A 57671-nucleotide genomic window follows, 5' to 3' on the forward strand; every position below is an offset into this window, starting at 1 on the left:
CCTGTGTCAGGCACGCGTGAAGCGATCTTCTCGTTTGTACAAGCTTTGGTTAAACGTGAAGAAGCCCCTTATGTGGTGATGCCAAATCCGTTCTACCAAATCTATGAAGGCGCAACTTTACTTGCGGGTGCAGAACCTTACTTCATCAACTGTACCGAAGAAAATAACTACCTTGGCGACTTTGACGCTGTGCCAGCTGAAGTTTGGGAAAAAACCGCTTTACTGTTTGTCTGCACACCGGGTAATCCTACAGGTGCAGTACTTTCTAAAGAACAGTTTAAAAAACTGATTGCTCTGTCTGACCAATATAATTTTGTGATTGCATCTGATGAATGCTACTCAGAGCTTTGGTTTGATGAAGCACCTGTTGGTCTGCTTGAAGTCTGTGCTGAAATGGGCCGTGATGACTATAAAAACTGCGTGGTATTCCACTCACTGTCTAAGCGCTCTAACTTACCGGGTATGCGTTCTGGCTTTGTTGCAGGTGATGCAGCGCTTTTAAAACCTTATTTACAATACCGTACTTATCATGGCGCTGCGATGCCTGTTCAACACCAGTTGGCCTCAATTGCAGCTTGGGATGACGAAGCACACGTCGAAGAAAACCGCGTCCAGTACCGTGCAAAATTCGAATTATTCCAACGCGAGCTGAGTCACCTACTACCATTACAAAAACCTGATGCAGGGTTCTACTACTGGTTAAAAGTGGATAATGATGAAACTTTTGCAAAAATGCTGATGGAAAAAGCGCATGTGAAAGTATTACCAGGCCGTTATCTGTCACGTGATACAGCACAAGGGAATCCGGGTGAAAACCATGTCCGTTTAGCCCTTGTTGCAGATATTACCCAATGTGAAGAAGTGATTCGTCGCTTAAAAGCAGTGCTTTAATTGATTTAAAGTGTTCTGCTTAAAATAAATGCCCCCTGATTTGGGGCATTTTTATTTGTGTCATTTCTTAACAATCATTCAGAGCTAATCATCTAGCAATAATTATTTATAAACAATCATTAAGAAATCATTGAAAACCATTAGAAATCAAATGTAGCACTCAATTTAAATGTTCGAGGTTCGCTCAGTGACAAATACGTATAGTCGTTCACCGATGCAGAGGCCCAATAGTCTTTATCTAAAACATTAGTCACATTAAAATTCAAACTGGTGGGTACATTCTTGATTTGCGTTTTATAGTTTGCACCCAAATCTATACGTGTCCAATCTTTAAGTTTCAATGTGTTGGCATTGTTTGCATAAGTTGAACCCGTATATACAACGCGCCCATTTACACTAACATCTTGTTCAATCGGTAGTTTCCAATCCGCTTCGACATTGGCTTGGAACTCCGGCACACTGATCACACGATGTCCATCAAATAAACCTTGGTATGTGTCTTTTTGCTCGGTATCAATCCAAGTTGCACCGCCCAATATCTTGATTGAATCTGTTAATTGACCATAGGCATTAAATTCAAGCCCTTGGTGAATATTCGTCGCTTGACTGATTTGTGCAGTCCCCGAGCTATTCACTGAGGCTTTTTGGCGATCTGTATAGAAATAATTCAATGTTCCACCAATCAAGCCATTTTCATATTTCACGCCCAGTTCTTTTTGTTTCGACACAAATGGATCAGCAATAAAGTTATTACCTTCGCTATCCAAAATTGCTTCACCTTGAACCAAAGCTTCGATGTAATTGGCATACATAGACCATTCAGGCGTTAATTTATAACTCACACCCAATGCCGGAGTAAGCTGATTTTTATTAATATTGTATTTATAGGTTCCGTAAGAATATACGTCTTGATCAACTTCCTGATAACGCGCACCCAGCATGAGCGTTAAACGATCATCTAACATCGAAATATTGTCGCCCAAGGCAAAACTTTTCAACGTACTGACACCCGCTTTTGGATAAGTCCCTTCTCCCCCCAACCATTTGTCAATGTTTGAATCTTCGGTGTAAATCGGATCATAAAAATTATCATTCAAACTGGTGGCATATCTATAGCTATAGCGTTTATCTGCACGATATAAAGAACCAGAAGCGACCACTTGATGTTTTAAAGCACCTGTTTCAAATTTAGTTTTCACACCCAGTTCTGCTGAATGATTGCGATCTTTACGTGGAATCATCGATGCAGAAAGTTTTGCTGTTCCTGCTGCGGTATCACTTAATTGCTGGCTTGAGTAAACACCGGCTTCTTCTGATGTTCGAAAACCATATGCTGCATAGGCTGTCGTTGCATCGGTTATGTCATATTCTGCACGTACACTTCCGAATAAATCTTCTTCGTTTGAATAAGTCCACGCTTGACCATGATAATTAGCATATTGGGCTGCACTCGGAAGCTGTGTAACCGCATTGGTTAAACGTAAACTCGGTCGATTTTCTGCAAGGCGGTTATTGTTATACCCCAAATCACCAGATAGGCGGAGACGCTCCCCTTTGTAGTCCGCAGCAATCAAAACCAATCCAAGTGTTTTCTTTTCTTGGTCAATCTCGGTTCCACCATCATGGTAAGCGGTATTGACCCGCACTCCAAATTGATCATCTGTCCCAAAGCGACGTGATACATCCGATGCCACATAGGCACCATTGAAGTTTGTCCCCACCGTCACACGTGTTAAGGGATCATTACTGGCTCGTTTCGGAAGCAAGTTAATTGAACCACCAATTCCTGTTCCTCCCGGGATTGCACCATTTAAAAATGCCGAAGCGCCTTTGAAGACTTCTACCCGCTCAAACAGTTCTGTTGGAATATATTGGCGCGGCAATATGCCATACAAGCCGTTATATGCCGTATCATCTGATGCCAGTGCAAAACCACGAATAAAATAGGCTTCTTGAAAGTTCCCATAACCTTTGGCGGTACGCACACCAGCATCTGCTTGTAGCACATCCCCAACGCTTTTCGCTTGGCGGTCTTGAATATATTGCTGGGTATAACTGGTGATATTAAATGGTGTTTCTAAATTTTTCTGATTACCGAAAATGCCCACTTTACCACCTGTCGCGACTTGCCCCCCGCATAAGGCTTCATCAAGCCATTTGCAGAAGCATCCGCACTCACGACCACATTAATGGCTTCTAGCGTTTGAACTTCAGTACTATCGATATTGGCAGCGGGATGTTCCGTTTCAGCGACTTCATTCGCATAAACATATGTGAACCCTTGTGTAGCACACGCCATCATCACACAGAGCTGCTTCATTTTTAACATTGGGAGAGTAATCCTAGAAAATACGCACACATAATAAATGATAATGATTAGCATTTATTCTTTCATTTCATCTTTTACGATGCTTTTTATTTATTACTTTTTATTTTTTAATTGTAATTTTTTATTAAGCTCAACTTAATGAATTACACTCACCTGATTGCCGAAGAGCGATTTCATTCATCAAATACACAAGGATTAAGTAATTTAATTTCCACTCATGAAACCAATTTTCAAGCTTCATCTATCAGATGAAAACCCAAACAATGACAAATCATTCTCGGAGCTTAAGACAATGATTAACATATGCCTTCTACTACAGGCTTATTGAGGTGGATGAATAGCAAATTCATGTTCAACGGTATAACTGAGATTTTTATCGACCATCGGAATGGGTTCAAGTCGCGCAACCAATAGGGATTTTTGTACTTTTTGATCAAAGCTTTTAGAGCCTGAACTTGCAATGAGTTTTGAGCTACCAATATAGCCTGTTGTAGCAATCACAGTGAGCTGTAGTTTGACAGGATGCTTATACGCTTTCATCTCAGACGCAGACAGCACATATTGCGGTGCATTTACCCAAGAGACTTCATACATTTTCGGTTTGACATGTGGATCAATTACATCGGCAACACGCGTAGGTTGGTATTCTTCTACAGGTGTTTTTAATAATTGCATTAATGCGTTAATACGAGCATCTGTCGTACGGTCTAGATTGCTTGCAACAACAGACATTTTTGTAGGTTCAGATGCACTTGGAGTGCTATCTGCCCAAGCTAACCCCACACATACGGGTAAAAAAACCATTAAAACACAAATTCGACGTTTAACCATCTGCTTAAACAATGTTATGACCTTCAAATAAAGAGACGTCAGTATAAAACATCCAAAAAAATAAAGACGCTTTCGCGCCTTTATATCAAACTCAGTACAGCCTATGATTATATCAAACTCAGTACAGCCTATGATTCACTTTATTTTGACTGAGCCAAAGCTTTTTCAATATCTTCATTCAAGGTTTCAGGCTTGGTCGTGGGCGCATAGCGGTTCAAGACCTGACCATTTTTCCCAATTAAAAACTTCGTAAAATTCCACTTAATGCCATTTCCCAATACGCCTTTCGAGTTATTGGTTAAATAACGGAAAATCACATGCGCTTCAGGGCCTTTTACATTCACTTTGGCAAACATCGGGAAAGATACGCCATAGTTTTTTTGACAAAACGCGCCAATTTGATCATTCGAACCCGGATCTTGTCCGCCAAATTGGTTGCATGGAAAGCCTAAAACCTCCAAACCTTGATCTTTATATTGTTCGTAAATTTTTTCCAAACCTGCAAATTGAGGAGTGAACCCACATTTGCTGGCGGTATTTACAATTAATAAAACCTTACCTTCATAATCTGCAAAGGATTTATTACTTCCGTCCAGTAATTCTGCTTCAAACTGGTGAATGGTGGTCATGGATAAGTTTCCTCATCATTTTTTTCTTTTGTTTCTAATTCTAAGGATGCCGAATTAATACAATAACGTAATCCAGTCGGCTGTGGGCCATCAGCAAAAACATGCCCTAAGTGAGCGTCACAATGATGACAAACAATTTCTGTTCTGACCATACCGTGCGTCGTATCTACATTTTCTTCCACCGCAGCAGGTTCAATCGGCTTATAAAAGCTCGGCCAACCACAACCGCTATCGTATTTTGTTTCAGAAGAAAAAAGCGGTTCCCCGCAACAACGGCATACATAAGTACCAGCTTGTTTAGTATTCCAATATTTTCCAGTGAAAGCTTGCTCCGTGCCTTTCTGACGCGTTATGCGAAACTCTTCTGGTGACAATTCTCTTTGCCATTCTCTTTCTGTTTTATTGAGTTTTCCCATGATGACGTCCCTTTATATCGTGGTATTTAAAATAGGATAATCCTATATTTACGTCATTCATTCTTAAATTTCTAGTCTTTATTCAACAATTTACAAAATCTATATAATGACCCAAAAAGCAAAAAGTAAGCAAATATAAAATCATGGTGAGCAAAATACAAAATTAAATGCTTTTTTGTGAGCAACTTTAGTGATAATCTTAGCGCTACTCTTGCTCAGGATTAAAAAATGTCGCAGAAAAAGAGCGTAATTTTTAAAAATCTGCTGCCCGTGATCAAACAATATCAACAGGCAGGGTTTACGCATGAAAAAATAGTTGCTTTACTCAGAGATGAACATCATCTCGATTTAGTAACGACCGAGACATTTAAAAGCTATTTATACCGTTATGCAAAAGTGACCTCCACTCTTTCCGAGAATATAAAAATGCCGAATACGTTTAACACCCCACGCGAAATTAAGAAATCGTCTAAGCTCGAGCATGTTTGCTACGACATTCGCGGACCAGTGTTGCGAGCGGCCAATGAGATGGAAGAGGCAGGCCATAAAATTATTAAATTAAATATTGGTAACCCCGCACCTTTTGGTTTTGAAGCGCCTCAAGAAATTATTAACGACGTGGCACTCAACCTGCCAAATGCAATTGGTTATACCGACTCAAAAGGCATCTTCCCTGCGCGTAAGGCGATTTGTCAGTATTATCAACAAAAAGGCATCTTAAACATGCACGTGAATGACGTGTATGTCGGCAATGGCGTATCTGAACTGATCGTGATGGCGATGCAAGGTTTGCTTGACGATGGCGATGAAATGCTGGTGCCAATGCCGGATTATCCGCTTTGGACAGCGGCAGTTAACCTTTCTGGCGGTACAGCTATTCACTATAAATGTGATGAAGAAAATTTCTGGTATCCAGATATTGCCGACATGGAAAGTAAAATCACACCGAATACTCGCGGTATCGTGGTGATTAACCCGAATAACCCAACAGGTGCGGTTTACCCACGTCATGTGCTTGAGCAAATTGTGGCTCTTGCGAAGAAATACGACTTAATTTTGTTTGCTGACGAAATTTACGACAAGATCGTTTATGACGGCATTGAGCATGTCTCTGTTGCATCTTTAGCAGGCGATCAGCTATGTATTTCATTCAATGGCTTATCTAAAGCGTATCGAATTGCAGGTTACCGTTCAGGCTGGATGGCAATTACAGGCGATAAATCACGTGCGCTAGACTACATTGAAGGTTTAGACATGTTGGCTTCAATGCGTCTATGTGCCAACCACCAAGCGCAATATGCGATTCAAACAGCTTTAGGCGGTTATCAATCAATTAATGATCTCATCCGTCCGGGCGGCCGTTTATATGAACAACGGAACATTGCTTGGGAAATGTTGAATGATATTCCGGGTGTGTCTTGTGTGAAACCAGAGGGTGCTATGTACTGCTTCCCTAAACTGGATCCTGAAATTTACCCAATTCAAGACGATGAGAAATTCATGTTGGATTTCCTCCGTGCTGAAAAAGTACTTTTGGTTCAAGGTACGGGCTTTAACTGGCCAACACCAGATCACTTCCGTGTGGTGTTCTTGCCTGCTGAAAATGAACTACGTGAAGCACTGACTCGTTTAGGTCGTTTCTTGGCGAAAATGCGTTAATTCATAAGTGCTTTAAAAATAAAAAAACCGTACGTGCTGTACGGTTTTTTTATTACTGTATGCTTAAATTTGATTTCTATTCTGTACTCACACCGTAGCTATCTTTTTGAATAGTTAAGTTTTTAATAATTTATTTTGAGCTTAGACCTTAGTCAAAACTTTAAGATCTGTTGATTTTTCTACAGCATATTCATGTTATTTTTTAACCAATCATAAAAACACATGAGTACAGGATGTTCTCAAACAAAATTAAACTGAGCCTATTTCTCTGTCTAAGCATGTGCCTAGGCATCGGGATCTTACGTTTTTCCTATACCGCACTACTCCCTTCAACCCGTGAAGCATTTGGTTGGAGCCCAAGTTTTGCCAGCATCTTAGGCAGTGCCAATTTGCTCGGCTACTTGATCGGTGCATTTTGGGCCATGAAATTACCCCAAAATAAAAGCATGGTGAATTATATCCAACTCGCAGCTATTGCAGGGACACTCAGTTTACTCAGTTGTGCATTTTCAGGTTTTTCAGAACTTTGGTATAGCACTTGGCGCGTTATTTCAGGGATCAGCGGCGGCTTACTAATGATCCTCTCCCCAAGTGTCGTGGCCCAATGTTCACAGCTTCAAGACCGCTTTAAAATCAATTTTATTGGTTTCAGTGGTATTGGTTTAGGGGTGTTAATGGCAACGCTATTTTTGCCTTATATCCAAGATATTTCGACAATGTGGGCTTGGTTGATTTTGTTTTCTTTTTCAGCCCTGATTTGTATTTTACTCAGCGTGCTTTTGAAGAGTTTTAAATCACAGCTCACAACACTCACCGCGATTCCAGCAGTAGAACATAAAGTCGATGGAATTTTCTATTGTCTCTTAATTGTGTATAGCACCAGTGCTTTTGCTTACGTGCCCCATTCATTATTTTGGATTGACTATTTAACTCACACCCTACACCTAAGCCCGATCGGGATCAATTTCAATTGGATTTTATATGGTCTGGGGAGTGCTTTAGGGGCATTTGCTGCTTACTGCCTAGCACAAAAACTGGGAAATATTAGTGCTCTTAAAATATTATATAGCAGCTATGTCTTGGCGATTTTTATAGCAATTATTAATATCCATCCACTTTTTACTTTTTTATCTTCTTTTGCTACAGGCTTGCTCAATCCGGCAGTGGTTTTTCTCACCTCTTATACCATTCTGCAAATCTATGGTAGCGCCTATAAAAAGCTCTGGAGTATTGCAACCCTGTGCTTTGCATCTATTCAATTAATCGGTGGTATAAGCTTTAGTTTTTTACAGCGAATTGGTATTGATTATTCACAGCAATTTATTTTGGCCGCATGCGTACTCTGCATTGGAACAATGCAACTCTTTTGGTTCACTCGAACAGCAAAATTAAGTAAGCATCTCGTCTAGGTAGATCACAAGACATTCAACTACATCACCAATCATGTATATAAAGAAAAGACCTATTTAAATAGGTCTTTTCTTTTTGATAAATCGTGAATGGACTAAGCTTTTTTCAGCTTTTTCTTTAACTTTTTCAAAGCAGAATTATGCTTTGAAATTTTGTTCAACCTCGCTTTAATTTCCTTTTTAAGTGATTTGGTTTTCTTAGACAAATTCATCTCCTTCTCGTCTACGTATAAAACTTAAATTTCGATCAATTAACAACCATTCGGCCAAATGAACTTTGATTCACAAAGTATTTCGCCTATTAACGATGTTGTTGACGCTGATTTCGTTGATGCGGCTGTTGTTTCTGTTTCTTTTGGTCTTGTTGCTGTTGCTGTTGCTGTTGCTGTTGCTGTTGCTGTTGCTGTTGCTGATCATTTTGCTGCTGTTGGTGATCAGATTGTTGGTTTTGTTGATGCTGTTTACGAGACATTTCATTTCTCCTTTTCATCACAAATATCGCAATGTACTGCTGCTAGGTGTACTTCTACTAAAGGACAACAACCAATGTACCGCTAATTTTTAAGGATCCAACCCGATAAATGTTTCGAATTACGTCATTGTAATATCTCAGGCGAATAATTATTTTGAAATCAATCTCCCTCTATTTTCTGCATTACCTAAGTTCACTCGAATAGTGTGGTTTTAAACTTTTAGTAACATGACAAGCATGCCAGACCATCTGATTGATTGCGTGAAGTCATCTTTTGATTGCTGTTTTTTGAATGGTATTGATAAGCTATGATTCTGTGTTTTTAATTATTCCCCATAAAAAAGACTGAATCATTCAGTCCTTTTTACCTAGCCTTTTTATACATCTAGCTTTTTTACACCTAGATTAGCAAATAAACTTAGTCCATATGCTCAATGATGACTTGTCCAAACTCCGAACAACGCAAGAGTTTTGCACCTTGCATGAGTCGTTCAAAATCATAGGTCACTGTTTTGGCTTCAATCGCCCCCGCAATACCTTTAATAATTAGATCTGCCGCTTCAGTCCAGCCCATATTTCGCAGCATCATTTCTGCAGACAGAATAATAGACCCAGGGTTTACTTTGTCTTGACCCGCATATTTAGGCGCTGTGCCATGTGTCGCTTCATATACTTGCACAGCGCCACCAATATTGGCACCCGGTGCAATACCAATACCGCCAACTTCGGCCGCCAAAGCATCTGAAATATAATCACCGTTTAAATTTAGAGTAGCAATGACTGAATAATCGGTCGGACGCATGAGAATTTGTTGTAAAAAAGCGTCTGCAATCGCATCTTTAATCACGATCTCTTTGCCAGTTTTCGGATTTTTTATTTTGACCCAAGGACCTCCATCTAGCAATTCACCACCAAAGCGCTCAAGTGCGACTTCATAACCCCACTCTTTAAACGCACCTTCGGTATATTTCATGATATTGCCTTTATGCACCAAGGTGACATTCGGCTTATCATTATCAATGGCGAATTGAATAGCTTTCCGAACCAAACGCTGAGAACCTTCTTTAGATACAGGCTTAATACCGATACCGCAATTTTCCTCAAAACGAATCTTAGTAACACCCATTTCCTCTTTAAGAAATTTGATCATTTTCTTGGCTTCAGGCGAATCTGCTTTCCATTCAATCCCTGCGTAGATATCTTCTGAATTCTCTCTGAAGATCACCATGTCTGTACGTTCAGGATGCTGAACGGGTGAAGGAACGCCCTTAAACCAACGTACAGGACGCACACAGACGTAGAGGTCTAATTCTTGACGTAATGCAACATTAAGCGAACGAATACCGCCACCGACAGGCGTCGTTAACGGCCCTTTAATTGAAACCACAAATTCGCGTAAAGCCTCAAAGGTTTCTTCGGGCATATAGGTGCCATAAATTTTATTGGCTTTTTCACCACAATAGACTTCCATCCATTCTATGGCACGTTTTCCACCATAAGCTTTTTGTACTGCGGCATTCACCACGGTTTTCATCACTGGAGTGATATCAACACCAATACCATCGCCTTCAATAAATGGAATAATTGGATTATTGGGAACATTGAATGATAAGTCTGAATTTACTGTAATTTTTGTCCCATCCACTGGAACGACGATCTTCTGATAACCCATTTTTATGATCCTCCCTGAGAAGCGAGTGAAAAATAATTGCTGTTTGATAAGACTTTTAATTGCGCTTCACGCATAATACTCTAAAGCAAATCTACCTTTTTTGAGATTTAGATGGGAAATAGCTGCATTTCCCTATTGAATAAATCTTAACCAATTTGAATTATTGTATTTAATAGAAGTTATTTCCTATGAAAATCGTCATCTTAAACAAGCCATATGACGTGCTCTCCCAATTCCGTAAAGACGAAGCGCATATGACCATATCTGACTTCGTGGACGATCCTAGTCTACGTATTGCAGGTCGTTTAGATATGGACTCCGAAGGTTTGGTATTTTTAACCGATCATGGTGGTTTAAATCAGTACATCACCAATCCTGAAAATAAAAAGTTCAAAACCTACTTAGTGCAAGTCGATGGCGACATCACAGAAGAAGCGCTTGAACAATTACGTAAAGGCGTTGAGCTAAAAGATGGTATGACTTTGCCAGCCAAAGCCATTAAAGTGCAACAGCCAGAATGGTTATGGGATCGTGATCCTCCTGTACGTTTCCGTGCAAACATTCCAACCTCTTGGGTTGAAATCCAAATTTGCGAAGGTCGTAACCGTCAAGTTCGTCGTATGACTTCAGCAGTAGGTTTCCCGACTTTACGTTTAATTCGTACACGTATTGGTGCCATCGATTTAGTTCAATTGGGTTTAGAACCAGGTGAAACCAAAGAAATTGAGCCTTTACTGTACCCTGACTTTCAAAATGTACCTGCAGAAGAACCTTACCGTTCGCGCTCTTATGTGAAAAAACCAGGCGGTACAGGTGGTAAGCCAATGGTTCGTAAGAATAAAGATGGCTCAGTGAAAAAGTCAGGTACAAAACGTATCTGGCAAATGGATGAGAGCGAAAAACCCAAACGCCGTACCAATGGCACAACTCGTCCGAATACTAAAGCCCCTCGTGGCCGCGGTCGTAACGGACGTTGATAAAAAGCTTCAAAAATGGCCTACAATCTACGTAGGCCTTTACATTTTTTTTATAAACCTAACAATTATTTAAGATTATTTTCATATTGCGACACTATAATAAGTTATAACAATATAAACGTTGATTATTTGAACTTCAAAAATGAGCAGCACATCTACACACAATAGAAGCAAAGTATTAATTATTCATGACAACCGAATTGGACATTTAAATCCTGCTCTCGCTGTGAGTGAAATGATTGAGAAGCGCTTTTATCTACAATCTGAGCAGTTTGCAATTCCTACTTTACCTAAGCGTACAGTGAGCGTTTTTAAGAAACTGTCTAATTTCCCGAATTTGTTTCGCACGCTCGGGCGTTTATACTTTAAATTCTTACCAAGAAATTTAGAGCATACCGACGTTATCGTCTGTTCAGGTATGCCTAATTTAATTTATGCCGCTTATTTATCTCAACGTTTCAATATCCCACTTATTTATGCAGGCGGTACACGTAAATTTAATTGGCGACTTATTGATTGGACTATTACGACGATTCCAGAAGATCATTCTGGTAGACAAATCATTATTCCTACAGGTGCTGTACCTTCTAAAATTACTCGCTTAGCGCATATTCCGTCGAATCATGAAGCATGCCTGTTAATTGGTGGACCGACAAAAGAGTACCCTTTTACCCATCAAGACTTTGAAGAGATGATTCAGCAATTTGTTCAATTCGCAGATCACCATCAAATTCAGGCGTCAGTCGTATGTTCTCGTAGAACACCTGCGTTATCAGAACATGTGATTCAAATGTTAAAAGATAAAAATATTGAGCTTGTGAATACTTGTTCTAAAACTTCTATTTGCGATGTGTTAAAGCGAAGTGAATATATTTTTGTTACTGAAGATAGTGCAACGATGTTATCCGAATCAATCCAAACCGGTCGCATTGTTATTTCAGTTTGTCGTGAATATTCTGAAAAAGATGAAATTATTCAAAATTATTTAGATCTCGAATTAATACAACGTAAAACTATTGGGCAGATTACTGAAGCTGCATATATCAAGCCAAAATTAAATGCTCAACATATTGAACAAATCGTGACTCAACAACTTGCAGAAGATTTGAGGGCAAAATCTCAAGAACTGAGTTTTTATAAATGTCATGCAAAAAAAGCTGTTATCTATTAATTAAAAATTTTATTCGATAGAAATTAAAGCTCAAACTTTTAAAGTAATTTAATACGTTCAGTACATGAATGTTTTAATGACTATGGGCAAGAATAAATGCCGACAAGATACTAATCAATTAGAATTTCAACAATAAAACCCATACGAGTGTATGGGTTTTATCTAACAAGTTAATTAGATTTGCATTAAGCCTTCAACCACTTCTCCGCTTTAGCCTGATCTTCCACTTTAAGTTCAACTTCAGTTAATTCTGAACCTGCCGCTTTCACTTCAAAGCTCATCAGTTCATCGCGGCGAAATGCTAGTACGGTATAAGTACCGTCTTGCTTGGCATATTTTTCTGCCAATTTAACCGTCGCTTTTAAACCATCAATTGCAATAATCACATCATTTGCAGACAAGCCAGCTTTTGCCGCTGCACCATCACGACGAGCAGACTGAACCAACACACCTTCAGGCTTATCAGCCAGTTTTAGACCAAATGGCAATGATTTGTCATTTTTTAGCGTATAGCTCAAGCCAAACTCTGGGAACAACTGGTCTAACGGCAATTCATTCGTAGTATTAATCAAATGATTGATTTGTTCTAACCAATCATCACCCGTCAATTCATTGCATAAATTGAAAATAGTCCGTTCATTCACTTGAATGCCGTTTTGTGCATTTTCATATAGCTTACGCATTAAGGCATCAAGACTTGAACCACGTAGGCGTAAGCCAAGGTCTAAACACAGCGCCACGAGGCAGCCTTTATTATAGTAACTGGTACCTGCATTATTTGAGTTTTCATCCTGACGGTAGAATTTCACCCACGCATCAAAGCTTGACTCAGCAACGGTTTGAATTTCACGACCCGGATTTTGCAAATAGCGATCTATTTGTGCTTTTAAAAGCTTGATATAAGAATCCTGATTAATCACACCGCTACGCAGTAAAATCAAATCATCATAATACGATGTAAAACCTTCAAAAATCCAAAGCAAAGAAGTGTAGCCTTCTTTGTTCAAATCATAATTCACAAAGTTTTCTGGACGGATAAATTTTACCAACCATGAGTGGAAATATTCATGGCTGCATAACCCTAAGAAACGTTGATAATCTGCCGATGGCTCTACAGGTTCATTGGCTTTTGGCAAATCATCACGCGGGCTAATTAAACTTGTACTATTTGGATGCTCTAAACCACCATAGCTATTGGCCGTTGCCATGGTCATAAAGGTATAGTCTTTAAATGGTGCTGAACCAAACATGGAAATTTCTGTCGAACAAATTTTTTCGATGTCTTGCTGCATACGCTGCGCGTTCATGGCATGTTTGCCCGAAACCACAAATTCGTGTGGAATGCCGTTAGCTTCAAAACTAAAACGGGTTTGTTCCGCCAGTTCAAACGGTGCATCAATCAACTGAGCATAGTTATCTGCATATAAGGTATAACGACCTTTCACTAAACTTTTTGACTTTAATCCTGTCGCAAGTTGGAAATGCTTTAACTCGGGTGGCAAGAAAACTTCAACCTCAATGGCTGTATGTTCTTGGTCAACTAAACCTAAACATGCGCAAGCTGGATTGACGTATAAACGGCTTTGATCAACATAAGCACCACGGACCGACAAATCGAAGGCATATACATCATATTCAACCGTGATCAACTCATGATCTGTATTGAATAAGCGCCATTTATTTTTTTCAAATTTCTCAATTTGTAACAAACGCCCATCTTCATCATAAGCTCGAACAGCTTCGATATGCTTCGAAAATTCTCGGATTAAGTAACTTCCGGGAATCCAAGTTGGTAAAGAAAGCACCTGTGTTGGATTTGCCAAGAAACGTGCAGTGACATGGACTAGATGCTGACGATAATCGTCAAATTCGATTTGATAATGCAACATAATGGGCGATATAAAATTAGTAAAAGATAACTTATCAATTAGATTAACATTTTTTACAACTGAATGCGGAACTGTCGCAATTGTCTACAATTATGACTAGTCAGCAGAAAAAAAAAGGCATAGCATGCCTAAAAATTTTTTCGTTTTACCACCAACGGAATGGTTGGTTAAGGAACCTCATTGAAACACGTGATCTACCTCATCGCGCTGCTTAGTTTTCTATGCTCCACGATAGCAAATGCTGCCCTTTTAAATATTGTCCCTGAAACCGTGGAAGCTGAAGCTTGGACCATTTTAGACCCTCAGTCGGGTCAGGTGATTGCAGAACATAATAGCCATGTTCAGCGTGCTCCTGCTTCACTTACCAAAATGATGGTGGCTTATATTGCTTTAAAGGAAATTAAAGCAGGTCATTTAAAGAAAAATGAAATCCTAACCGCAACCCCAGTTGTACAAGTGGTTCAATGGGATGAATCACAAATGTATCTCAAAGCAGGCGAACAAATTTCAGTTGATCAGCTTTTGGCAGGTCTTGTGGTCATGTCTGCCAATGATGCCGCTGTGACTTTAGCTGAACGCATTTCTGGTGATATTCCAAAATTTATTGAACGCATGAACAAAGAAGCTAAAGCTTTGGGCATGAATGATACCAATTTTCAAAATCCTGCCGGTATTACCATGCCAGAACATTATTCATCGGCGGCTGACCTTGCACGTTTAGGGCAAGCACTTGTTACCGAAACACCTGACTATTTGAATTATTCTAAACAACAAAGTTTTAGTTACAATCACCGTTTCCACCATGCAACTAATATTTTACTCAAACAAGATCCTACCGTTGATGGCTTAAAAACAGGTTTTACTAAAGCTGCAGGTTATAATTTAGCTTTAACAGCCAACCGTTTGATCGCGAATCCTGACGCGCCAGAACGTCGTTTGATTGTTGTGGTATTAGGAGCAAAAAGTGGCTTAAAACGTGCAGAAGTAGCACACAACCTCATGAACTTGGCTTATACCTATACACGTAATGAAGTTGCAATCAAAGATAAGCAATTAATTGCTGAATTACCTGTAGTTAAATCAACCTTGAAAATGTTTAAGGTGGAAACTCAACAACCTAAGCTGATTACTACTTCACTTTATGATCAAGCTTATGCCATCGATTTAAAAGCTTTTGACCCTACACAGCAACGTATTCTTTTAAATACTGGCAATGGTCAAATTCAAGCCATTGAACCACTTCATGAAACACAGACTAAACTGAGTGTTGAAGTAAATGAAAAAGAACTCACTGCGCCATTGGCTGAAGTGATGAAATTAGCCACCGTTACGGTTTATCAAAATAATCAGCTGATCAATACCTTTGATATTGAAGATGACGTGCAAATTGAAGAAGCCAATATTTTTGAGCGTTTCATGATGTGGATTAAAGGTCTTTTTAGCATCTTTAATACTGATTCAGCAGAAGTTAAAACCTACCCTTTAGGTCAATGATGTGATTATGTAACTTGTAAGACAATTCGTTATTCGTGAAAAAAAGAAGATGGCATACTCGTGCCATCTTCTTTTTTTCAACAATAATAAAATAGGGAATTCAATGAATAACGCTGATGACTCCAAGTTACACCATATTGTCATTGTCGGTGGTGGTGCCGGTGGTTTAGAACTGGTCACACAACTCGGTGATTTACTCGGTAAAAAAAAGAAAGCGCGCATTACCCTCGTTGACATGAAACTCACGCATGTTTGGAAGCCCCTCTTGCATGAAATTGCCGCAGGTACAATGTCGGTTAGTGAAGAAGAAATTAACTATTATGCGCATGCTGCGAAGCATCATTATGAATTTGTGTTGGCTAAGTTTGAAGATGTCAATCCTGCTGAAAAAACTATTCAGCTTAGCAAAGTCCAACAAGGTAAATATGAATCTACTCAAGAACAACTGCAACTGAGTTATGATACCCTTGTTCTTGCTTTAGGCTCAGTTTCCAACGATTTCAACACGCCGGGCGTGTATGAACATTGCCACTATTTGGACAGTCTGCAACAAGCTGAAATCTTCCAACAAGATCTCTTACAGTTGTATTTGGATGCGCAAAATAGCAATACAGCACGTGAGTTGAAAATTGCCATTATTGGCGCAGGTGCAACGGGGGTTGAACTTTCAGCAGAATTGGTTGAAGCCAAAAATAATTTTTATAAATATGGTTTAAATAAAATTCATCCTCAAAGCGTACAGATCAATTTGATTGAAGGTGCTGATCGGATTCTGCCTGCACTCCCTGAAAAAATGGCCGAGCATGCACAGCAGCAATTACAACGCATGAAAATTGAGGTCTTAACCTCTAAACGTGTGGAAAAAGTCGATGCTGAACATGTTTATTTTAATGATGGAAGCAAAATTAAAGCCGAACTAAAAGTTTGGGCGGCAGGCATTAAAACACCAGAAGTAATTTCTAAACTTGAAGGCTTTGAAAAAGACCACATGGGCCGTTTAAGTGTATATGCAACACTACAAACTAAGGCACACCCAGATATTTTCGCCTTTGGTGATTGTGCACATTGCCAACCGCGTGCAGATGAGCCTGTCCTCGGCCCACGCGCTCAAGTTGCTAGCCAACAAGCGTCATTTCTCGTGTATTGTTTAAAGGCGCGTATCCGTGGTCAGCAACTCCCAATGTTCGTATTTTCAGACAAAGGCTCCCTAGTCTCATTAAGCAAGCATAAAGCGGTTGGTGAACTTTTAGGTCAGGTCAATGTTCAAGGCTTTGTTGCCAAATCAATGTACGTTTCACTTTATCGAATGCATCAAGCCACAATTTACGGCTATGCACATGCAGGACTATTAACGGCTAAAGATTTTGTTACACGAAAAATTGCGCCTAAAATTAAATTGCATTGAAATTTACAGATTTGCCCCGATTAATGAAAAAAGCATCATAAACATTTAAAAATTGCATTTTTTTGATAAATTTAGTCTACAAAAGTGCAATTTCACTTTATGATGTAACCCTTAAAAAATTGAATGGATCAATAACATGACTGCTATTGCAAATAACTCTGTGGTTTCTTTCCACTACACATTGACTAATGCAGAGGGTGAAACTCTCGACCAATCTCAAGGTGAGCCACTAGCATATTTGCACGGCGCTGGTAACATCATTCCAGGTCTTGAAAAAGCTCTTTTAGGCAAAACAGTTGGTGAAAAATTCACTGTAACTGTACCTGCTGCCGAAGGTTATGGCGAATACAACCCTGATCTCGTTCAAGAAGTTCCTGCTCAAATGTTCCAAGGCGTGGACAACATCCAACCAGGTATGCAATTCCAAGCTCAAACTGATGATGGCGTTCAAATCGTGACAGTTAAAGCTGTTGAAGGCGACAACGTTGTTGTTGATGCGAACTTTCCACTTGCTGGTCAAGATTTAACTTTCGAAGTTGAAATCGTTGAAATCCGTGAGGCTTCTGCTGAAGAACTTGAACACGGTCACGTACACGGTGCAGGCGGTCACCACCACTAAGATCTTCTGATCTCTAGTGCAAAAAGGCAAAGTTTTTACTTTGCCTTTTTTATTGCGCCTGATATAGGTATGCCATATAAGAACTTTTCAAACTATTAAATACAAAAAAGCAGGCCACGGCCTGCTTTTTTAAAACGGATAATTAATTCTTATGAATTAACGACGTTGGTTATAAATCTGCTGCGCTGCAGGTAGATTTTTACGCATCGCTTCAATACGTTGTGAGTTTGATGGATGCGTTGATAAGAATGATGAACCTCCCGCACCTTCAAGCTTATTCATTTTTTCCCAAAGCGTAATCGCCGCTTGTGGGTTATAACCTGCACGTGCCATTAACATTAAGCCACCTTGGTCTGCACGGCTTTCCAAAGAACGTGAATAAGGCAGACCTATACCAATTTGACTACCCAACTGCGCGGCCGCAGTACCCAATTGACCGACATTATTACCTGCCGCACTTAAACCAATATTCAATGCAAGATCAGTTAAGGCTTGCGCTCCCAATTTACTTTTTGCATGCTCTTCAAGAGCATGGACCATTTCATGTCCCATAACTGCTGCAATTTCTGCATCGGTTAAATTCAGTTTATTGACGATACCTGTATAAAATACAACTTTACCGCCTGGAGCTACAAAGGCATTGACTTGATCAGATTTCATGACTGCCAATTGCCATTGGAACGCTTGACCCGTTTGGTTCATTTGGTCTGCAAATGGGCGAAGTTTGAGGAATACTGAATTAATTCGTTTATACGTACTTGATGAAGTATCTAACTGATTTTTAGAACGCGCATCCGCCACCATTTTGTTATAACTTTGTGTTGCTTGCGCGTTCAATGTAGCAGTATCCGCTCCTGCCATATCTGCCACTGTCGCACAGCCCGAAATCGTCATTACACCGGCCATACACAGGCTCGTTAGAATTATTTTTTTCATTAAGGATACTCCAGACCATTAAAATATAAGTGAATTTATGGATATTATATTCTTATGGTTTGGAGCTTAAAACGAAGTTATAGCGACTTATAATAGTATTTATGTAATTTTTTTAAGCTGAAAATTGAAGAACCAACCAATAGATTAAACAAACCACATTCAAGCCCAAATACACATGCATTAATGGCTTAATTTTTTCTTCTAACTGCACATTTTTTCGCTTAAAAAATAGGACAGCATTTTGTATCAAAACTATGGGTACAAGAATACAGGCAATAATCACCGACAACCCAATCAGGGCTTGATAAATTAATTGTGGATCTTGAGTTTGGGCACGAATGATCATCATAGCAATAGTGGGTGCTCCCCCCATCGCAAATAATAAAGAATAAAAAATGGTGGTCGAAATATTCTTTTGCATCCTGCACTTCTCTTCCTAATTCAAATTGCATTTTAGCAACTCACCACAAAGTGTATAGCGTACTAAAATGCAACTTTAGTCTTGAAAACCGCAGATATTAACGACGTACACTCGATGGTGTCGCATTTTTATAATATTGCTGCGCTTCCGGCATCATTTTTTGCATAGCAGCAATACGGTCATTATTGCTTGGGTGTGTAGACATAAATTTGCTCAGTGCGTCGTTGCCACTGTTATCATTCGCATTCATTTTTTTCCACAATGAAATCGCCGCTTCTGGATTGTATCCAGCCTTTGCCATCATCACTAGGCCACCTTTATCCGCGCGGCTTTCCAAATTACGTGAATACGGCAAGCCCACACCAAATTGACTCCCCAAGTCAAGCAAGGTTGCACCATAGCCACCTGCTGCATTACCTACGTATTGTGAACCTATACTCACTGCAAGATTGGTCAGTGCTGAAGCGCCAATTTTATTTTTTGCATGTTCTTCTAAAGCATGAACCATTTCGTGACCCATGATTGCTGCGACTTCATCATCCGTGAGTTTGAGGGTTTCGACGATTCCTGTATAGAAAACAACTTTCCCGCCGGGTGCAACATAGGCATTGATTTCTTTAGACTTGATTACGGCAACTTTCCAATCAAAAGCCTGACCCGTTTGATTCATCTGATCTGCAAATGGTTTCATTTTCCAGAAAACACGGTTTACTTTTTGATAAGTCGCAGACTTGGTATCGAGCACTTGTTTGGTCTGTGCGTCTTTCAGCATTGCGTTATAAGACTGTGTTGCCTGTAAGTTCAAAGATGCAGAATCAGCACCTGCAAGATCAGCAATCGTGGTACAACCTGATAAAGAAGCTGCTACGGCAAAGCATGCCAAAGATTTTTTATAATTCATCATGATCTCTAGTTATTTATAAAGAGTGTCAAATATATACAAAAAATTGACTGACTCAATATTTTTATGCTTATTTTTTTCAAAATCTTTATTTTTCCATGATTTAAATTTAATATCTGATGTTACCCCGTAAAAATAATTTCACATTTTTTAAATACTTTTAAGTATATTCAACGGAGTCTTACATCTTGGGTTTAAATACAGGGATTAGCCTTCGGCTGGAGGTACACACATGAAACAATGTTTCTCATTAGGCAAAATGAGAAGCATGCTTCGCAAGGAAACCATCTTGCGGTGCAATGCACCTCACCGACAAAACTCGTTCACTAGTGTCAAAATATTTACAGTATTGCAAAAACATTTTTAATTAAAAGTAGTCCTGTCTCAAACACTTGCGGATGAATTATCGCGTATCATTCTTTTATTTGAATCAAATGGCACTTCGGATGTTACTGAGTACTATCAGTTTATAATACATGCCGTTTTTTGAAGTTATGTTCTTCGCTATATAAAAAAAGCCCCGCTTTCGCGAGGCTTTTACATCTTAATTCAACAGCACATTATGCGTCGAATGGATGACGTAATACGATTGTTTCATCACGGTCTGGACCAGTTGAAATGATGTCGATTGGACATTCAATCAATTGCTCTAAACGTTTCACGTAGTTAATTGCATTTTGTGGCAATTGATCTAGTGATTTCGCACCAAAAGTAGACTCTGACCAACCTGGCATAGTTTCGTAGATTGGTTTTAAAGTTTCAAATGCAAGCGCATCAGAAGAACCTACACAACCAGAATCAGCTGCTTCGTAACCTACACAGATTTTCACTTCTTCTAAACCATCTAGAACGTCTAGTTTAGTTAAGCAAATACCAGAAAGTGAGTTTACTTCTACTGAACGACGTAGAATTTCAGCATCGAACCAACCACAACGACGTTGACGGCCAGTAGACGCACCAAATTCAGAACCTACAGTACCCAAGTGTTTACCGATTGCATCACCAACATCGTTAGCAGCATCATAAACAAGTTCAGTTGGGAACGGACCAGCACCTACACGAGTTGTGTACGCTTTAGTGATACCCAATACATAGTCAAGGTGCAATGGACCAAGACCTGAACCAGAGCTTACGCCACCAGCAGTTGTGTTTGAAGAAGTAACATACGGGTATGTACCGTGATCAACGTCAAGAAGTGAACCTTGCGCGCCTTCAAACATGATTTTCTTACCTGCTTTACGGTAAACATGAAGTTCGCCAGTCACGTCCATCACCATAGGTTCGATGACTTTACGCCATTCGTCACATAGAGCGATTACATCTTCAACTTTAACGGCTTCAACACCGAAGAATTGAGTCAATTGGAAGTTATGGTATTCAAGAAGCTCTTCTAGTTGAGCTTTAAGATGAGCACCACCACGAACCAAGTCAGCAACACGGATTGCACGACGAGCCACTTTGTCTTCGTATGCAGGACCGATACCACGACCTGTTGTACCAATTTTCGCATCGCCACGTTTTTTCTCACGTGCTTGGTCAAGGGCGATATGGTGTGGAAGGATCAATGGGCAGTTTGGAGAAATACGTAGACGTTCACGTACAGGCACGCCTTCTTTTTCTAAAACTTCCATTTCATGGATTAAAGCTTCAGGTGATAAAACAACACCATTACCAATTAAGCACAATACGTTGTCACGTAAAATACCAGATGGAATGAGGTGTAATACAGTTTTCTTACCACCAACCACAAGTGTATGACCTGCGTTGTGTCCACCTTGATAGCGAACTACCGCAGCCGCTTGATCTGTGAGCAGGTCGACGATCTTACCTTTACCTTCGTCGCCCCATTGGGTACCAAGTACCACAACATTCTTGCCCATAATAGCCTCATTGCATCATGCTGTTAAAATTGGAAAAAACGTGTGTGCCCGCAGGCACATTCGCGATTAAATTTGTTTGATTGTCCACTCGCCATTTGCATTCACCAACTGGTGCGTTGCATAAGGTGCTGAGCTTAAATCATCATTACCTAACAATTGAACAACACTGAATCCTTCGGTACGTGCTGCCTCAATTGCCTTTAATAAATCTGCTTCGATGCCTTTTGGCGCAACCAAAACTTGGCTTTTCTGAACTTGACCAGCAGTTAATGCATATAAGTCACAAGAGAAACCTGTCGCTGGACGCGCGCGACCGAAGTGTTCACCAATACCGTCATAGCGACCGCCTTGAGCCAATGGCGCAGCACGGTTTGGTGCATATACGGCATACATTAAACCAGTGTGATAATGGTATGAACGAAGTTCTACAACATCGATACCAATATGTAGTTCTGGCCAACGCACCTGAATTGCGGCTTGTGTCGATTTCACTGCATCAAATGCAAGTTTAAATGCTTCGTTATTTAAAACTTCAGCACTTAAATTTGCTTGTAACGCATCTAAATCACTTGCAAAACGACCTAATGTATAGAAGTCATCACCATTTGGAATGCTTTGTGTGAATTCAGCAAGTTCAGGTAGTGCTTTACGTTGATACAAGTCAGATAACTGACGTTCAACTGCTTTGCTCAAGCCAGCTTGTTTCACCATGCTGCGGAATAAACCGACATGCCCTAAATCAAGATGGATACCATCTGCATGACCTGCTTTAGCAAGCAAGTTGATCATGACATCAATCAGTTCAACGTCAGCATCAATGCTGTCTGAACCAAATAATTCTGCACCTAACTGTAAAGGTGCACGTGTGGTATTAAAACCCTGTGGCTTAGTATGTAGTACTGTACCAGCGTAGCAATAACGAGCTACACCTTCGACAGGATGTACATGCGCATCAATACGAGCCACTTGTGGTGTCATATCGGCACGCACACCAAGCAAACGACCTGAAAGTTGGTCGATCACTTTAAAAGTGGCTAAGTCTAAATCTTGATTCGATTCTGAAAGAGAAGATAGAGATTCGATGTATTCAATGAATGGCGTGTACACCAACTGATAACCTCGAGATGCGAGGAAATCTAATGCTTCACGACGCAAAGATTCAATCACTTGCGCCTGTTCTGGCAGTACATCAGCTACACCATCAGGTAATAACCATGTCTCTGAAATGGGCATGTTGTAAACCTAAATTCTTGTCAGCGCGGAACAAATCCGCATAAAAAAATCGGGAGCACACCCGATTTCTCCTAGTTTAGCACGATAGTTTTACGCTTGCACACGACTTTTTCATAAAAGATGCTTCAGCATTCATTACTTCATCTACAGCTTTAATTTTTACAACTAAATCCATGTTTATGCTTAAATTTTAAAATCTCATGAACGTTATTTTTTTCAACCATTTGATAAAAAATAATAAGCATCCTACTTTCTATAGATGAAGTTTTAAACAAAGTTATAAATATGATCAGGCTCAATAACTTAATTTAAGACACGACCATCAATCCAATGGAAGCGCTGTAGTTTGTTTAACGGCCTGTAACGGTATCTCTGTTTTTACATTTTGCACACTGGCAATCTGCGTTAAATGATGAATCTGAAACTTTCGATAGGCTTCTAAATCTGCCACGACGATACGTAAGAAAAAGTCACAATCCCCTGCCATGAGTTGACATTCAACCACCTCAGGCATCGTTTGAATCGCTGCGACAAAATCATTCACGGTTTTTGCATCTTGACCTTTTAGCCAAATCCGCGCAAATACAGTTAAACTTAAATTCAATTTTGACTGATTCAGTAAAGCCACATATTTCTCAATATAGCCTTCATCTTCTAGTTGCCTAACCCGTCTCAAACACGGCGAAGGTGATAAACCAACTAGTTGGGCCAATTCATTATTTTGTAGTTTTCCATTTTGCTGTAATGCTTGCAAAATGCGTTTATCTATCTGATCCATCAATAAAGGCACTAAATTTCACAATAATCTTTATTTTAGCAATTTTATTGCACAATAAAAGCAATCTTCCATAAAATAGCTGCCAAATGCTGCTCAGATATTCATAAAATATTGCTTTTGATCTCGCTTCATGGAAAACGTCATGTTGATGTTTAGACAAAGTACACTCAATCACACCCATTCACAGCATTCTATTGAGTTTAAACGAGGTCTAAAAACATCTATTCCAATGCTGCTGGGCATTATTCCTTTTGCATTAGTTTTGGGTGCTCAGGCAACACATAAAGGATTTTCCAGTTTAGAAGTTCCGCTTTTGACTGGCCTTAACTTTGCCGGTGGTTCTGAATTTGCCATTTTGGAAGTTTGGACCAATCCCCCAAATATTCTCATGCTGATGTTTATTACGTTTTTAGTGAATAGTCGGCACCTATTAATGGGGGCGAGCCTTGTCCCGTATTTACGACATTTACCGAATCGTACGGTTTATACCGCTTTATTTTTTATGTGCGATGAAAGTTGGGCTGTGGGTTTGGCTGATGCGCAAAAAAAATCTAATGTTTTGGGAATTCAGCGCGCCTTTAGTTTGATGTTCTATGCAGGCTTATGCTGTGCTCTATATTTGATGTGGGTTGGCTTTACCACGCTTGGGGCAATGATTGGGCCGATACTTGGCGATATTAGTCGACTTGGTTTTGATATGGCTTTCCCTGCTGTATTTCTTGTTTTACTGCGTGGCATGTGGAAAGGCTTTAAAGCGGCGCGTCCATGGCTGGTCAGTTTGATTGCCGCATCTTTGGCTTACTTATATCTCCCTGCGGGCTGGTATGTTCCGATTGGCGCAGTTACTGGCATTGCTTCTGCATTTTTCCTAATTGGAGATGATGCATGATCCACACTAGCACCGTGATCGCGATTCTATTTATAGCCTTAACCACTTACCTGACCCGCATCTTGGGTTATGTGTTACTGAAAAACCGTAGCCTCACCAACAAACAACGTCAAATTATGGAAGTTGTCCCCGGCTGTGTGTTGATATCAGTGATTGCGCCCTATTTTGTCAAAGATAATCCTGCCGATCTGATTGCGATAGCCATTACCCTATTTGCAGCATCACGTTTTTCGTTATTGCCTACCGTTGTGATTAGCATGCTTTCAGCAGCAGTATTAAGACAAATTTTGATTTAACTAAGTAATACGCGATCATGTTTTGAATAACGAAAGAACTACGATTTAAACCCAATGATGATGAATATTAGGAATCATCTTATTGGATAAAAAATACCCATACTTTGAGATCACATGCTTCATGCAGATATCGAGGTGTGGGCAGTCTTTTGTATTTTTTTGATTAGCTTTGGTCTGTCTTGATCACTTTTGCCAAAAGGTTCACCAACTCTGCATTTTGCAATTCAACTTGCTGTAATTTGTGAGTGGTTTGATCTAATACTTCTTGCTGGATATGCATTTTCTTTGCAAGATCTTGCATAATTTCCAAGGTCTTTTTCAGGTTGGCTTCTAAATGCACCACTTTTTCTTCAAGTGGCAAGGTTTCATGCGCGGTAGATTGCGATACGTCACGATTAAACTGTAGCCAAATTAAAAATATAACCGCCAGCGCCAATAATAAAATAAATCCCCAAAGTAACATCAACATCATGCTCAATACTCTTTATATATTTCTTTGACTTTCATCTTAAACAATAAATCGGCTGTGCTTGAATATTTTTTAAAGTTTTTCAATATTTTCAAGCCATATGTAGGTCATTAAGCATGATTTTTCATCTAATTTTAGAAAATAAAAAACACCTACAAGCTAGTAGATGTTTTCTATATTGGATAAGTTTGAATTTTTATAGAGAATGAAAACTTTCACATAAATCGAGCAAGCGGTTCGCATAACCCCATTCATTGTCATACCATGCGAAAACTTTTGCTTGTTTTCCTACCACCATGGTTTGATTCAAATCGACAATCAATGAATAAGGTGAATGATTAAAATCACTTGAGACCAAAGGTTCATCGGTTACTGACATAATTTCATGATAATCAAAACGTGCAGCTTTGCTTAACACTGCATTTAACTCATGCTTGGTGATAAGCGATTGGGACACAAAACTTAAATCGATTGCAGCAACATTGATAGTCGGTACACGAATCGAATAGCCATCGATTCGATCTTCCATTTTCGGCATGACCCGTTTCAATGCCCCTAGAGCTGAAGACGTCGTTGGAATAATATTTTGACCCGAAGCTCGCGCACGACGTAAGTCACGATGTGCATGATCCAATACAGACTGATCCGCAGTCACAGCATGAATTTCTGTCATGAGTGCTGTGTCTATACCAAAGGCATCATCAATAATTTTGACTAAAGGCACCAAAGCCTGCGTGGTACACGACACACTCGAAATAATTTGATCCGTCGCTTTGACTTCATGATGATTAACACCATACACAATCGCAGCATCAACACTGTCAAACGGCGCCGCACCAATAATCACACGTTTGGCACCTGCACCAATATGTTGTGTGGCTGCCTCTCGCGATCTAAATAAACCTGTGCATTCAAGTACCACATCGACATTCAGTTGCTGCCAAGGCAAAAGACTCGGCTGTGCTTCATTTAAAACTTGCACTTTGAGATGTGCTTGGGCACAAGAGATGTCTAGAAAAATAGCGCCATCTTGTTCAAGAATTTCGACTTGGCCTGCAAAACGACCATGCGTGGTGTCATATTTAAACAAATGCACCATGGTTTCCACATCAGCGACATCATTTATGGCAACAATTTCATAATGAAATTCTTTTGGATTTTCAAACCAAGCGCGTAATACATTGCGTCCGATTCGACCAAATCCATTAATTGCCACTCGCTGCATGACTTACCCTTCATTTTGAAACAGTTATAAAGCGCTTATATATTAAAGGATTTCAACAATAATTCGTAATCATTAATTCTCTTAATACTTATTAAAATGGGTGTTGAGTGAAAATATTCAAAATAGCTTTTCGACTTTATAATGAAGAAAAATATTCTATAGACCATAAATCACAATGATGAAGCAAACACTACAACCATTTTATTTGTTCTGGCAAAAGCTTAAACCTACAAAGCTCTTTTACGCTTCCATCTCAATATTTTTGATATTTTTATTAGGTTCAACCGAGACTACAGCGCAAATATATCAACACTGTTCATCAGCGGAGATACAAAAATTACAACGCCTATTCTCAGACAATAATTCCTCCAATGCCAATGAACCTGTATTTCAGGACTGCATTCAACTTCAGCATAGTCGTCGATTATTAGCCCTTTCTAGTAATGCGACTGACGTGATTCAGGACAATGCGGGCAATTATGATTTAAAGCTTTATCTTATAGATAAAGGCACATTTCAAGTACTAAAAGTATTTAAGTCACCTAAAGGCATTGTGCCTACGACACGTTTAGATAATGTTCAATTTGATCTCACCCCCTATGCAAAAGATCAGGACTTGGTGGGTATTGCTTTAAAACAATCGCACATAGGCGGTATTCATTCATCAAGACGATTGCTTTACCTTTATGCCATTCAAACTGATTCAAAAATTTTAGCTGTCTTAAATGGACTAATGACCAACTACAACAGCAGTACACAAAGTGCTTGTGATGACTGGAATACTGAAGAATTAAAGCGCACCTTGCACATCAGCAATCAAACCCATAAGGGCTTCCCTATTTTCTTAATCAAAGAGTCGAGCATTAGCAGCCATTACAATCACAAAAACTGCAAAGCGTCCGCTGAACATGACCAAGGTCGTTATCAGCTCAAATTTGATGGCAAGGAATACCCCATTCAACACATAAAAAAGACAGATCCTGACTTATAAGCTGATTAATTCACGCCTTTAAAATTTGAAAATGCGTTTAGGATTTAAGTAAAATTTCATCTTAAATTTAAAAATAAACCAAAGTACCATTGAGTAAAAACTGCCAAAATTTTCACAACCATAATGAAAATGAATCAATTCAAATGAATTATATAAAAAGTCATATAGTTCATTGAAAATCATTGGTCACTACACCTTTTTCCGTTATAATTTAGCGTTTTTAAATTTTATGTCAGCATCTCAAGCCAGCTTTAAAATTTTGTAAGACTTGCTTGATATGCTATTACCAAATCGAAATTAGGAGAGACTTGGTTGTGAGTACTCGTTTTATGACATCAGCTGAAATTCGCGAAGCTTTTTTAAGCTACTTTGAATCGCAAGGGCATACACGTGTCGCGTCGAGTTCTCTGGTACCTGCCAACGACCCAACACTATTGTTCACAAATGCTGGTATGAACCAGTTTAAAGACTGCTTCCTTGGTCTTGAAAAACGTGACTACGTTCGTGCAACTTCTTCACAAAAATGTGTCCGTGCCGGTGGTAAACACAACGACTTAGACAACGTTGGTTATACAGCACGTCACCACACATTCTTTGAAATGTTGGGTAACTTCTCATTTGGTGACTACTTCAAACGTGATGCCATCACATTTGCTTGGGATTTCTTAACCAACGAAAAATGGTTAGGTCTACCAAAAGATAAACTTTATGCCACTGTTTACCATACAGATGACGAAGCATTTGATATCTGGAACAAAGAAATTGGTCTAGACGCTTCACGAATTATCCGTATAGGTGACAACAAAGGCGAAAAATACGCTTCAGATAACTTCTGGGCAATGGGTGATACAGGTCCATGCGGTCCATGTTCTGAAATCTTCTTTGACCATGGCGACCATATTTGGGGTGGCTTACCGGGCACTCCTGAAGAAGATGGCGATCGTTTCATCGAAATTTGGAACAACGTATTCATGCAGTTCAACCGTACTGCTGATGGCGTACTGCATGCCCTTCCTGCACCTTCTGTAGATACAGGTATGGGCCTTGAGCGTATTTCTGCAGTTTTACAGCATGTAAACTCAAACTACGAAATTGATCTATTCCAAAACCTACTTAAAGCTGCTGCTGAAATTATTGGTTTAGATACCACTGAACTTGAAGCAAAAGCGCAAGCAGAAAACAAACCAGTTGAATACCCTGCTTCACTTAAAGTTGTGGCTGACCATGCACGTTCTTGCTGCTTCCTGATTGCAGACGGTGTTAACCCGTCTAACGAAGGCCGTGGCTATGTACTTCGCCGTATTATCCGTCGTGCAGTACGTCATGGTAACAAATTGGGTGCGACTGGTTCATTCTTCTACAAAATGTTGCAGCCGTTAATCGAAGTGATGGGTGCTGCTTATCCTGAACTTGCTGCTAACCAGGCACGTATCGAAGCACAGCTTTTGAAAGAAGAAGAACAATTCGCAAAAACTTTAGAGCAAGGTTTGAAATTGCTTGAAAGCGAATTGGCTCAACTTAAAGGTTCAGTGATTCCAGGCGAAACTGTATTTAAACTTTACGATACTTACGGCTTCCCGACTGACTTAACAGCAGACATTGCACGTGAACGTGATCTCACCATTGACGAAGCTGGTTTCGAAGTCGAAATGGCGGCTCAACGTCAACGTGCGCGTGATGCTGGTAAATTTGCTATCGACTACAACTCAATTGTCAAAGTTGAAGGCGAGACTCAATTTGACGGCTATGACGCAACTCAAGGCCAAGGTCAAATTGTTGCAATCTACAAAGATGGCGAACAAGTTGATGAAGTTTTTGAAGGTGACGAAGCGCTGATCGTTCTAAACCAAACTCCTTTCTATGCAGAAAGTGGCGGTCAAGTTGGCGATACAGGTATCTTCAAAAACGAAACTGGTATTTTTGAAGTTCAAGACACCAAAAAATCAGGCGGCGCTTTTGTACACCAAGGCATCGTGACCATGGGTAACTTAAAAGCAGCTCAAGCAGTTGAGGCTATTGTTAAAGCGGATATCCGTGAAGCAACTTCACGCAACCACTCTGCAACTCACCTATTACATGCAGCACTTCGCCAAGTTTTAGGTACGCACGTACAGCAAAAAGGTTCATTGGTTGCAAGCGAACTTTTACGTTTTGACTTTGCCAATGACCAACCTGTTTCATTTGAACAGCTTCAAGAAATTGAACGCATTGTCAATGCCGAAGTGATTGCCAATACTGCTGTTTCAACTGAACTTTTAGACATCGATGCGGCCAAAGAAAAAGGCGCAATGATGTTGTTCGGTGAGAAATACGGTGACGAAGTACGTGTACTTTCAATGGGTACAACCAAAGATGAGAAAAACTTCTCTATCGAACTTTGTGGTGGTATTCACGTAAAACGCACAGGTGACATCGGCCTATTCAAGATTACATCTGAAGGCGGTGTTGCTGCAGGCGTACGTCGTATTGAAGCCGTTACGGGTACTAAGGCAGTTGAAGCTGCGCAAAAAGCAGATCGTGACATTCATGCAATCAACGATTTGCTGAAAGCGCAAAAAGATCAAACTTTAGAAAAAGTTGAAGCTTTGTCTCACACAGCATCTAGCTTGCAAAAACAAATTGAACAATTGAACCAAAAATTGGCAAGCTTCCAAGCCGCTGAGTTATTGAGTCAAGTTCAAGAGATTGCTGGCCGTAAAACATTAATCACCACGGTTCAAGGTGTAGATGCGAAATCACTTCGCAACTTGCACGACGGTGTGAAATCTAAGTTAGACAATGCTGTGATCGTGATCGCAGCGGTTGATGCCGACAAAGTGAGCCTCATTGCTTCGGTTGCTAAAGAATACACTGCTGCTGTAAAAGCAGGTGACATCATCAAACACCTTGGTCAAGAACTTGGCGGTAAAGGTGGTGGTAAACCTGATATGGCTCAAGGTGGTGCGCCTTATAGCGACAAACTTGAAGCGGTAATGACTGACCTCGTTGCATGGTTAGCTGCAAAATAAGACCAAAAGTCCTATAGCTCAAAGTGACTCACCTCCTTTGAGCAAATCAACAGGTTTAAGCAGTGTGTTTTTTAATGCTGGATCCTGCTTAAACACTGTTGATGCGTGAAAGCGCAAACTCAATCATCATGTTGAAACCAATATTCAACCTCTGGCTAAATGATGAAAATGGAGTCTAAAAGGCTGGGTTCATGTGAATCCCCTGCAGACACAAAGTATCTATTTGAACTCCTCCTACCTTGGAGTTCATAAGCTACGTGGTATATTAAAATCGCGCCGAAGTGCGGTCTTAAAATATGTGTAAGTGCTTTAAGTCTTTAGACTTATTTACTTGGTAAGGATAGTTATGGCATTAATCGTTCAAAAATATGGCGGTACCTCAATGGGTACTCCAGAGCGCATTTTAAATGTTGCTCGTCGTGTAAAGCGTTGGCATGATCACGGTCACAAAGTTGTGGTTGTTGTATCTGCAATGAGTGGCGAAACCAATCGTCTACTTGCTTTAGCGAAAGCCATTACCGAAACCCCTGATCCACGCGAATTAGACCAAATGGTGTCTACGGGTGAACAGGTAACGATTTCTATGTTAGCAATGGCACTTAACTCTATTGGTGTTGAAGCTAAATCACTTACAGGCCGTCAAGTCGGTATTAAAACCGACAGCGCATTTACCAAGGCGCGTATTGAAGCGATTGATACGGATGTATTGACTTCAAACCTTGACGCTGGACGTGTCATTGTAGTGGCAGGTTTCCAAGGCTTTGATGCCGAAGGTAACACTACGACTCTAGGTCGTGGTGGTTCTGACACTTCGGGTGTTGCATTGGCCGCCGCACTTAAAGCTGATGAATGTCAGATTTACACAGACGTTGATGGTGTTTACACCACTGACCCTCGTGTCGCTCCAAAAGCGAAAAAAGTTGATCGTATTTCTTTTGAAGAAATGCTTGAAATGGCATCACTTGGTTCTAAAGTCCTTCAAATTCGTTCTGTAGAATTTGCCGGTAAATACCAAGTGCCTTTACGCGTATTATCAAGTTTTGATAATGACGATGATGGCGCATTCGACGAAAACTTTAAACAAAACGTCGGGACACTAATCACCACTGAAGCGGAAGACAACATGGAACAACCAATCATCTCAGGTATCGCGTTCAACCGTGATGAAGCTAAATTAACTATTCTTGGTGTACCGGATAAACCAGGTATCGCTTCAAACATCCTTTCACCAATTGGTGATGCCAATGTTGAAGTGGATATGATTATCCAAAACGTTGAAGAAGACGGCACAACTGATTTCACATTTACAGTTAACCGTAGTGAATTATCAAAAGCGAAAGCCATTCTTGAAGCGACTGCACAAGAAATTGGTGCACGTGAAGTTGCAACTCGCGCAGACATCGTTAAAGTATCGATTGTTGGTGTTGGTATGCGCTCACACGCAGGTGTTGCAAGCAAAATGTTTACTGCTCTTGCAAAAGAAGGCATTAATATTTTGATGATTTCGACTTCTGAAATCAAAATTTCAGTGATTATTGATGAGAAATACTTAGAGCTTGCTGTACGTGCTCTACACACTGCATTCGGTCTAGACCGTGAAACAGGTGAATCAAGCGCACGTGCTTAATTAACCTTGCTGTGTGTCAAAATTTGTCATTGTTAGACAGATTTTGAAAAACATCGTAAAAATTCAGAGCCACTATAGTTTTTTTTATAGTGGCTCTGTTATATTAAACCTGAGGATTTTAAAATTTACTCAGTTTGCGACTGTCACAATGATTGTTTCAGATGCACTGCTAAATTTTTTGCTTTTACAAGTTATGAATTTTACATAACAGATCATTTGCAGGTTTTGCATTTTGCAAGGAGAGAAACATGCTGATTCTGACTCGTCGTGTCGGAGAAACATTAATGATTGGAGACCAAGTTAGCGTGACTGTACTTGGTGTTAAAGGTAATCAGGTTCGTATTGGCGTGAATGCTCCAAAAGAAGTATCTGTTCATCGTGAAGAAATTTACCAACGAATTCAACATGAACGCGCAATGCACGAACATCTCCAAAACATTGATCAAGAATATCAGCCATCTTTTGAAGAAACTGATTATTCCCAAAATAACTATAATCGCTAAGATTTAAGTTGTTTAAATCATAAAGCGGCTCATTAGGCCGCTTTAAATTTATCTAGAACATGCTTTTACTATAGACGTTCAACTAAGCTTTATTACTACCCTTCTAGAACTTTACGTACGGGGCCAAAACTGCGGCGATGTTCATCAATCACCCCATACTGCGCAATCGCTTCGAAGTGCGCTTTGGTTGGATAGCCCTTGTGTTTCGCAAAACCATACTGTGGATATTTTGCATCTAGTTCAACCATTTCGTGGTCTCGAGTCACTTTTGCCAAAATACTCGCAGCCGAAATTTCAGGATGAATCGCATCACCACCTACGACAGCATCACAGCTCATCGCTAAACCGGTTGGGACTTTATTACCATCTACCAACACGTGTTCTGGCTGTACATTGAGTTTTTCCACTGCACGACGCATTGCAAGTAATGATGCTTGCAAAATATTGATCTCATCAATTTCTTGTGCGGAACTTTCAGCAATCGCCCAAGCCAAGGCTTTTTCTTGAATCTCAATAAATAACTTTTCACGTTTTTTTTCAGTGAGCTTTTTAGAATCGTTTAAACCTTCAATCGGGTTATTTGGATCTAAAATGACAGCTGCCGCAACAACCGAACCCACCAATGGACCGCGACCCGCTTCATCTGCACCAGCAATTTTCATATATCTCTCACTCAAAATAAAATACGACCCTTAATTTGAATTTGCTAATACTCAGCAATACCAATGTCTGGGTCGTATAAATTGTTCTAAATCTTAGTTTTTAAATGTTTCGATCACGCAAGAATTTAAAGTATTTGTCACAATTTTAGCCGCAAGATTTGCTTGTGAAGTTTTATCCATTGCTGCTACAACCAAATCCGTTGCAGTCACGCTAGTTGTCGCTTTCTCGCCTACACATGAACACACTTCAGTTTGTAGTTCAGATTTTTGAGTTTCTGTTAATAGTTTTGAACCTGTTTTCCAGTAGCTGTTGTTATTTAGCTCAGTCACGCATTTTGCTTGAACACCTACTTTAACAGCCATCATTGCCAAGCTGTTTGCTGAAGTTGTACCTGTAGATGTACTTGTACCTGTTGTACCAGTCGCAGCACATGCAGAAAGTACAAGCGCTAATGGCGCTAGAACAGCAACTAATTTTTTCACGAATATTTCCTTTGTTCTGTTAATTAACGCGCATATTGTGCCCCAAATCACACACCATCTGATATGACTATTTAAAATAAATTCGGTAGTTGTGTAGTTAATCATCAAAGCCTGTGTTGCATATTCACAACACAGTGTCCCGATTTTAAACGACGCATATTTTTGTGGTTTGTATTAGAATCTGCATAAGATTAGACGCTTAAATAATCAACATGAGCAATAACACACAATACTACACTCGAACAGCTCAGGTCTTACATTGGCTGATGGCGATCATATTCATCGTGGCATGGTTAATTGGCTTTTATAGTGGTAATTTTCTGAGTTATGACGTCGATGGCAGCTTTAAAGGGCAAGTCATTACCCTCCATAAAAATATTGCTACTACGATTATTTTTCTGGTGGTGATACGAATCTTTTGGCGCTATACCCACCCCGCTCCAGATTTACCTGACAACATGTCCTCCGGCATGAAAACCTTGGCACATTTGGGTCATTTAGCACTGTATTTTGTACTACTGGCTTTGCCGATCACAGGTTGCTTATTCAGTTGGAGTGCAGGTCACCCTGCTCCCGTATTGTATTTGTTTGAAATACCACGCTTGGTACAAGATAATTCTGAATTATTAGCCATCGTGAAACCATTACATATTTGGATTTCTTGGGCAGCAGGCTTTCTCTTAGTGGGTCATATTTTGGCAGCGCTGAAACATCATTTTATAGATAAAGACCATGTGCTCAAAAGCATGACACAACAACCAAAACTTAAATAGAGACAAAATAAAAGCCACATCATGTGGCTTTTATTTTAAGCATTATCTTTTAATTCAGTACTTGCTGAGCACAACCGCGCATACTATTCAAAACAGCTTTAGAAATCAGTTTATTCTTTTCAGTTTCATTCACTGCAGCAGTCATCAGATCTTTCGCACCGATATCATCCATAGCATGCTCACTCACGCACTGACAAATCGCAGCTTGATTGTCTTTTTTCTGTTGAGCACTCATAAACAACGCAGCACCTTTCCAAATTTTAGAACTATTTAACTCTTGCGAGCATTGATATTCAATCACGGGCTTTAGCATACGCTGACTTAAACTTGATTTATCTGCACTAGCAGCGGATGAAATCAATACTGCGGCTAAAAATGTAATCGATGAGGCAAATATAGAGCGATTTGAATGAGAGAAAAGCATGATTTAAACATAAAAAAGGCAGTGAATATTCACTGCCTGAGATTATACGCTGATTATTAATTCAACGCTTCAATCTTTTTAATCCAAGTTTGTTTTTCCGCATCTGAAATAAATGATGCTTCAAAAGAGTTAATTGCCAGTTGCTTTAACTCTGCATTGCTTAAATCAAGTGCTTTGGTGATCGCAATAAAGTTATCATTCATATAGCCACCAAAATAAGATGGATCATCTGAATTGACGGTCACATGCACACCTTGTTGCAATAGTCGGCGAATATTATGATCAGCCATATCATTCACAACACAAAGTTTTAAATTACTCAGCGGGCAAACTGTTAATGGCATTTTCTCTGCAATTAAACGCTGCATTAAGACAGGATCTTCTTCTGAACGTACACCATGGTCAACACGATTTACTTTCAGTAGATCCAAGGCTTCCCATACGTATTCTGCTGGACCTTCTTCCCCTGCATGCGCAACAATAAGAAAACCTGCTTCACGTGCTTTGGCAAAAACACGTTCAAATTTTGATGGCGGATGCCCCACTTCACTCGAATCTAAACCGACACCAATAATTTGATCTTTATATGGCAAAGCCTGTTCTAGAGTTGAAAATGCTGCATCTTCAGATAAATGACGTAAGAAACACATAATCAGATGTGAGCTAATGCCCAGTTTTACTTTGGCATCATTACAAGCGCGTTGTAAGCCATTCAAAACAGTTTCAAAAGCAACGCCACGATCTGTATGAGTTTGTGGGTCGAAGAACATTTCAGTATGAACCACATGATCTTCTGCACATTTTTCTAAATATGCCCATGCTAAATCATAAAAATCTTGCTCATGAATCAGTACATTTGCACCTGCATAATAAATGTCTAAAAAAGACTGTAAATTATGAAAGTTATACGCTTCTTTTAATTCTTTGACTGACTGATAAGGAATTGCAATATTGTTGCGTTGGGCAATTGCAAACATGAGTTCAGGCTCAAATGTCCCTTCAATATGCACATGTAGCTCTGCTTTTGGCAAAGCGCGAATCAGCTCAAGTTGATCCATCTTTTATCCTCATAAAAATAAAAAAGGGTGCAAACTGAGTTTACACCCTTTCGCTATTTGACAGTATTAACCGCCAAATGCAGCAAATTTTAATGCCCAAAGTGCAGCAATAATCCAGACCATATATGGTACAGTTTTCGCTTTACCTGTCAGCAATTTAACTAATGCATAGCTAATGAAGCCCATTGCAATACCGTCTGCAATTGAATACGTAAACGGCATAAATACAATTGTTAAAAATGCTGGGACTGCTTCAGTAATATCATCCCATTCAATATGAACGATACCTTGAATCATCAATACTCCAACAAACAACAATGCTGGCGCAGTTGCAAAACTTGGTACTGACTGAGCAAGTGGTGCTAAGAACAATGCCAAAATAAACAATACAGCAACTACAACTGCAGTTAAACCTGTACGACCACCGGCAGCAACACCTGCTGATGATTCAATATAAGGCGTAGTCGAAGACGTACCCAATGCCGCACCCGCAACAATTGCAGATGAGTCTGCAAATAATGCTTTCTTCAAACGTGGTAATTTACCATCTTTTAATAAGCCTGCACGGTGTGATACACCGACCAATGTACCTGTAGAGTCAAATAAATCGACCAAGAAGAATACAAAGATCACGCCAATCAAACTTGCGGTGAATAGACCTTCGAAGTTCATTTGCATGAATGTTGGAGCGATTGAAGGAATAGCACCTACAACACCTTTAAATTCGTTGAAGCCCAGCAGGGTTGAAATTGCAGTAATCACCAAAATACTGATGATGATTGCACCACGTACTTTAAAGTGATGCATAACCACAACCATCAAGAAGCCAAGTAAAGCTAACAAGACAGACGGCTGTTTTAAATCACCCAGACTAACCAATGTTGCAGGGTTATCAACAATAATGCCGGCATTTTTCAAAGAAACCAGCGCAAGGAATAAACCAATACCGCCTCCGATCGCCAGTTTAAGCGACATTGGAATCGCATTGACAATCGCTTCACGGATTTTGAACATGCTGATAGCGATAAAAACAAGGCCAGAGACAAATACAGCTGCTAAAGCAGTTTGCCATTCCACGCCCATACCCAAACATACAGAATAGGTAAAGTAAGCGTTTAAACCCATACCGGGTGCTAAGGCAATTGGATAGTTAGCAACAAGACCCATCACCAAACAGCCAATGGCTGCTGCTAAACAGGTTGCGACAAAAACAGCGCCATGATCCATACCCGTTTCGGACAAAATCATTGGATTGACAATAATGATGTAACACATTGTCAAGAAAGTAGTTACACCTGCAATGACTTCTGTTTTGAAACTGGTTTTGTTTTCGCTCAGTTTAAACAGACGTTCAAGCATGTTCTCGGAAGATGGATTAGGAGTCGTCATGACCTAGCCCCTATGAAGTAAACTTTATGCATATAAGCATTCCACAAAATTAATCATGTCATGTATTCATCATTAATTTTGTGTATGCCTAAGCAACGAATATGCCAATTCGGCAGATTGTAGGCTTTAAAAAATCCTATTTTCAACAGCATACAACACGGTACAAATGTTGAAATTTGCAAACAAAAAAGCTGCATAAACTTATGCAGCTCCTCTATTTATGTCATTTAATTCGTATTTAATATCAATAAATACTGATCAAATTAATTTCGGCAAATTATAACACATTGATTTTTTAATGTTTCCAAATTTTCATCGCTTTTCAATTTAGTAAATTTAAGACATTGTTTTCTTTAAAAAGTTTCAAATTATTATATATAAAAATAAAATATCAAGATTTAGACGAAGACTTCAAGACCATGCTTGAGCTCAATGCAAAAGCAGCAAGATTGATTTTTTTTAGCGCATATAAGGTGATGCGCTCAAATCATCATTAAACACCTGATTAATTTCTTGCTGTCGCTTTAACTCTACATTCTTATAAACACTAAACCCTAAAAACACAATGCTGAGTATAAAAATTGGTATCAGTATTTTTTTCATAACAAAATTTTATTCATGTTTAAATATTTAGCTATAATAACAAAAAACTTAAACAAAAAAGTGATGTATTTCACAATTTTATATCTTATTAAGTCATTTAATAAGCTATTTGTTCGATCAATGTTAAATTTGTAATATGTTTTAGACTGATAGACAAGATCATTAGTGAATGATTTTTCGAATCCTTCTTCTAAAAAAACCTTAAATCATAGATCATTTCACCTAAGAAATTTAAAGCACGATCAATTTCACAGGCCCACCGTTACATCCCGAGTGAAGAAGATAAAAAAGCCGCTGACTTAAAAACAGCGGCTATTCATATTTTTTACAGATTCAAAATTTTCAATCTTGAACTTAAGCGGCTTGTTGCTCATCTCGCTTAAAGACCAATTCGCCCTTTAAGCTACTCTCAGCATCGAAATAATATCCATCGGTATTAAACGACTTGATATCTTCAATACGTTCAATTTTATTTTCCAACAAATATCGCGCCATTAGGCCACGTGCTTTTTTGGCATAGAAGCTGATGACTTTATATTTGCCGTTCTTTTGATCGAGAAAAACTGGCTTGATGATTTCGGCTTTAATTTTTGATTCTTTGACCGACTTATAGTATTCATCTGAAGCAATGTTGACCAAAAGTTCAGAGCCGGCTTTTTCCAAATCGTCATTGATGAGATTGGTGATGGTATTGTCCCAAAACTCGTATAGGTTATGTCCACGTGGATTTTGCAGCTTGGTCCCCATCTCTAAACGATATGGCATCATTAAATCCAGTGGACGCAATAAACCATAGAGACCTGAGAGCATACGCAAATGGGTTTGTGCATATTCAAGGTCTGAGTTTGTAAGTTTATAAGCATCTAAACCGGTATATACATCACCTTTAAAGGCAAATATTGCTTGGCGTGCATTGGCAAAATCAAAATCAGGCTGCCAATCTCGGAAGCGCTCAACATTTAAAGTCGCAATTTTCTCACTGACACTCATCAAGCTTGAAATTTCACTTACCGACAATTTACGTGCGACTGAGATTAATTCCTCAGAATGATCTAATAGCCGTGGTTGAGTGAATTTTTCAGTCGGTAAAGCGGTTTCGTAATCTAAAGTTTTTGCTGGAGAAATTAAAGCGAGCATAAACATCCTGATTAATTTTTAATTAAACAAACTATAACAGTAGAGTATTTTCAAATCCAATCTGTGTTTTTGATAAACATAATCTGTAAACTATGCGACTCTCCCGCTTTCACATTTTAGTCATTATGTCAGAACAACTGTTCATTCAAGGGCCTGTTGGTCAGCTTGAAATTTTTGTTGATTATCCACAGGGTGAAGTGAAAGGATTCGCGGTAGTTACACACCCTCACCCATTGCAAGGTGGCACACCACAGCACAAAGTACCTGTGCTTTTAGCGCAAATGTTCTTAGAACGTGGCTATGTTGTCTATCGCCCAAGTTTCCGCGGCTCTGGCCAAAGTGCAGGAATACATGACGAAGGCAATGGTGAAACTAAAGACACTATGCAAGTCATTGAATTTGCTCGCAACCAACATCCGAACCTGCCATTTTATGCAGGCGGTTTTAGTTTTGGTGCAAATGTCATGACTAAATGCTATGCCCTATTGCCAGTGGAGTTACAGCCTGTACAGACTATTTTATGCGGCTTACCAACCACAACAGTTGCAGGTGTACGTCACTATGTGACACCGCATATTAAGGGTGATATTTTATTTATTCATGGTGAAGAAGATAATGTCACACTGTTATCTGACTTGATTCAGTGGGCCAAACCACAGCGCCATTTAATCACGGTTTTGCCAGGTGCAAACCACTTCTTTACGGGTTATCTCAAACAGCTTCGTATTGCGATTTCACGCTTTTTAGTATAAACAATACCAAAAATGAGTCAGCTTAACTGGCTCATTTTTTTGCCTAGTGACCGCTCTATTCCCCACCAATATTTCAGATAAATTCACCTACAGCACTTCGATTTATCCATTTTTTTGCATTAGTGATCACAATTCGTTCAATATGTAATGACTTAAGCCGATGCTCGTTTAATTTTGATTATGCCTCAATTTTTTATCTAAAAACCAATTATTTACTTGTTTAAATAATCAACTACAGAAATAATACCCAGAAAAATTAAGATAAAATTTAGAGGGAAAAATGAAATTTATTGTTGCTGTGATTTTAAGTCTAAGCATTGCAGCTTTGGTCTATTATTTTAATTCACTCCCATCCACAACGACAAATTTGCCAGCGTCTACGGTTGCTGCGAACGATGGTCCCAAAGCCTATTTGACTGCGTCATACAAGATGAATGTCGATGGTCGTGATTTTAGCTTAAAAATGGTCTACGACTTTCCCAACAGCCAAGTGTGTGAAGCCCAACTCAACAGCACTGACACCATGAATATGATTTCAACCTTTAAGCAACGCTGTTCAAGTGACTCGGTGTGTAAAGAAGCTGAAATTTCGTCTTGTTCATCTTTTACCGATCAAAAATATAAAGATATGCTCGATAAAAACTATCATGACACTCATTATATTTATCTTAGCGATAGCAAATTGACTGATCAACGTGGTGTGATCGTGTTTTGGGGACTTAATGAACAAGAGTCAGAAAAAATGTGTGACTATGTGAAAAAGAGCAATCGAACTATTAATCCTATCAATATTGAATGTCTATAACGTTGTTCGATACATTCCGTTAAAAAATAAAAAAGCAGCACTATGCTGCTTTTTTATAGATGATTTTTAATTCAATTTTTCAGTTCATTTCGTCATTTGTTTCCATTGAAACTCACTATACGAGTCTTCTTCTTTTAAACTGTTTTCGACCGCTTGAGCCAATTGGTTCAATAGACTTTGCTCAGTAATACGATCTAACCAATCTTGGTCTTCATCTGGATAAGAGGTAATTTCACAGACTAGACGACCTGATTCATCCTGCCCCTGACATGTCACTGAAAGTGGCAATTCATGTTGATCGACACTGACTGCAATCTGATCACCACTTTGCGATAACGTTTGAAAGCCATAACGCTCTAATTTATTTGCCAATAATTCAGCAACCTGAGTTTGCGTATCAGCACTGCTTTCAACTCGATTTGAATCGCTATGGGCGGTGAATTGTAGTTTTCTCATGTATCTATCCAAAGACATTCTTGTTGTATGGTTTTAGCATAAGCAATTAAAACCAAACAGCCAAGCATTTGCTTGGCTGTTGTTGAATAAATATACAAATTTAGTGAATTATTTATTCACTTACCGCAATCGTTAAACCGGCTTGAGTTGCTAGCTCTGTAAATGTCGGGAAGCTGGTCGCAACAGTTTCTGTACCCACGATATTAATTTCACCCGAAGTACGTAAACCTGCCATTGAGAAGCTCATTGCAATACGGTGGTCATGATGTGATTCGATTTGACCACCTGTGAAGATTGCACCCCACTCACCCGCTTTGCCTTGACCTTCAATGATAATGCCGTCCTCAGTTGGCGTACAATCGATACCCATAATTTTTAGGCCATCTGCCATCACTTGAATACGATCCGACTCTTTCACTCGAAGTTCAGCTGCACCAGTCAAAATGGTTTGACCCTCTGCACATGCAGCAGCAATAAATAACGCTGGGAATTCATCAATCGCCAATGGCACTTGATCTTCTGGCATATGAATGCCTTTGAGTGTACGTGAACCACGAATACGAATATCTGCAATCGGCTCACCGCCAGCGATACGTTCATTTTCAACAGTCAGGTCAGCACCCATCTGTTTTAAAATTTCGATTACACCTGTACGTGTTGGATTAATGCCGACCGCTTCAAGTGTGACATCTGAACCTTCAGTAATCGCTGCACCCACCATAAAGAATGCTGCAGATGAAATGTCAGAGGGTACTTGGATATCCGTACCGACTAACTTGCCACCACCTTGAAGTGAAATGCGGTTGCCTTCTGTTTTCACGTCATAACCAAATGCACGAAGCATACGCTCTGAATGGTCACGTGTCGGTTCTGGCTCAGTGACAACCGTCTCACCTTCCGCCCAAAGACCTGCCAACAAAATACCAGATTTTACTTGTGCAGATGCCATTGGTAAGTCGTAGTGAATACCTTTAAGGTTTTGACTTCCAGAAATAGACACGGGCGGCGTACCACGCTCACCTGTAGTTTGAATTTGCGCACCCATTTCACGTAATGGTTTTGCAATACGTTCCATTGGACGTTTTGATAATGACGCATCACCCGTCATCACCGAATCAAACTTTTGTGCCGACAACATGCCTGAAAGCAAACGCATTGAAGTGCCTGAGTTACCCATATACAAAGCGCCTGCAGGTGCTTTTAAACCATGCATACCTACACCATGAATGGTGACTTCGCCGTTTTTAGGGCCTTCAATACTTACACCCATATCGCGGAATGCTTGAAGGGTTGCCAAGGCATCTTCACCTTCAAGGAAACCAGTGACATGCGTTGTGCCTTCTGCAATAGCACCAAACATGATAGAGCGATGTGACACAGATTTATCACCTGGCACAGTAAATTTACCTTGGAATTGCTTTGGACCCGGTAAAATTTTGAATTGCTGTGTCGTCACTTTATTTTTCTCCATCAGTGGTTTCTTTGCGAGCATGTGATTGAAATGTTGGCGTGCCGCTTGTGCATGCCCCAACAGTCCCATCAACGCTTGTGAATTTTCATCTTCAATCAGTTTGCGAAGAATAGCCAATTGTTTTTCAAAGCCATCTACCGCATTTAAAATTGCCTTTTTATTGGCAAAAAAGATGTCATGCCACATATGTGGGTCGCTTGCAGCAATACGTGAAAAATCACGAAAACCGCCAGCGGCATAACGGAAAATATCTAAATTGTCTTCTCGGTTCGCAAGTTGCTCAACCAAGTTAAATGCCATCAAATGCGGAAGATGACTGGTATGGGCCAACACTTCGTCGTGTTTTTCCACATCCATGCAAATCACTTCCGCTTTGGCAGCTTGCCACAATTGAATCAGTTTCTCTACAGCCCAATCTGCACTGCTTGGTAAAGGTGTCAAAATCACTTTGTGATTAGCAAATAAATCCACTTTACCGGCATGCACACCTGTTAGTTCAGCCCCAGCAATCGGATGCCCCGGTACAAAACCAGCAGGTAATTGCTCACCATAGACTGCTTTCGCTGCATCAACGACATTGCCTTTGGTACTCCCAACATCGGTAATAATCGTCTGTTCGGATAGATAAGGTTTGATCACCTCAAGGACTTTTTGTGTCGCACGTACAGGTAAAGCCAAGACAACGAGATCTGCACCTTTGACCGCTTCAGCAGGATCGCTATAACCCTGCTGAATAAGTCCTAAAGCTTTTGCATCTTCTAGAGTTTTTTGTGAACGCGTAGACGCCACAATTTCCTTAGCCAACCCTTCAGCAATCATGACACGAGCTAGGCTTGAGCCAATTAGCCCAAGCCCAATAAAAGCAACTTTTTCAAATAGTGGTACAGACATGACTTAAGCTTTAGCCTCTAAGCCCAAAACTTTAGCCAATGCAGCTAAGAATTTAGCATTTTCAGCTTCAGTCCCAATTGATACACGTAAATGCTCAGGGATACCAACTGGACGAACAATCACACCTTCTTTTAATAAAGCATTGAACGTCTGTGCAGGATCTGCTTTTACATTTACTAAAATGAAGTTCGCACGTGAAGGCACATACGCTAAACCTAAAGCATCAAAGCCTGACTCAAGTTGAGCCATACCCGCTTTGTTCACTACGCGTGATTTTTCAATAAATGCTTCATCTTTAAGTGCAGCAACTGCAGCCACCATCGCAAGATGGTTCACGTTAAATGGTTGACGAATACGATTGAGGAAATCCGTCACTTCAACTGAAGCCAAAGCAAACCCAACACGTAGTGCAGCCAAGCCATAGCATTTTGACATGGTACGGCTAACGATTAAGTTTGCGTATTGATCTAAGAATTTCAAGCTGTTGAAGTTTTCTGGGAAATATTCCACATAAGCTTCATCTAAAACCACGATCACATTTGCAGGTACTTTTTGCATGAACGCTTCAAATTCAGCTTCTTCAAACCATGTACCTGTTGGATTATTTGGGTTCGCAATAAAAATCAATTTAGTATTGTCTTTAATTGCCGCAGCCATTGCATCTAGGTCATGTGAAAAACCTTTTGCAGGCACTTCAATCGCTTCAGCATTAATTGCTTGTGTCACCAGACCATACACAGCAAATGCGTGTTGGCTATACACCACAGAGTCTTGCTCTGAAACAAAAGCACGAGCGAAAATTTCTAGAAGATCGTTTGAACCATTACCTAACGTAATGCGGTCATGTGCAATACCAAATTGTTTTTCAATTTGGTCTTTCAAAATAAAACCGCCACCATCCGGATATCGACCAATTTCTGCAAGTTCAGCAGCAACCGCTTCTTTCACTTTGTCAGAACAACCCAATGGGTTTTCATTTGATGCGAGTTTTACGATATCTGTAATACCCAACTCACGCTCAAGTTCACTAATTGGTTTACCTGGTTGGTAAGGCTTTAGCTTTGCAATGCCTTCATTGGCTGGGACAAACGTCATTTTACACTTCCAGTTTTTTCAAATGATGAAGGTGATCAACTCCTGATGGAATTGATCACAGTTGTGATCTTAAAGAACAGCAATCGGATATGAACCCAATACACGAATTTCTTTAACCAATGGACGAATTTCTTCAATCGCTGCTTTGACATTGTCTTGTTCTACATGGCCTTCAAGGTCAACAAAGAAGACATAGGCCCATTTTTCAGGCAAGGCAGGACGTGTTTCAATACTGGTCAAACTGATATTGTGTTTTGCAAATGGTGCAAGAATTTCAAGCAACGCCCCTGCACGGTCATGCGCAGAAATCAACAATGAAGTTTTATCATTGCCCGATTGCGGTACTTTCTCACGACCAATCACCAAGAAACGAGTAGTATTTTCAGGATTGTCTTCAATATTGCTATGCAAAATTTCAAGGTTGTAAATGTTCGCAGCGACTTCAGAAGCAATTGCTGCTGAGTGCCATTCATTGCGAATACGGCGTGCAGCTTCTGCATTTGAACTGAGTGCAACACGTTCTACACCTGGATAATGAGCATCTAACCAACCACGGCATTGCGCCAAAGTTTGTTGATGAGCATAAATTTGTTTAATGCTGTCTTTACGTGTGTTTTCAGACACTAGGAACTGGTGATGAATACGCAGCTCCACTTCACCAATAACATTCAGATGTGAAGATTTGAAGCAATCTAGGGTGTGGTTCACTACACCTTCAGATGAGTTCTCTACAGGCACAAGACCATAGTGCGCACTGCCTGCTTCTACTTCGCGGAATACTTCATCAATCGTTGGAAGAGGGCGAACAACAGCGTCTTGACCAAAGTGTTTCAACACCGCCGAATGTGTATATGTCCCAACTGGACCTAAGAACGCAATACTTTGCGGTGCTTCAAGAGCTAAACAAGCCGACATGATCTCACGGAATAAACGTGCCATTGTCACATCAGACAATGGGCCTTCGTTACGATCCATAACTTTACGTAAAACTTGTGCTTCACGTTCAGGACGATAAAACAATGGATTCTCTTCTGCAGCAAATTTTGCTTTTGCCACAGCTTCAGCTAGTTTCGCACGACGGTTGATAAGTTGTTGAATCTGCATATCAACAGAGTCGATATCTTCACGAATTTGAGCTAAGTCCAGAGAAGTCGGAGTGTTTTGATCATCGTTGATCATTGTTATGTCGCCCTTCAAAAAAATTTTGCAAACAGTATAACAATAGTTAGCTTTCAAATGTTGCGCAATACGACTTTGATGGTTTCAGCCTTAAAAACATACAGTTGATTAAAGCTTCATCAGCTTAACTTAAGAGCCAAAACAGCCAAACTGATAGGTAAAGCCATAATTAAGGCAAATCTTACCTTTTGACGGCTTTATTGATCATTCATCTTGAGCAGCACAATAAATAGGCCTTCTCTTTTCCTCCAAATTTGCATCAGATCCATCCCCTTGTATAAGCCCATCAATCAGTTTATTTCATTGGTCATTTCAGTTTTAAATTTTGCTCTCAATACCTGTAGCAAAATAAAAAATTCTAAACTTGGTTTTCATGGCATAGAAATAATTTGAAACTTAAAGATGATCTATATAAACACTTGGTCATTGATCGTTTTTTCAGTGACTTAATAGGCACTTTCATCTAATGTTTACAGTCATTGACGCATTTATTACAAAAGACACAGGTAATTTTTATCATTGCTTTGTAGTCTAAATATCAGAAAAAAAATAACAGACCCATAGGTACAAGTATGCACAAGAAAATTGCAGTGTTAGTGACCTACGATTTTGAAGATATTGAGTACCTTGAGCCTGTGGAGGCCTTTCGAGCCGCTCGGCACAGCATTATCAATATCGAAGATCAGGTTGGAAAAATCGTTTACGGTATTAAACGCCGTTCCCAGATCACCATTGACCAGAGTATCGAAGACGCCTCTGTCCATGATTTTGATGCCTTGTTTATCCCCGGCGGTTATTCCCCCGAGAAACTCGCTTTAGATGACCGTTTTATCTATTTTGTACGTAATTTTGCAGATAGCCAAAAGCCGATCTTGAGCAGTTGCCATGGTCCACAGTTGTTATTAGAAGCTGGTGTCATACAAGGTCGCCATTTCGCCCAATCTGAAACGCTGAAATCCGCTTTGTTAAACGCGGGTGTGGTGGTTTCGGATCAATCGGTCGTAAATGATAATAACCTGTATATATCGTCTCGTAGTACTTTAGATACGCCTGAATTTATTGAAGTCTGTTTGCAAGTTTTGGGGCAACCGTCATTATCTTAGGTCTCAATATATTCACTTACACTCAACCGCATAATTTAATTCAAACACGCAAATCTATAGAAAGACATCTTAAAAAAATAGCGAAGTCTTCACTTCGCTATTTTAATTTCAGCCTGATAAATTGTTTATCGACCTAAAATACTTCGTGCCACGATTTCTTTCATAATTTCATTGGTGCCACCGTAGATTTGCTGAATACGTGCATCAACAAAGAAACGTGAAATTGGATATTCGGTCATATAACCATAGCCACCAAATAATTGAAGTAGATTATGGGCCACTTTCATTTGCATATCGGTAGAAAAGCTCTTGAGTGCTGCTGCAGTTTCAACATCAAGTTTGCCTTGCATATAAAGTTCAACATTTTGATTATAAAATGCCGCTGTAGCCAATTCGTCAATCTTAGCCTGTGCCAAGACAAAACGAGTATTTTGGAACTGTCCAATCGCCTGTCCGAACGCTTGACGCTCTTTAACATACTGCGTTGCTACATCAATTGAACCACGAATCGCACCAATTGCAGTCGAGGCAATTGCGGTACGTTCACGCGGTAACTCTTGCATCAAGTAAGCAAAGCCTTGTCCAGCTTGACCCAAAAGTTGCTCTTTTGGCACTTTGACGTTGTCATAAAACAACTCTGAAGTGTCTTGCGCATGCAGACCAATTTTGTCGAGGTTGGTACCTTTCTTAAATCCATCCAAATGTGTATCGACTAAAAGTAATGACACACCTTTGGCACGTGCTTGTGGATCAGTTTTCGCAGCCAATACCACAAGGTCTGCATGTTGACCATTTGAAATAAAAGTTTTCGAGCCATTGAGTAGATAATAATCGCCCTGCAAAATTGCACTACTGCGCATAGACTGCAAGTCCGAACCTGCTCCCGGCTCTGTCATACCAATAGCACCGACCACCTCACCTGTGACCATTTTCGGTAACCAATATTGTTTTTGTTCTTCTGAACCAATGTGCAAAATATAAGGCGCTGCAATTTCAGAATGGCATGAAATACCTGTCGATAATGCACTAAAACCTGCGCGTGCAGACTCTTCAACTAGCATCAGTGAATAATGCGTTGGGACACCATAGCCGCCATATTCTTCAGGCACATCCACACATAAAAAGCCATTTTCACCCAAAGCATTCCATACTGAACGCGGCATAATGCCTTCACGTTCCCATTGCTCATAATGTGGTGCGACATGCTCTGCCATAAAGCGGCGAAAGTTATCTCGAAATAATTCTAAGTCTGCATCATAAGCTAGCATGTGTTTCTTCCTTGGTTGAGTTTGTTATTTTGTTGAGCTCAATCCTATTGCAGTTTAGAACAGCCGTCATGCCTAAAAACTAAAGCGTTCAAATTTGGCTTTGCCCTTGCATTAAAAAAGGAAGCCGAAGCTTCCTTTTTAATTACATCTTTTACATCACAGCATCATCCTTAGGCATGATGTGCGTTGCCTTCTTCTTGCATCTGACGGTCAATTTCTTCAGGGTTTGCCAAAGCAAAATCCAGTTTTTCTTTGTCTAATTGACCCACCCATTTCGCAACCACAATCGTTGCCAAAGAGTTACCTACAAGGTTGGTTAATGCACGTGCTTCTGACATGAAACGGTCAATACCAAGAATTAATGCCAAACCTGCAACAGGAATATGACCCACAGCAGACAATGTTGCAGCCATCACAATAAAGCCTGAACCCGTCACACCCGCAGCACCCTTAGATGAAATGAGTAGAACCAATAACAATGTGATCTGATGCGAAATATCAAGCGGTGTATTGGTCGCTTGTGCAATAAAGATTGCTGCCATGGTTAGGTAAATAGACGTACCATCTAGGTTAAATGAATAACCTGTTGGAATAACAAGACCCACTACAGATTTTTCTGCACCAGCAAGTTCAAGTTTTTTTAGCATACGTGGCAGTACAGACTCTGAAGATGACGTACCCAGTACGATCAGTAACTCTTCGCGAATCATGCGAATCATTTTCAAAATACTGAAACCGCAAATACGTGCAATTGAGCCAAGTATAATGAAAATAAACAGCAAACATGTGATATAGAAGCAGATGATCAATTGACCCAATTGTGCCAAACTACCAATACCATATTTACCAATGGTATAAGCCATCGCACCGAAAGCACCAATTGGTGCAAGCTTCATGATCATGTTTACAATGTTAAAGAATACATGTGCAATTTGATCAATAAACTTCAATACAGGCTTACCTGCATCACCAAGTTTATGCAAAGCAAAACCAAATAATAAGGCAAATAATAGAACTTGAAGAATTTCACCCTCAGCAAACGCACCAACAACGGTGTTTGGGATGATATTCATAAAGAATTCTTGTGTAGATTGTGCTGCACCAGATTCAACATATTTAGAAATACCTGAAGTATCTAAAGATGCTGGATCTACGTTCATGCCCACACCTGGTTTTGCAATATTAATCACTGCAAGACCAATAATGAGTGCGATGGTCGAAACGATTTCGAAGTATAGTAAAGCGACCCCACCTGTCTTACCCACAGATTTCATGCTTTCCATGCCTGCAATACCACTCACTACGGTACAGAAGATCACAGGTGCAATAATCATTTTAATTAGCTTAATGAAACCTTGTCCTAGTGGATAGAACAATTCACCCCAGCCTTTTACGTATTGCTCGGTACCATTGATAATTTGCGTACCACTTGGTGAGAAATGACCCACCAATACACCCGCAATAATGGCAACGATCACTTGAAAATATAGTGACTTATAAATTGGTTTTTTAGCCATGACATTACTTCACGATATATTTCTGCTTCAAAGAAATATTCAGTTTTTGTCTATTTTCAAAAAATAAACAGCCCAAAACCCCTTTGTCTTCGACAAAAGAGCACCAAAGGTATTTGACTTAGCCAAATACAGAAAAACGAAATATGTATGGTGATTAAATAATCACATCAGGACCTGATATAGAATCAGCACATTGATCAGGAGATGAAACGCATACTAAAGTAGGTTAAATTTTACCTGTTTTTTAATGGCTTGTTCTGCCACAAATGTTAATTTCGGTTAAATAATAGACCGAGATCATTAGACTATAGTCTAAAGACTGCATTTTTTACGCTCATTATCAGGCTGAAAAACACCAACTATAGAAGTAAACTACCCTTAAGTCCTAATTTTAAGCCCCGTATTTGCATGAACAATAAACGAAATATTTACAAAGATTTTGAACATCCTTTTGCGCAATTTGTCCGTATCGTGGGTAAAGGTAAAAATGGCGCACGTTCGCTCACTTATGATGAAGCCTACCAAGCGTTCAGCATGATCTTAAAAGATGAGGTTTTGGACGTTCAATTGGGCGCTTTCTTGATGTTATTGCGTGTAAAAGAAGAGTCAGTCGATGAACTTACAGGCTTCGTCCAAGCTACACGTGATCAGCTCAAGTTTAAAAAACTTGATGTCGATTTAGATTGGTCATCTTATGCAGGTAAACGCAAACATTATCCATGGTTTTTATTAGCAGCATTAACGCTGGCAAAACACGGTTACAATGTCGTGATGCATGGCGCTTCAGGTCATACCATTAACCGCCTTTATACAGAACAAGTATTAGAGTATTTGGGTTTTCCTATTTGCCAAAATGATACAGATGTGGAAGAACAACTAATACAACGTCATTTTGCTTATATTTCGCTCGACGTCATTTCACCAATACTTAGTGATTTAATTTCACTGCGCAATGTGATGGGTTTACGTTCCCCAATTCACACCCTTGCGCGTCTGATAAATCCATTTAATGCCAAAGCCACCATGCAAGCTATTTTCCATCCAGCCTATAGTGGATCACACCAACGTGCGGCATTTCAATTGGGTTATCAAAATAGTGCTGTCATTAAGGGTGAAGGTGGTGAATTCGAACGTAACCCCGATGCAAAAACATTAATTTGTGGTATCAAGGATGGTGAAATGTATGAACATGAGTTGCCTAAACTGACGGACAACCGTAGTCCAGTCGAAGAAGAACTTGATTTGGCCGTTTTTAAAGCCGTTTGGGACGGTCAGCAGACACATGAATATGGTGAAATCGCAGTCACCGAAACCATGGGAATCGCACTATATACCATGGGTGCAGTCGCAAGTTTTGATGAAGCCATGCAAACTGCCAAAACCATGTGGGCAAATCGTCACGCTTAAATAAGCAGATATGAAGAAATAAATCTAGGCATGCATCAAGCCAATAAAAAGCCAGCATTGAGCTGGCTTTTTCAATCAAAAAGAAAAAGGATTAAACGAAACGAATCGGCTTGAACTCAGGTTCTTCCACATGCGAGTCGCAATGCTCATCTTCTTCTTTGGTCCCACGGTCAATATAACCACTACGCTCATCTTCTGGCAAATGTTTAATTTCCCATGCATACACCGCTTGCATACAAATCTGACGTTGTTCTTGAGTCAGCGCTACACCATTTGGCCATTTACCAATTTCAATTGCCGTTTTTAATCGACCAACAATTTCAGGATCGAGTACGGCAAGCATCTGTTCAATATTCATAATTAATCCTGCTTTAATGAGTCAAAATCTTGGTTCCAGCCTAACTTGGTACGACATGCCATATAGAAGTCATAACCAGGTGGATGTAATAAGTTGAGCTTAAATGGATGTTTGCGGATATGTAAACTATCGCCTACACCCAATGATACACTGTGTTGACCATCGGCACTGACCATTGGTAAAACACGGTTTTCACGAATCAAAATTTTAATTTCACTTTGTCCGCCCACGACAATCGGCCGTGACGACAAAGTATGTGGATGCATTGGTACTAAGGCAATCGCATCCATACTTGGGTGGACAATCGGACCACCACCAGATAATGCATAAGCTGTAGAGCCGGTTGGCGTCGAAACAATTAAACCATCACTGTGTTGGCGGTATACATATTGCCCATCAATATTCAGTTCAAAGTCGATCATGTGTACCGATTTACCCGAGTGCAGCACAATATCATTTAAAGCCACAGCATCATAAATCGACTCGCCTTTCGAGCGAATTTCCATTTCCAACAAGAAACGTCGGTCTAGCTGAAACTCACCTTTAAGCACTTGATCTAACTTGAAAATCACTTCTGTCGGTTTGATATCGGTCAGGAAGCCCAAACGACCACGGTTCACCCCAATCACAGGAGTGTTGTATTTCACCAAGGCACGTGCAGCATGAAGCAATGAACCATCACCGCCAACTACGATCACCAAATCGACGACTTCACCCAATAAATTACGGCTGACCGTCTGAGTATTATTATAGGGAACCAGCTGCGCTGTTTGCGTATCAAATACAGGATGTAATCCCAAACTCAAAATATGATCGTGGATCAAACATAGGGTTTCGATCACTGATGATTTGTCTGGACGACCAATCAACCCAATGTTTCGAAATGATTTATGTGAAATTTGCACCTGCGCTTTTGCTCCGCTTCGCCTCATTGGTATCATATCACTAACAGAAATGATTTAAAAAAACTTTAAAGTTTCGACTTTAGTGAAGTAGCTTCCAATATTTTGCATACATATAACAGTTTAAATATTGCAAAATACTGAAAAGCTTCGCATGATTAGCAAAATTTCTCAGGGTCTTATCACTATTTATGAAGTCTGAACGTGGCATAGGCATAATTGCACTGATTTTTTCGCTGTTGATTATCGGCGGATTTCTCGTGTTCAGCATTTATCTTATTCGTCTAGATAATATTGTACGGGACAAATTCGAAGGTCAACGTTGGGATATTCCAGCCAAGGTATTTGCTCGTCCTTTAGAAATTTACACCAATGCGCCTGTAAGCCAAGCAGACCTCAACCAAGAACTGAAACTTTTGGGCTATAACGCTCAAGATAGCTATGCGAAAACAGGAAGTTACGTTACTTCTGGCAATGTGACCTATATCCATACGCGTGGTTTTGACTTTGGTGATAGTGTCGACCCTGAACAAGTCCTTAAAGTGACCTTTGGTGAAGATCAAATCACTGAAGTAAGTGCGACTAAGCCATCAAGTAGTGGTATTGCCCGTTTAGAGCCGATGTTAATTGGTGGTATTTATCCTCAGCACAATGAAGACCGTGTGCTGATCAAACTTGATAAAGTACCTAAGCCTTTAATCCAAGCTTTAATTGCTACAGAAGACCGTAATTTCTATCAGCATCATGGTATTTCCATTCGTGGTACAGCACGTGCCATCGTAAGTAATGTCACTGGTGGTAAACGTCAAGGTGGTTCGACCCTCACTCAGCAATTGGTGAAAAATTTCTATTTATCGCCTGAAAAAACCATTAAGCGTAAGGCCAATGAAGCCTTAATGGCGATGCTGATTGAACTTCACTATGACAAAGATGAAATTCTTGAAGCTTATTTAAATGAAGTGAACTTAGGTCAAAACGGTAATTATTCAATCAATGGTTATGGTTTAGCCTCACAATTCTATTTTGGTTTACCCCTACGTGAACTAAATATTGCTCAGCAGGCGTATTTAGTCGGTCTAGTTCAAGGCCCAACCCTATTTAATCCGTGGAAAAATCCTGAAGGTGCGATTAAACGCCGTAATATTGTGTTAAACAATATGGTGGTGATGGGCTATTTAACTCAGGAACAATATGAAACTGAGTCAGCACGTCCATTAAATGTCATTACAAAACCAACATTGGGCCCTTCTCGCTTCCCAGACTATATGGATATTGTGCGTCGTCAACTGCGTACTGAATACCAAGAAAGCGATTTGACCAATCAAGGTCTTCGTATTTTCACCGCGATGGACCCGATTGCTCAAACCCGTGTACAAACTGCATTTAAAGAATCTGTGGCACGTTTAAGTAATGCCAATCCAGCACGCTTGAAAGAATTACAAGGCGCGGTACTGGTGTCTCATCCTGAAAATGGTGAATTGGTTTCAGCAGTCGGTTCAACGCAGGACTTTACTGGCTTTAACCGTACGATGGATGCTAAACGTCAAGTGGGTTCATTGCTAAAACCTGTGATTTACCTCAGTGCGATAGAATCCAACCGCTATAACTGGGCGAGTCAAATCGAAGACAGTGCTATCAGCATTCAAAGTGATGGCAAAGCTTGGACACCGAAAAACTATAGTGGTGGTGCACATGGTGTCATACCAATGGTCGATGCCCTATCAAACTCTTATAACCTCTCTGCGGTACGCTTAGGTCAAGAGTTCGGTATGTCGACTTTTATTAACCATCTGAAAAAGTTTGGTGTGACTTCTAATATTCCAAACTACCCTTCGATTTACCTCGGCGCCATTGATATGTCACCGATGGAAGTCATGAGTGTCTATGGCAACTTTGCAACCGGTGGCTTCAAATATCCAGTGAAAGCCATTCGTTCAGTGGTCGATGCCAATGGTCGTTTATTAGATCGTTATAGCTTAACGGTACAACCGACTATTGCACCTGATGCTGCATTTATCTTGAACTACGGTTTACAACAAGTGATGAGTTCAGGGACAGGCCGTTCTGCTTATGCATCCTTACCAGCTTCACTTAAACTCGCAGGTAAATCAGGGACAACCAATGATACACGTGACTCATGGTTTGCAGGTTATTCAGGTAATTACTTAAGTGTGGTTTGGTTAGGTTTAGACAACAATAAAGTTACAGGCTTAACTGGTTCGTCAGGAGCCCTTCCTGTTTGGACCAATGTGATGAAGCAGTTACGTCAAAAACCAGTTAATTTACGTCAACCAGACAGCGTACAGTGGCATTGGTTAGACCGCTATTCAGGTAATTTATCTGCGCAGCATTGTACAGGTGCGATGTATATTCCTCTGTCGCGTAACTCTATTCCAAATCAGGCTACGGCATGTGGTTCGACACAATATGAAGTAGAACCTTACACAGTTGATACTGAAGAGACGCAGCCAACTCAGGAACAAAATGATAGTTTAGGTGACTACATTCGTGAAAGTGATGTCGATAATGATCAGGGTTCATCTGATCAACCTCGCATCATCTCAAGTGGAGAGTATTCAAATTAAACTGCAAAACATTAAAGTTTTAAAAACGTTCAGTATTCTGAGCGTTTTGACGATCATTTTGGCAGGTTGCCAAACCATGAACGAACCTGAGCAAAAGCCGCCTGCTGCGCCTGAAAAAAAGGCAGATATCCATGACCCTTCTGGGGTCATCATTACACCATATGACCATCCAGAAATTAAACGTCAACGTATCGTTATTCCTGAACAGAAAACCCAAATTCAAAAGTTTGATGATGGCCGCGACTTACCTGCATTCAAAAAATTGATGCAAACTACGCAAACCGCTTATGCCAATGGAAAATGGAATGAAGCTGAAAGTGCGGCAACTCAAGCACAGCGTTTGGCACCACAATCTGCGGAAACTTTTTTATATTTGGCAATGATCGCCAATCGAAAAAATCAACCTGCGAATGCAGAATCGTTGGCACTGCGCGGATTAAGCTATGCTCAAACCAAACCGATGAAACAACAGCTTTGGAATGTTGTTTTAAAAGGCGGTCAAATGCAAAAGAAAAGCAGCACCATTCAAAAAGCACAACAAGCCATTAAAGCTCTTTAAGCACCCCCATAAAAAAGCCTGATCTTAATTGAGATCAGGCTTTTTTATTCATTACATACTAAAAGTAAGTTTATTTCTAAAAGTTATTTTAAATCTGAATATCGACTTTCAAATACAAATTTAATTCAATGCACGTATTTTTAACTGATGTTACGCACCTAAAAGTAATTTCGCATATTAAAAATGGTTTTTAAGTCTATTCAACGGAGTCTTACATCTAGGGTTTGAATAAAGGGATTAGCCTTCGGCTGGAGGTACTCTTACAAAACAATGGTTCTCATTAGGCAAAATGAGAAGCGAAGCTTCGCAAGGAAACCATCTTGCGGAACAATGCTCCTCACCGCAAAACTCGTTGACTAGCGTCAAATTATTCAAAGTATCGCAAAACCATTTTTGATTAGAAGGAGTCCTGTCTCAAACACTTGCGGATGACCTTACCACGTATCATTCTTTTATCTGAAGCAAACTGTGCGTCTTATGTTACTGCGTAACATCAGTTTTTAATTTAAAAACTACGAATACCTGCCACCCCATAAGCATGATGTTGCTGTGCAATAGTTAGCAATTCAGGACGCATTCCACCTAAAGCAAAAACAGGGATCTCTATGCTTCGTGCAATCTCAGAAAAATGCGCCCATCCCATTCCTTGCGCCTCTGAATGACTTTGTGTCGCCAGAACTGGGCTAATAAAGATGGCATCACAGCCAATTTTTTGCGCATGCAACGTAGAAACTTGATCATGACAAGCGGCGATATAGCGCTTCCCAAGCTGTAAATCACCTTTATTTTTTTTCAGCAATTGGTACTGCTTAAGATGTAAAGCCGAAATATGTGCTTGCACCTCTGTAGAGAGCAATGACCATAGATCTTCATTAATCATCAGTTGTTTTAAAATCACTGTTGGTAATTGATTTAATGCCTCTGCATTTTCTGCGCTGGCATCGACTCGCCAATAATACAACAGCGTCTCTTGAAGCGTTTCAAATGTTGGTAGATCAGCAGTGATTTTGATCTGTTGCTGCCAATATAAACGCTGCAAAATAGCTTGATTGGCCTTTGGAAAATTCAAGCTCATCAGTTGTTGACGTGAATACCAGGCCCATGGCTTTTGGATTTCATTCAGCAACGCATGCGGGACGGTAGCATGAAATAAATGTAATTTCACCATGACATCATCATATTCATGCTGAATAAAATCAAAAGCATGCCAGTCATGTAAACCAATGCCAACTTCTTCAAAAATTTCACGACGACAAGCTTGTTCAGGACTTTCACCCTGCTCGACTTTACCACCCGGAAACTCATGTTTATTGCCCTGATGTTGTTTTGCTTCACGCCAACCCACCAGTACTTTGTCTTGATGCAATAAAATCGCAATGGCGACATCGATTTGCGGTTTCGACATAGTTCCCTGCTCTCTACTCTGTTCCAATTGATATCCAAGTGTAAGCAAATTTATCTTTTTTATAAAATCCTAAAATTACCGTTGACAGGCCTATTCGATAATGATTATCATTTAAACCATTCAGAAATACACCACGGAGTCGACGGAATGAACGCACCATTTAGCCTTTTTACTCGTAGCAATGAAGCACACCACTCACTGCCTATGCTACATTCAAACAACCTTTTTGCCTTAGGACGTGAAATTCGAATTATGCATGCAGGTGAAGAATATCGACTACGTTTAACACGAAATAATCGCCTTATTTTGACCAAATAATTTCTGATAAAAATAATAATTATCAGCGCAATAAAAATAATCGTGGACACA

Annotated in this window: 51 protein-coding genes and 1 pseudogene (1 of these 52 running past the window's edge); 22 read left to right on the forward strand and 30 right to left on the reverse strand. The window is 39.9% G+C overall.

Annotation, left to right across the window (positions count from 1 at the left end; translation table 11 throughout):
* On the forward strand, nt 1-891 hold the 3' portion of the coding sequence (gene dapC / locus FTU75_RS05065; RefSeq protein WP_180115310.1) for a succinyldiaminopimelate transaminase. 279 nt of this gene lie to the left of the window's left edge; only the last 891 of its 1170 coding nucleotides appear in the window; its start codon lies beyond the left edge, outside the window; it ends in the stop codon at nt 889-891.
* A 140-nt stretch (nt 892-1031) separates the two neighbouring features.
* Here dapC and FTU75_RS05070 read toward each other — a convergent pair.
* The 4 genes and pseudogenes from FTU75_RS05070 to msrB form a co-directional block, all read right to left on the reverse strand.
* A pseudogene (locus FTU75_RS05070) lies at nt 1032-3220 on the reverse strand (TonB-dependent receptor).
* 321 nt (nt 3221-3541) lie between these two features.
* Entirely contained in the window at nt 3542-4024 is a 483-nt protein-coding gene (locus tag FTU75_RS05075; RefSeq protein WP_180115311.1) for an energy transducer TonB, read from the reverse strand.
* A gap of 167 nt (nt 4025-4191) precedes the next feature.
* Nucleotides 4192-4680 (reverse strand): glutathione peroxidase, encoded by a 489-nt coding sequence (locus FTU75_RS05080; protein ID WP_078189057.1) that lies wholly within the window; start codon nt 4678-4680, stop codon nt 4192-4194.
* The gene (gene msrB / locus FTU75_RS05085; protein ID WP_078189058.1) at nt 4677-5096 is read right to left on the reverse strand and encodes a peptide-methionine (R)-S-oxide reductase MsrB; all 420 of its coding nucleotides are present in this window, start codon (nt 5094-5096) and stop codon (nt 4677-4679) included. The genes FTU75_RS05080 and msrB overlap by 4 nt, the downstream gene beginning before the upstream one ends.
* Before the next feature lie 228 nt (nt 5097-5324).
* On the opposite strand from msrB, the gene FTU75_RS05090 reads away from it, so the two are divergent.
* Nucleotides 5325-6755 (forward strand): pyridoxal phosphate-dependent aminotransferase, encoded by a 1431-nt coding sequence (locus FTU75_RS05090; RefSeq protein WP_078189059.1) that lies wholly within the window; start codon nt 5325-5327, stop codon nt 6753-6755.
* Between the two features lie 233 nt (nt 6756-6988).
* On the forward strand, nt 6989-8164 hold the full coding sequence (locus FTU75_RS05095; protein ID WP_180115312.1) for a YbfB/YjiJ family MFS transporter: 1176 nt from the start codon (nt 6989-6991) through the stop codon (nt 8162-8164).
* A gap of 301 nt (nt 8165-8465) precedes the next feature.
* Here FTU75_RS05095 and FTU75_RS05100 read toward each other — a convergent pair whose 3' ends face one another.
* Both FTU75_RS05100 and icd read right to left on the reverse strand, forming a co-directional pair.
* Nucleotides 8466-8636: a hypothetical protein gene (locus tag FTU75_RS05100; protein ID WP_180115313.1), complete on the reverse strand. Its 171-nt coding sequence runs from the start codon at nt 8634-8636 to the stop codon at nt 8466-8468.
* A gap of 418 nt (nt 8637-9054) precedes the next feature.
* Nucleotides 9055-10308 carry an NADP-dependent isocitrate dehydrogenase gene (gene icd / locus FTU75_RS05105; protein ID WP_180115314.1) on the reverse strand — a complete coding sequence of 418 codons (1254 nt, stop codon included), beginning with the start codon at nt 10306-10308 and terminating at the stop codon, nt 9055-9057.
* Nucleotides 10309-10496: 188 nt separating this feature from the next.
* On the opposite strand from icd, the gene FTU75_RS05110 reads away from it, so the two are divergent.
* Both FTU75_RS05110 and FTU75_RS05115 read left to right on the forward strand, forming a co-directional pair.
* The gene (locus FTU75_RS05110; protein ID WP_078194376.1) at nt 10497-11285 is read left to right on the forward strand and encodes an rRNA large subunit pseudouridine synthase E; all 789 of its coding nucleotides are present in this window, start codon (nt 10497-10499) and stop codon (nt 11283-11285) included.
* Nucleotides 11286-11427: 142 nt separating this feature from the next.
* Complete coding sequence (locus FTU75_RS05115) at nt 11428-12456, forward strand: ELM1/GtrOC1 family putative glycosyltransferase (protein WP_078194377.1); 1029 nt, start codon at nt 11428-11430, stop codon at nt 12454-12456.
* Between the two features lie 185 nt (nt 12457-12641).
* Here the strand turns inward: FTU75_RS05115 and FTU75_RS05120 are convergent, their stop codons facing one another.
* The gene (locus tag FTU75_RS05120) at nt 12642-14345 is read right to left on the reverse strand and encodes a M61 family metallopeptidase (protein WP_180115315.1); all 1704 of its coding nucleotides are present in this window, start codon (nt 14343-14345) and stop codon (nt 12642-12644) included.
* A gap of 180 nt (nt 14346-14525) precedes the next feature.
* Between FTU75_RS05120 and FTU75_RS05125 the strand changes: the two genes are divergently transcribed.
* From FTU75_RS05125 to FTU75_RS05135, 3 genes are all read left to right on the forward strand, one after another.
* Nucleotides 14526-15839: a D-alanyl-D-alanine carboxypeptidase PBP6B gene (locus FTU75_RS05125; protein WP_168379355.1), complete on the forward strand. Its 1314-nt coding sequence runs from the start codon at nt 14526-14528 to the stop codon at nt 15837-15839.
* Nucleotides 15840-15942: 103 nt separating this feature from the next.
* Nucleotides 15943-17244 carry an NAD(P)/FAD-dependent oxidoreductase gene (locus FTU75_RS05130; RefSeq protein ID WP_180115316.1) on the forward strand — a complete coding sequence of 434 codons (1302 nt, stop codon included), beginning with the start codon at nt 15943-15945 and terminating at the stop codon, nt 17242-17244.
* A gap of 136 nt (nt 17245-17380) precedes the next feature.
* Complete coding sequence (locus tag FTU75_RS05135; RefSeq protein WP_078194383.1) at nt 17381-17863, forward strand: peptidylprolyl isomerase; 483 nt, start codon at nt 17381-17383, stop codon at nt 17861-17863.
* Nucleotides 17864-18019: 156 nt separating this feature from the next.
* Here FTU75_RS05135 and FTU75_RS05140 read toward each other — a convergent pair whose 3' ends face one another.
* The 6 genes from FTU75_RS05140 to FTU75_RS05165 all read right to left on the reverse strand — a co-directional run bounded on the left by FTU75_RS05140 (nt 18020) and on the right by FTU75_RS05165 (nt 24012).
* The gene (locus tag FTU75_RS05140; protein ID WP_111885895.1) at nt 18020-18799 is read right to left on the reverse strand and encodes a M48 family metallopeptidase; all 780 of its coding nucleotides are present in this window, start codon (nt 18797-18799) and stop codon (nt 18020-18022) included.
* A 112-nt stretch (nt 18800-18911) separates the two neighbouring features.
* A complete protein-coding gene (locus tag FTU75_RS05145; protein WP_078194385.1) occupies nt 18912-19220 on the reverse strand; it encodes a hypothetical protein in 309 nt (102 codons plus the stop codon).
* 97 nt (nt 19221-19317) lie between these two features.
* The gene (locus tag FTU75_RS05150; protein WP_078194387.1) at nt 19318-20121 is read right to left on the reverse strand and encodes a M48 family metallopeptidase; all 804 of its coding nucleotides are present in this window, start codon (nt 20119-20121) and stop codon (nt 19318-19320) included.
* Between the two features lie 560 nt (nt 20122-20681).
* The gene (locus tag FTU75_RS05155) at nt 20682-22001 is read right to left on the reverse strand and encodes an adenylosuccinate synthase (protein WP_180115317.1); all 1320 of its coding nucleotides are present in this window, start codon (nt 21999-22001) and stop codon (nt 20682-20684) included.
* A gap of 66 nt (nt 22002-22067) precedes the next feature.
* The gene (locus FTU75_RS05160; protein WP_180115318.1) at nt 22068-23234 is read right to left on the reverse strand and encodes an ATP phosphoribosyltransferase regulatory subunit; all 1167 of its coding nucleotides are present in this window, start codon (nt 23232-23234) and stop codon (nt 22068-22070) included.
* Nucleotides 23235-23556: 322 nt separating this feature from the next.
* Nucleotides 23557-24012: an Lrp/AsnC family transcriptional regulator gene (locus FTU75_RS05165; protein ID WP_078194390.1), complete on the reverse strand. Its 456-nt coding sequence runs from the start codon at nt 24010-24012 to the stop codon at nt 23557-23559.
* A 142-nt stretch (nt 24013-24154) separates the two neighbouring features.
* Here FTU75_RS05165 and FTU75_RS05170 point away from each other — a divergent pair, with 142 nt between their 5' ends.
* Together FTU75_RS05170 and FTU75_RS05175 are read left to right on the forward strand one after the other, a co-directional pair.
* Nucleotides 24155-24901 carry an AzlC family ABC transporter permease gene (locus FTU75_RS05170; RefSeq protein WP_078194431.1) on the forward strand — a complete coding sequence of 249 codons (747 nt, stop codon included), beginning with the start codon at nt 24155-24157 and terminating at the stop codon, nt 24899-24901.
* Nucleotides 24898-25197: an AzlD family protein gene (locus FTU75_RS05175; protein ID WP_180034629.1), complete on the forward strand. Its 300-nt coding sequence runs from the start codon at nt 24898-24900 to the stop codon at nt 25195-25197. Before FTU75_RS05170 ends, FTU75_RS05175 begins: the two co-directional genes overlap by 4 nt.
* Before the next feature lie 163 nt (nt 25198-25360).
* On the opposite strand, the gene FTU75_RS05180 is transcribed toward FTU75_RS05175, so the two are convergent.
* On the reverse strand, nt 25361-25663 hold the full coding sequence (locus FTU75_RS05180) for a hypothetical protein (protein ID WP_078194432.1): 303 nt from the start codon (nt 25661-25663) through the stop codon (nt 25361-25363).
* A gap of 199 nt (nt 25664-25862) precedes the next feature.
* Nucleotides 25863-26891, reverse strand: a complete 1029-nt coding sequence (locus tag FTU75_RS05185) for a type I glyceraldehyde-3-phosphate dehydrogenase (protein ID WP_180023959.1) — start codon at nt 26889-26891, stop codon at nt 25863-25865.
* 175 nt (nt 26892-27066) lie between these two features.
* Here FTU75_RS05185 and FTU75_RS05190 point away from each other — a divergent pair, with 175 nt between their 5' ends.
* The 4 genes from FTU75_RS05190 to csrA all read left to right on the forward strand — a co-directional run bounded on the left by FTU75_RS05190 (nt 27067) and on the right by csrA (nt 33020).
* Nucleotides 27067-27882 (forward strand): hypothetical protein, encoded by an 816-nt coding sequence (locus FTU75_RS05190; RefSeq protein WP_180115319.1) that lies wholly within the window; start codon nt 27067-27069, stop codon nt 27880-27882.
* Nucleotides 27883-28196: 314 nt separating this feature from the next.
* Nucleotides 28197-30890, forward strand: coding sequence for an alanine--tRNA ligase (alaS, locus tag FTU75_RS05195; protein ID WP_171263822.1), 2694 nt, complete (start codon nt 28197-28199; stop codon nt 30888-30890).
* A 346-nt stretch (nt 30891-31236) separates the two neighbouring features.
* The gene (locus tag FTU75_RS05200; RefSeq protein ID WP_078194395.1) at nt 31237-32517 is read left to right on the forward strand and encodes an aspartate kinase; all 1281 of its coding nucleotides are present in this window, start codon (nt 31237-31239) and stop codon (nt 32515-32517) included.
* Nucleotides 32518-32765: 248 nt separating this feature from the next.
* The gene (gene csrA, locus FTU75_RS05205; protein WP_078189080.1) at nt 32766-33020 is read left to right on the forward strand and encodes a carbon storage regulator CsrA; all 255 of its coding nucleotides are present in this window, start codon (nt 32766-32768) and stop codon (nt 33018-33020) included.
* Nucleotides 33021-33115: 95 nt separating this feature from the next.
* Here the strand turns inward: csrA and rnhB are convergent, their stop codons facing one another.
* Nucleotides 33116-33682, reverse strand: a complete 567-nt coding sequence (gene rnhB / locus FTU75_RS05210; protein ID WP_180115320.1) for a ribonuclease HII — start codon at nt 33680-33682, stop codon at nt 33116-33118.
* Between the two features lie 93 nt (nt 33683-33775).
* Nucleotides 33776-34165, reverse strand: a complete 390-nt coding sequence (locus FTU75_RS05215) for a hypothetical protein (RefSeq protein ID WP_180115321.1) — start codon at nt 34163-34165, stop codon at nt 33776-33778.
* A gap of 212 nt (nt 34166-34377) precedes the next feature.
* Between FTU75_RS05215 and FTU75_RS05220 the strand changes: the two genes are divergently transcribed.
* Nucleotides 34378-34938, forward strand: coding sequence for a cytochrome b (locus FTU75_RS05220; RefSeq protein WP_180115322.1), 561 nt, complete (start codon nt 34378-34380; stop codon nt 34936-34938).
* Nucleotides 34939-34987: 49 nt separating this feature from the next.
* Here the strand turns inward: FTU75_RS05220 and FTU75_RS05225 are convergent, their stop codons facing one another.
* The 4 genes from FTU75_RS05225 to yaaA all read right to left on the reverse strand — a co-directional run bounded on the left by FTU75_RS05225 (nt 34988) and on the right by yaaA (nt 39549).
* A complete protein-coding gene (locus tag FTU75_RS05225) occupies nt 34988-35362 on the reverse strand; it encodes a hypothetical protein (protein WP_111885321.1) in 375 nt (124 codons plus the stop codon).
* 56 nt (nt 35363-35418) lie between these two features.
* Nucleotides 35419-36420 (reverse strand): adenosine deaminase, encoded by a 1002-nt coding sequence (locus tag FTU75_RS05230; protein ID WP_180115323.1) that lies wholly within the window; start codon nt 36418-36420, stop codon nt 35419-35421.
* Between the two features lie 66 nt (nt 36421-36486).
* Nucleotides 36487-37809 (reverse strand): NCS2 family permease, encoded by a 1323-nt coding sequence (locus tag FTU75_RS05235; protein WP_180115324.1) that lies wholly within the window; start codon nt 37807-37809, stop codon nt 36487-36489.
* A gap of 957 nt (nt 37810-38766) precedes the next feature.
* Entirely contained in the window at nt 38767-39549 is a 783-nt protein-coding gene (gene yaaA, locus FTU75_RS05240) for a peroxide stress protein YaaA (RefSeq protein WP_180115325.1), read from the reverse strand.
* A 125-nt stretch (nt 39550-39674) separates the two neighbouring features.
* Between yaaA and FTU75_RS05245 the strand changes: the two genes are divergently transcribed.
* Together FTU75_RS05245 and FTU75_RS05250 are read left to right on the forward strand one after the other, a co-directional pair.
* Nucleotides 39675-40301, forward strand: a complete 627-nt coding sequence (locus FTU75_RS05245) for an alpha/beta hydrolase (protein ID WP_111885325.1) — start codon at nt 39675-39677, stop codon at nt 40299-40301.
* A gap of 280 nt (nt 40302-40581) precedes the next feature.
* Nucleotides 40582-41106: a hypothetical protein gene (locus FTU75_RS05250; protein ID WP_180115326.1), complete on the forward strand. Its 525-nt coding sequence runs from the start codon at nt 40582-40584 to the stop codon at nt 41104-41106.
* Between the two features lie 84 nt (nt 41107-41190).
* On the opposite strand, the gene FTU75_RS05255 is transcribed toward FTU75_RS05250, so the two are convergent.
* From FTU75_RS05255 to pheA, 4 genes are all read right to left on the reverse strand, one after another.
* The gene (locus tag FTU75_RS05255; protein WP_078194409.1) at nt 41191-41562 is read right to left on the reverse strand and encodes a hypothetical protein; all 372 of its coding nucleotides are present in this window, start codon (nt 41560-41562) and stop codon (nt 41191-41193) included.
* Between the two features lie 112 nt (nt 41563-41674).
* Nucleotides 41675-43924, reverse strand: a complete 2250-nt coding sequence (locus tag FTU75_RS05260; RefSeq protein WP_180115327.1) for a bifunctional prephenate dehydrogenase/3-phosphoshikimate 1-carboxyvinyltransferase — start codon at nt 43922-43924, stop codon at nt 41675-41677.
* 3 nt (nt 43925-43927) lie between these two features.
* Entirely contained in the window at nt 43928-45019 is a 1092-nt protein-coding gene (gene hisC, locus FTU75_RS05265) for a histidinol-phosphate transaminase (protein ID WP_180115328.1), read from the reverse strand.
* 69 nt (nt 45020-45088) lie between these two features.
* Entirely contained in the window at nt 45089-46198 is a 1110-nt protein-coding gene (gene pheA / locus FTU75_RS05270; protein WP_180077541.1) for a prephenate dehydratase, read from the reverse strand.
* Between the two features lie 572 nt (nt 46199-46770).
* Here pheA and FTU75_RS05275 point away from each other — a divergent pair.
* Entirely contained in the window at nt 46771-47301 is a 531-nt protein-coding gene (locus FTU75_RS05275; RefSeq protein WP_180074075.1) for a DJ-1/PfpI family protein, read from the forward strand.
* A gap of 125 nt (nt 47302-47426) precedes the next feature.
* On the opposite strand, the gene FTU75_RS05280 is transcribed toward FTU75_RS05275, so the two are convergent.
* Both FTU75_RS05280 and FTU75_RS05285 read right to left on the reverse strand, forming a co-directional pair.
* Nucleotides 47427-48569, reverse strand: coding sequence for an acyl-CoA dehydrogenase family protein (locus tag FTU75_RS05280; RefSeq protein WP_111885331.1), 1143 nt, complete (start codon nt 48567-48569; stop codon nt 47427-47429).
* A gap of 170 nt (nt 48570-48739) precedes the next feature.
* Nucleotides 48740-50086, reverse strand: coding sequence for a dicarboxylate/amino acid:cation symporter (locus FTU75_RS05285; RefSeq protein WP_180115329.1), 1347 nt, complete (start codon nt 50084-50086; stop codon nt 48740-48742).
* 408 nt (nt 50087-50494) lie between these two features.
* On the opposite strand from FTU75_RS05285, the gene FTU75_RS05290 reads away from it, so the two are divergent.
* Nucleotides 50495-51493 carry a glycosyl transferase family protein gene (locus FTU75_RS05290; protein WP_180115330.1) on the forward strand — a complete coding sequence of 333 codons (999 nt, stop codon included), beginning with the start codon at nt 50495-50497 and terminating at the stop codon, nt 51491-51493.
* A gap of 91 nt (nt 51494-51584) precedes the next feature.
* On the opposite strand, the gene FTU75_RS05295 is transcribed toward FTU75_RS05290, so the two are convergent.
* On the reverse strand, nt 51585-51851 hold the full coding sequence (locus tag FTU75_RS05295) for a YeaC family protein (RefSeq protein WP_078189099.1): 267 nt from the start codon (nt 51849-51851) through the stop codon (nt 51585-51587).
* 2 nt (nt 51852-51853) lie between these two features.
* Nucleotides 51854-52792, reverse strand: a complete 939-nt coding sequence (locus FTU75_RS05300; RefSeq protein ID WP_078189100.1) for an NAD(+) kinase — start codon at nt 52790-52792, stop codon at nt 51854-51856.
* Between the two features lie 152 nt (nt 52793-52944).
* On the opposite strand from FTU75_RS05300, the gene mrcB reads away from it, so the two are divergent.
* Together mrcB and FTU75_RS05310 are read left to right on the forward strand one after the other, a co-directional pair.
* On the forward strand, nt 52945-55338 hold the full coding sequence (gene mrcB / locus FTU75_RS05305; protein ID WP_180115331.1) for a penicillin-binding protein 1B: 2394 nt from the start codon (nt 52945-52947) through the stop codon (nt 55336-55338).
* Nucleotides 55339-55414: 76 nt separating this feature from the next.
* Nucleotides 55415-55897 (forward strand): tetratricopeptide repeat protein, encoded by a 483-nt coding sequence (locus FTU75_RS05310; RefSeq protein WP_180115448.1) that lies wholly within the window; start codon nt 55415-55417, stop codon nt 55895-55897.
* 505 nt (nt 55898-56402) lie between these two features.
* On the opposite strand, the gene FTU75_RS05315 is transcribed toward FTU75_RS05310, so the two are convergent.
* Entirely contained in the window at nt 56403-57302 is a 900-nt protein-coding gene (locus FTU75_RS05315; protein WP_180115332.1) for an NUDIX domain-containing protein, read from the reverse strand.
* Nucleotides 57303-57449: 147 nt separating this feature from the next.
* Here FTU75_RS05315 and hemP point away from each other — a divergent pair, with 147 nt between their 5' ends.
* Nucleotides 57450-57620, forward strand: coding sequence for a hemin uptake protein HemP (gene hemP / locus FTU75_RS05320; protein ID WP_078189103.1), 171 nt, complete (start codon nt 57450-57452; stop codon nt 57618-57620).
* Nucleotides 57621-57671 lie beyond the last annotated feature (51 nt).

It is taken from the genome of Acinetobacter sp. YH12140 (assembly GCF_013418475.1).
GTDB lineage: Bacteria > Pseudomonadota > Gammaproteobacteria > Pseudomonadales > Moraxellaceae > Acinetobacter > Acinetobacter amyesii.

Excerpts from the sequence above, each read along its gene's own strand:
- icd (WP_180115314.1), bottom strand. The coding sequence starts at position 10,308 with ATGGGTTATCAGAAGATCGTCGTTCCAGTGGATGGGACAAAAATTACA.
- FTU75_RS05290 (WP_180115330.1), top strand. The coding sequence starts at position 50,495 with ATGAACAATAAACGAAATATTTACAAAGATTTTGAACATCCTTTTGCG.
- FTU75_RS05130 (WP_180115316.1), top strand. The coding sequence starts at position 15,943 with ATGAATAACGCTGATGACTCCAAGTTACACCATATTGTCATTGTCGGT.
- FTU75_RS05115 (WP_078194377.1), top strand. The coding sequence starts at position 11,428 with ATGAGCAGCACATCTACACACAATAGAAGCAAAGTATTAATTATTCAT.
- FTU75_RS05095 (WP_180115312.1), top strand. The coding sequence starts at position 6,989 with ATGTTCTCAAACAAAATTAAACTGAGCCTATTTCTCTGTCTAAGCATG.
- FTU75_RS05230 (WP_180115323.1), bottom strand. The coding sequence starts at position 36,420 with ATGGATCAACTTGAGCTGATTCGCGCTTTGCCAAAAGCAGAGCTACAT.
- FTU75_RS05255 (WP_078194409.1), bottom strand. The coding sequence starts at position 41,562 with ATGAGAAAACTACAATTCACCGCCCATAGCGATTCAAATCGAGTTGAA.
- FTU75_RS05120 (WP_180115315.1), bottom strand. The coding sequence starts at position 14,345 with ATGTTGCATTATCAAATCGAATTTGACGATTATCGTCAGCATCTAGTC.
- FTU75_RS05300 (WP_078189100.1), bottom strand. The coding sequence starts at position 52,792 with ATGATACCAATGAGGCGAAGCGGAGCAAAAGCGCAGGTGCAAATTTCA.
- FTU75_RS05220 (WP_180115322.1), top strand. The coding sequence starts at position 34,378 with ATGAGCAATAACACACAATACTACACTCGAACAGCTCAGGTCTTACAT.
- rnhB (WP_180115320.1), bottom strand. The coding sequence starts at position 33,682 with ATGAAAATTGCTGGTGCAGATGAAGCGGGTCGCGGTCCATTGGTGGGT.
- FTU75_RS05275 (WP_180074075.1), top strand. The coding sequence starts at position 46,771 with ATGCACAAGAAAATTGCAGTGTTAGTGACCTACGATTTTGAAGATATT.
- csrA (WP_078189080.1), top strand. The coding sequence starts at position 32,766 with ATGCTGATTCTGACTCGTCGTGTCGGAGAAACATTAATGATTGGAGAC.
- FTU75_RS05245 (WP_111885325.1), top strand. The coding sequence starts at position 39,675 with ATGTCAGAACAACTGTTCATTCAAGGGCCTGTTGGTCAGCTTGAAATT.
- FTU75_RS05170 (WP_078194431.1), top strand. The coding sequence starts at position 24,155 with ATGTTGATGTTTAGACAAAGTACACTCAATCACACCCATTCACAGCAT.
- FTU75_RS05190 (WP_180115319.1), top strand. The coding sequence starts at position 27,067 with ATGATGAAGCAAACACTACAACCATTTTATTTGTTCTGGCAAAAGCTT.
- hemP (WP_078189103.1), top strand. The coding sequence starts at position 57,450 with ATGAACGCACCATTTAGCCTTTTTACTCGTAGCAATGAAGCACACCAC.
- FTU75_RS05200 (WP_078194395.1), top strand. The coding sequence starts at position 31,237 with ATGGCATTAATCGTTCAAAAATATGGCGGTACCTCAATGGGTACTCCA.
- mrcB (WP_180115331.1), top strand. The coding sequence starts at position 52,945 with ATGAAGTCTGAACGTGGCATAGGCATAATTGCACTGATTTTTTCGCTG.
- FTU75_RS05250 (WP_180115326.1), top strand. The coding sequence starts at position 40,582 with ATGAAATTTATTGTTGCTGTGATTTTAAGTCTAAGCATTGCAGCTTTG.
- FTU75_RS05140 (WP_111885895.1), bottom strand. The coding sequence starts at position 18,799 with ATGAAAAAAATAATTCTAACGAGCCTGTGTATGGCCGGTGTAATGACG.
- FTU75_RS05100 (WP_180115313.1), bottom strand. The coding sequence starts at position 8,636 with ATGTCTCGTAAACAGCATCAACAAAACCAACAATCTGATCACCAACAG.
- hisC (WP_180115328.1), bottom strand. The coding sequence starts at position 45,019 with ATGACGTTTGTCCCAGCCAATGAAGGCATTGCAAAGCTAAAGCCTTAC.
- msrB (WP_078189058.1), bottom strand. The coding sequence starts at position 5,096 with ATGGGAAAACTCAATAAAACAGAAAGAGAATGGCAAAGAGAATTGTCA.
- pheA (WP_180077541.1), bottom strand. The coding sequence starts at position 46,198 with ATGATCAACGATGATCAAAACACTCCGACTTCTCTGGACTTAGCTCAA.
- FTU75_RS05235 (WP_180115324.1), bottom strand. The coding sequence starts at position 37,809 with ATGACGACTCCTAATCCATCTTCCGAGAACATGCTTGAACGTCTGTTT.
- yaaA (WP_180115325.1), bottom strand. The coding sequence starts at position 39,549 with ATGCTCGCTTTAATTTCTCCAGCAAAAACTTTAGATTACGAAACCGCT.
- FTU75_RS05155 (WP_180115317.1), bottom strand. The coding sequence starts at position 22,001 with ATGGGCAAGAATGTTGTGGTACTTGGTACCCAATGGGGCGACGAAGGT.
- FTU75_RS05285 (WP_180115329.1), bottom strand. The coding sequence starts at position 50,086 with ATGGCTAAAAAACCAATTTATAAGTCACTATATTTTCAAGTGATCGTT.
- FTU75_RS05225 (WP_111885321.1), bottom strand. The coding sequence starts at position 35,362 with ATGCTTTTCTCTCATTCAAATCGCTCTATATTTGCCTCATCGATTACA.
- FTU75_RS05110 (WP_078194376.1), top strand. The coding sequence starts at position 10,497 with ATGAAAATCGTCATCTTAAACAAGCCATATGACGTGCTCTCCCAATTC.
- FTU75_RS05160 (WP_180115318.1), bottom strand. The coding sequence starts at position 23,234 with ATGCCCATTTCAGAGACATGGTTATTACCTGATGGTGTAGCTGATGTA.
- FTU75_RS05135 (WP_078194383.1), top strand. The coding sequence starts at position 17,381 with ATGACTGCTATTGCAAATAACTCTGTGGTTTCTTTCCACTACACATTG.
- FTU75_RS05150 (WP_078194387.1), bottom strand. The coding sequence starts at position 20,121 with ATGAATTATAAAAAATCTTTGGCATGCTTTGCCGTAGCAGCTTCTTTA.
- FTU75_RS05310 (WP_180115448.1), top strand. The coding sequence starts at position 55,415 with ATGAACGAACCTGAGCAAAAGCCGCCTGCTGCGCCTGAAAAAAAGGCA.
- FTU75_RS05175 (WP_180034629.1), top strand. The coding sequence starts at position 24,898 with ATGATCCACACTAGCACCGTGATCGCGATTCTATTTATAGCCTTAACC.
- FTU75_RS05295 (WP_078189099.1), bottom strand. The coding sequence starts at position 51,851 with ATGAATATTGAACAGATGCTTGCCGTACTCGATCCTGAAATTGTTGGT.
- FTU75_RS05260 (WP_180115327.1), bottom strand. The coding sequence starts at position 43,924 with ATGTCTGTACCACTATTTGAAAAAGTTGCTTTTATTGGGCTTGGGCTA.
- FTU75_RS05080 (WP_078189057.1), bottom strand. The coding sequence starts at position 4,680 with ATGACCACCATTCACCAGTTTGAAGCAGAATTACTGGACGGAAGTAAT.
- FTU75_RS05185 (WP_180023959.1), bottom strand. The coding sequence starts at position 26,891 with ATGCAGCGAGTGGCAATTAATGGATTTGGTCGAATCGGACGCAATGTA.
- FTU75_RS05315 (WP_180115332.1), bottom strand. The coding sequence starts at position 57,302 with ATGTCGAAACCGCAAATCGATGTCGCCATTGCGATTTTATTGCATCAA.
- FTU75_RS05075 (WP_180115311.1), bottom strand. The coding sequence starts at position 4,024 with ATGGTTTTTTTACCCGTATGTGTGGGGTTAGCTTGGGCAGATAGCACT.
- FTU75_RS05145 (WP_078194385.1), bottom strand. The coding sequence starts at position 19,220 with ATGCAAAAGAATATTTCGACCACCATTTTTTATTCTTTATTATTTGCG.
- FTU75_RS05090 (WP_078189059.1), top strand. The coding sequence starts at position 5,325 with ATGTCGCAGAAAAAGAGCGTAATTTTTAAAAATCTGCTGCCCGTGATC.
- FTU75_RS05165 (WP_078194390.1), bottom strand. The coding sequence starts at position 24,012 with ATGGATCAGATAGATAAACGCATTTTGCAAGCATTACAGCAAAATGGA.
- FTU75_RS05280 (WP_111885331.1), bottom strand. The coding sequence starts at position 48,569 with ATGCTAGCTTATGATGCAGACTTAGAATTATTTCGAGATAACTTTCGC.